This is a genomic window from Pseudomonas sp. JDS28PS106, assembly GCF_036706555.1.
In the GTDB taxonomy this organism is placed as follows: Bacteria; Pseudomonadota; Gammaproteobacteria; order Pseudomonadales; family Pseudomonadaceae; genus Aquipseudomonas.
In genome coordinates, this window is the sequence record NZ_JBAJGT010000009.1 from 115,074 (window position 1) to 172,744 (window position 57,671).

Consider the following 57,671-nt stretch of genomic DNA (forward strand, 5'->3'; position numbering starts at 1 on the left):
GTGCCGTCGCTGAAGGCGGCGAGTTTGAGGATTTCGGTTGCCATTTTGCTACGGCTCCTTGCCGTTGAACGGGAATGCAGTGTGCGCCATTCCCGCCCCCGGAATCCAACAGGCTTTGCTGATGCGATGCATGCGGCGAATTGATGCATCCGCCGCTGCGTTCGGCCAGCGCCCAAGTCGCGCTCTGCGGCGCACTCCCGATCGCGTACGGCTCCTACCGGAAATATCGCAAAGGTGCAGACGCCGCCGAACGCGACAGCGCGGCGCTGTGGCGGCGGAGGCTCTCCTGCAAGACCACGACGCACGCGCGCCGTCAGCGTCTAAGGCCGGGCCTCCAGAATCAGGTTGAACGGAGTCTCGGTCGCGCGGCGGAAGCGCGAAAAGCCGGCCTCGCGAAACACTTCGCGCAGACGCGTCTCTCCCGCCTGCGCGCCAAGACCCAGGCCGACCTCCTGCGACAAGGAATTGGGCGTGCAGATAAAGGTCGAGGCGGCGTAGAACAGCCGGCCTACCGGGGTCGCGTTGTCATCGAGGCGGTCATTGGCAAAGGGTTCGACCAGCAGCACTGTTCCATCCGGATCAAGAGATTGCAGCGCGTGCCGGGCGGCGCCTACCGGATCGCCCATGTCATGCAGGCAATCGAAGTAGCAGATCAGGTCATAGTTTCCCGGATAATCCTTGGCGCTGGCCTGTTCGAATCGCACGTTGGCCTGATTGCCTGCCGCCTGCGCACGCTGGTTTGCGGTCTCGATGGAGGGAGCGTGGTAATCGAAGCCGATGAACTGCGATGCCGTGAAGGCCTGGGCCATGAGCAGGGTAGACGCCCCATGGCCGCAGCCAATGTCGGCGACCGTGGCGCCTGCCCGTAATTTTTCCACGACGCCGTCCAGCGCCGGCAGCCATTCGGCAACCAGATGAGCGCGGTAGCCAGGGCGGAAAAAACGCTCGGTTCCGCTGAACATGCACGGATGATGATCGCCCCAGGCCAGCGCGCCATCTCCGCGCATGGCGGTGACGACTTTGTCCTTGTCGTGAAAAAGCGCCGAGACCACCGCCGCGCCTCCGGCGACGTACACCGGCGAGTCTTCGATGGCCAGCGCGAGAGCCTGTTCCTCGGGAAGCCGGAACATGCCTTTGTGATGTTCCATGTAGCCTGACGCCGCATGGGCGCTGAGCCACTCGCGCAACAGACGCGGGTTGCAGCCGGTCCGCTGGGCAAGCGCCTCCGGGCTGACCGGCTGGCTGTCGGCCATTGCCCGGTACAAGCCCAGTTCATCTCCGAGAATCATGTTGGCGAGCATCGCGGCGCCGCCCATGTCGGTGACCAGCCGACCCATGAAATCGTTGAGTTTTGCCTCGTCCATTGTCCGGCCTCCTCTGAAGGGCCACCGCCGGGCATGGGCAGCTTCCGCAGATGTCTGGCAATGGTCGGTTAAATGAAAACGGCTGCTCTCCAAGTCTAGGCCTTCCTCCGGTCCGAGTGAGTTTTGCAGAACGCCTGCGAGCGCCGTTGGTCAATTGCCAGGCAGGCGTCGCCATGTTGTCGACAGGCATCGACTTTTCCTTTGCTCGCATACGGGTTTCTCGTAGCGTGCGCGCGGCCGCTGCGCTTGTCGCTCATTCCGGCGACCGCGAACCCTTGTTCAGGTAGACCTTCCGTGACTCCGACCGATAACCACAGTCTGCAACATGAGCTAAATGCCTTGAGGGAGGAAAACGCCCTGCTCAGGCGCGAGCTTCAGGTCAGCGGCCAGAAAGCCGAAGACGCGCTGGCGCTGTCCCAAGAGCGTTATCGCTTTCTGTTCGGGGCCATGGACGAGGGCTTCTGCATCATCGAGTTCTTTGACGGTCCCCATGGGCCGCTGAGCGATTACATTCACGTCGAAGCCAACCCGGCTTATGCTCGCCACGCCGGAATACCTAACGTAGTGGGGCAGAAGCTGCGCGAGATGGTTCGCGAAGAGGCTGACGGCTGGGTGGAAGTGTATGGCTCGGTGCTGCACACCGGATTGGCGATCCGCTTCGAGCGCGAACTGGTGGCGACCGGGCGCTACCTGGGCGTGACGGCATTTCGCATCGAGCCGGCCGAACGCAACCAGGTGGCGGTGCTGTTTCAGGATATCACCGAGCGCAAGCGTGCCGAGAAGGCCTTGCAGCAACTCAACGAAACCCTGGAAGCGCGGGTCGTGGCGGCGCTCGCCGAGCGCAAGGTGCTGGCCGACGTGGTCGATGGCACCGAAGCGATCATCCACGTGATCGACGACCGCTACCGGTGGCTGGCGGTCAACGGCGCGGCGGTTCGCGAGTTCGAACGCTTGTTCGGACTCACGCCCCGGGTTGGCGACAATATGCTCGACTTGCTAGCCGACCGGCCGGAAAGCCAGGCGGTCCTGCGTGCCCGCTGGGAGCGTGCGCTGGCGGGCGAAGAGTTCATCGAGACCTCGCACTTCGACGACTCAAGCGATGCCTCGCGCTACTACGAAACCCGCTTCAGCACGCTGCGCAACGCCGAGGGCGTGCAGATTGGCGCTTACCTGTTCGCCTACGACATCACCGAACGCCTGGAAGAACAGGCGCGTCTGCGACGGGCCGAGGAAGCGTTGCGCCAGGCGCAGAAGATGGAAGCGGTCGGCCAGCTCACGGGTGGCATCGCTCATGACTTCAATAACCTGATGACCGGTATCACCGGTTCCCTGGAGCTGCTCAAGTCGCGCATGAGCCAGGGGCGTTTCAACGAGATCGACCGTTATGTCGCGGCGGCTCAGGACGCCTCCAGGCGCGCGGCGTCCTTGACCCACCGGTTGCTGGCGTTTTCCCGTCGCCAGACCCTCGACCCCAAGCCGGTCGACGTCAATCGGCTGGTGAAGGGTATGGAGGAGTTGATTCGCCGCTCGGTCGGGCCGCATATCACGGTCGAGGTGGTGACCTCGGTCGGACTCTGGTCAACGTTCATCGATGCGCCCCAGCTGGAAAACGCGTTGTTGAACCTGTGCATCAACGCGCGGGATGCCATGCCCGAAGGCGGGCGTATCACCATCGAGACCGCCAACAAATGGATCGATGAGCGCGCTTCACGCGAGCGCGATCTGTCGCCGGGTCAGTACCTGTCGCTGTGCGTCAGCGACACGGGCACCGGTATGACGCCGGAGGTCATCAGCCGGGCCTTCGATCCGTTCTTCACCACCAAACCGCTGGGGCAGGGCACGGGGCTGGGGTTGTCGATGGTCTACGGTTTCGTGCGTCAGTCCGGTGGGCAGGTGCGGATCTATTCAGAAGTGGGTCAGGGCACCACCATGTGTCTGTACCTGCCCAGACATTATCTCGACGCCCAGGAGGACGCGCTGGAGACGGCGGTCAGCGAGTTGCTGCGCAGCGAATGCGAGCGCACGGTGATGATCGTCGACGACGAACCCACCATACGCATGCTGGTCGCCGAGGTGTTGGTGGAGCAGGGTTACATCCCGTTGGAAGCACCGGACGGAGCGAGCGCGCTCAGGTTGCTGGAGTCGGATGTGCGGGTCGACCTCCTGGTGACCGATGTCGGGCTGCCGGGCGGCATGAACGGCCGCCAGTTGGCCGATGCCGCACGGGTGTTGCGTCCTGATCTTCCGGTGCTGTTCATTACCGGCTATGCGGAAAACGCCATTATCGGCAACGGCCACCTAGATCCCGGCATGTGGGTGCTCACCAAGCCCTTCACCATGGAGGCCTTCGCCAGCCGGATCTATGAAATGATCGGACGTGAGCGTGGAAGCCAGCTTACCGGCGATGAACGATGATGCGACTTACCTGAGACACCGTCCTGGCCGGGTCGCTGCCGCTTTGCGGCAGATCGCGGATTAATCTGCTCCTACTGTGCTGCCGGAGTTTTGAATTCGCCCTTGCTCAGGGCTTCCACGTCGTTGCCCATGCTGTCGCGCAGGGTCAGGTCGGCGCCTTTGGCGGCCAGGGCTTGCAGGATGTCGGTGCGCTTGAACAGCGCTGCGTACATCGACGCGGTCTGGCCCGCGTTGTTCGCCAGATCCGGTGCGCAATCGGCTTGTACCAGACGTCTGGCGATCGCCAGTTCGCCCTTGAAGATCGCGCCCATCAGTGCTGTATTCCCCCGCTTATCCTTCGCGCATGGATCCGCGCCTGCGTCGAGCAGCCGTGTGACCGCGGCCTGATGACCGTGATACGCCGCCAGTATCAACCCCGTGTAACCTTGCGCATCTCTCACGTTCAGATCGTAGCGAGCCTCAATGAAGGCATCCAGCATCGAGATATTGCCTTCACGAGAAGCGTCGAAAAACAGCGTTCGCAATTGCTGCGCGGTCTGCTGCGGATCGCTGTCGGCTGGCGGCGCGGCCTGAGCCACGCAAGCCGCGAGCAGCAGGCTGTAAAAAAGGACTCTCATTGGCATGCTCCAGGATCACGCCCGGACATTCGAGCGTCCGGGCGGGATGTCTGCTGTCAGTCGACCAGTTTCGCGGCCAGCGCCTTGACCTTGGTCAGGTCACCCTTGGCCACTTCGGTGACGCGGGTGCCGTAGGTCGGGTCCGCCTTGTACAGGAACGAAAGCATGATGTTCTTGCTTTCGGTGTCCGTATTGGCAAGGGATTCGCCAAAGCTCTGGATCAGATCATTCTGTTCCTTGGCGGTGTAGGAGCGGTACAGATCGCCCGCCTGCTTGAAGTTCTGCTCGCGGCTGATCTTTGCCTGCTGAGTGGTGCCGCTCAGGGGCGAAACGCTGTAGCGCGCCGCTTCCGTGCTCGGACGCGGATTCAGGCGGCTCGGTTCATAGTTGACACCGCTGGTGGTGTGGCCGGTGTTGAGCGCGCCGTCCTGGTTGCCGTTGTTGACCTCCACGCGCGGACGGTTGACCGGCAGGCTCAGACCGTTGGCGCCCAGGCGGTACATCTGGGTGTCGGCATAGGCGAATACCCGGCCTTGCAGCAAGCGGTCTTCCGAAGGCTCGATACCCGGAACCAGGTTGGCAGGCGCCATGGCGACCTGTTCGGTTTCCTGGAAGAAGTTGTCGACGTTCTTGTTCAAGACCATCTGGCCAATCTTCTTCTCGGGCACGTCGGGCCAGATCTTGGTGGCATCCAGCGGATCGAAGGCGAAGCGCGCCAGTTCTTCAGGCTTGAGTACCTGGATGTACAGGTCCCACTTGGGGTAATCGCCTTGCTTGATGGCGTTGACCAGGTCGGTGGTCAGGTGGCTGTAATCCTTGCCCTGCATTTGGGCGGTTTCAGCCGGGTCCAGGTTCTTGATGCCCTGCAGCGATTTCCAGTGGAACTTGACGTAATGCACGTCGCCCTTGGCATTGACCAGTTTGTAGGCGTGCACGCCGTTGCCGTCCATGAAACGGTAGCTGGCCGGCGTCCCCTCGTTGGAATAGAGCTGGGTCAGGGTCCGGGTCGCTTCGGGAACGTGGGAGAAGAAGTCGAAGCGGCGCGAGTCGTCATCCAGGTTGGTGCGCGGGTCAGGCTTGAACGCATGGACCATGTCCGGGAACTTGATCGCGTCGCGAATGAAAAAGGTCGGGAAGTTGTTGCCGACCAGGTCCCAGTTGCCGTCCGCGGTGTAGAACTTGGTCGCGAAGCCGCGCGGGTCGCGCAGGGTTTCCGGCGAATGATTGCCATGAACCACCGCCGAGAAGCGTACGAATACCGGCGTCACTTCGCCTGCGCGGAACACCCGGGCCTTGCTCAGGTCGCTGATGTCCGCCGAGGCCGTAAACTGGCCGTGGACACCGGTTCCACGGGCGTGCACCACGCGCTCGGGAATGCGCTCGCGGTCGAAGCGTTGCAGCTTCTGCAGCAACTGCACGTCCTGCAGCAGCACCGGGCCCTGGGGGCCGGCGGTCTGGGAATTCTGGTTGTCACCAACTCGGGCGCCGTTGTCACGGGTCAGCGGTTCGGCGGCGTAAGCGGCGGGGACGGTCATGACGCCAATGGCGGTCAGGCGTACCAGATAGCTGGAAAAAGTGGATAACTGCAAGGGGACTTCCTCGTGTCTTATTAGTAAGGCGACGCCATGCTAGGCGGGTAAGACGCGATTCATTAATTGTAAAAACCCATGATGCCGATTGATAAAAATACTGGCCGGACGGAAGTGTGGGAAAAATCTATTAATTATGTAATGACCTGAAATAAATAAGGTTTTTACTAACTTGAATCCGGCGATACGGAAAGGAAAGTGTTGATGGGGAAGTTTCGTCGCTGTTCGAATGGTGGCCGACTTGGTGACAGCCGCGACGCACGGGCGAACTTAGCCAGGCGCCTGATTGCGCGCCGACGTGGCAGGAAGGGGTATCATGACCGTCCCCAGTCTCACCGGAGCCGTTATCCCGATGCCTACTCTCATGCTGCTGCAAAGTCCGCCCCCTGAATTCATTCGCAGCCAGATCCAGCAGATGGTCATCGATTCGGTAACGGACATCAGCCCTGTGGCGATCAGCGCGGACAATCCCTTGTACAACCTGTACCAGTACGGGGTGGGGTATGAAGTGCACCTGTATCTGAACGCACTCGACGGTTCTCGTGACGTGGCGGTGGAGCTGATCGTGGCGCTCGATGAGGACGATCCGGAAGTGGTGTTGGGCTTTCTGCTCTATTTGCCGGTCGGAGAAGATCCGCTTGCCTGCTCGGTGGCGTTCATGGCCGTGCAAGAGCAGCACCGGCGGCAGGGCATCGCTCGCTCGATGCTGGACAAGATGCGCGCGCGTTATCCGCACGCCGAGCTGACCTGCGTGACCGACAAAGTCAGCTGGTTCGAATCCATGGGCTTTCAGGTGCTGGGCGCGAGAGGCCCGCATGTGGTCATGAACACGCGCGACTATGCCACCAGCGGGCTCCTAGCTGTGCTCGAAACCGCGCATATCTACCAGTCCGTGGAAGTACGGCAGATTCACGCCTATCTGCTCAAGCAGCATGGCGAGCAGGCGATGATCGATGCCGAGCGTGATCGCGACCTGCGTCTCGACGAAATGGCCCGGCAAGCCGAGGCCTTCGCAGCGCGCAAACGTGGCACCGCTCCACGCCTGAATGGTTCTCATGGTCCACGAACGATTTAGAAACAATAGGCGCAAACCTCCGTAGTGCGCGGGCTCCAGGCATTTTCGACGGCGTAAGGGATAAATGCCGCGGGAACGCGGCGGGTAGTGTGAAGTCATTATGACATCACTGCTGGTTCGTACAGGTCTTCTGTGCGAACCCGCTTCACCCTGCCAAGCGAGCTGCACCATGAGTTTTCTGAACCGCTGCAAGTTCTCCACCAAGCTTCTGACGTCTTTCATCCTTTGCGCGATCATCACGCTGCTGGTGGGCGGATTGGGAATGGCGGGTATTTCCCGGCTGGCCGATGCGCTGGCAAAAACCTTTTCCGTAAACCTGGTCGCGGTGGCCAATACCAGTGAAACCCTTACCAGCTTGACCGCTCACAACCGCGGGCTGTACCGCTTGCTCGACGCTCAGGAAGGCGGCGCCGCGCAGGCCGAGAAGGATCGGGTTCGGGAGGGGATCGCCGCCGACCTCGACCGCGCGCAGCAGGTCTTCGCCACCTACCGGGCGATCCCTCACCCCGCGGAAGAAACGCAGGCCGGCGACCGCCTGCAGCAGTTGCTGCCCGGTTACATTGCAGGCTCCCAGCAGGTGCTGGAGCTGATCCAGGCCAACGATTTTCCGGCCGCCCGGGCGCGCCTTAGCCGGCTGGCCGGCGAGGAGTTCCTCAATGCCCGCAGCCTGCTGCGTAGCATGATCGAGTTCAACGACCGTCAGGTCGAAGAGGGCGCGGCGGCGGCCGCCGACCTCAAGCACAGCGCCATGCTGACCTTGAGTTTCGCGATCGCGGTCGCGTTTCTGGTCGCCGTCGGCCTGGGCATCCTCATTACCCGCGTGATCACCCGGCCACTGGCGGTCGCAATCGCCAGCGCACAGCGTATCGCCAATGGCGACCTGAGCCGATCCATCAGCCACCAGCGCGGCGATGAAGCCGGCCAATTGCTCGACGCCTTGTCAGAGATGCAGGAAGGCCTCAAGGGCACGCTCCACCAGATCGCCAGCGCTTCCGACCAACTGGCGTCGGCGGCCGAGGAGCTGAGCGCCGTGACCGACGAGAGCACCCGTGGCCTGACCCGGCAGAACGACGAAATCCAGCAGGCGGCCACCGCCGTCAACCAGATGACCGCCGCCGTCGAAGAAGTGGCGCGTAATGCGGTGTCCACTTCGCAGGCATCGCAGGCTGCCAGCGAAGACGCGCTGAACGGCCGTGGTCAGGTGGATCACACGCTCGACGGCATCAGCACCATGGTGCGCGAGATTACCCAGTCGACCGACGCGGTCACTCAACTGGCCGGCAATGTGCGCGAGATCAGCAAGGTTCTGGATGTGATCCGCAACGTCGCCGAGCAGACCAACCTCCTGGCCCTGAACGCGGCTATCGAGGCGGCCCGTGCCGGTGAGCAGGGGCGCGGGTTCGCGGTGGTGGCCGACGAAGTGCGCGCGCTGGCGCATCGCACCCAGGCTTCGACTGTGGAGATCGAGGGCATGATCGGCACGGTGAAGGCTGGCGCCGACGGGGCGGTGGCCGCGATGGGCAAGAGCCTTGGCCTGGCGACCACCACTCAGGAGCAGGCGCAGCGTGCCGGCGCCGCGCTGGAAAAGATCACCAGCGGGGTCTCCACCATCAACGAGCGCAATCTGCTGATTGCCGCGGCGTCCGAGCAACAGGCGCAAGTGGCGCGGGAAGTGGACCGCAACCTCACCAATATCCAGGATCTGTCGACCCAGAGCGCCGCAGGCGCGAACCAGACCAACGCCTCCAGCCAGGAATTGTCGCGACTGGCGACCTCGTTCAATACGCTGGTCGCGCAGTTCAGGCTGTGAGGAAAACGCCGTTTGCCTGTGAATATGAAAACGCGTTGCCTGAAACGGCAAAAAATCAAGCATGATGTATCCATTCAGCTTGAGGGAGTTTTCCATGCGTGTTTTGTCACAGGCTTTACGTCTGGCCTCATTGTCTCTGGGACTCATGTTTGCCTCCCACGCGCTGGCAGCTGGAGAAGCACAGCTGATCGAGTCGATCAACGCCTATCGCAGCCAAGCACAGAAATGCAGCGGGCAGGTATCGATGGAGCTGCCGCCGCTGGTAAGCGATCCACGTCTGGTGTTGCCGGCCAGTGGCGGCGGCGATCTGAAACAGGCCATGGCCCGGGCTGGCTATCCAATGGTGACCGTGCAGGCCATCAGCCTGTCGGGACCGCGAGATGTGCAGTCGGCGATGAACGCGGTGCAGGAGAGTTTCTGCCAGGTCGTGTTGGACCCGCAGTTCGTCGACATCGGCGTCAGTCGCGAAGACCGGGACTGGCGGATCACGCTGGCGCGTTCGCTGTTGACCTCGCGTCTGGGCGATTCGCAAACCGAAGGTCAGCGGCTGCTGGAAATGATCAATACGGCGCGTAGCCAGCCGCGACAGTGCGGCAAGCAGGACCTCGCGGCGACCACGCCGCTGGTCTGGAACGCCGTGCTCGCGAGCGCCGCCATGTCCCATTCGAGGGCGATGGCCAACAACAATTATTTCGATCACAAGGACCGTGACGGGCGTATGCCGGGAGACCGGGCCGAACTGGCCGGCTACGTGGGTCAACAGACCGGTGAAAACATCGCCGCCGGGCAGGATGAAACGCGCAAGGTGGTGGACGGTTGGCTGGCGAGTCCCGGGCACTGCGCCAATCTGATGAACCCGGGGTTCAAGGAAGTGGGCGCGGCTTACGCCATCGATCCCAAAAGCGATGCCGGTATTTACTGGACCGCGATGTTCGGCACGCCCTGACAGAGGTCAGGCGTGCCGAAGCCGGTCGATCAGAAGCGGAACGCCTGACGTCCGATCAGCAGCCACTGGCCTTTCTGTTTCTGCCAGATCTGGAAGTTTTCGATCTCGGTCGGGACGACCTTGCCGCTGTTCACTGCCTGCGCCGAGAAGTGATTGCGCACCAGCGCGGTGTCGCCGGACAGGATGATCTTCTGGTTGAGCATCTTCAGTTCGTTGAAGGCGCTTTTGCCGGTTTCGATGTCGGCGATGAACGCTTGCTTGTCCTGGATGTTGCCGCTGGAGTGGCCATAGGACAGGTTCTCGGCGGTGAGTGCCTTGAGCTGATCGATATCCTTGTGCCACATGGCTTGGGTCAGCTTGTCCACCGCAGTGGCGACATCGGCCTCGTCAGATGAGGCGGCGGCGACGTACCCGGAGAACAGGCACAGAAAACCCACGAGCAGGGTGAATCTCTTCATGAACGTATCCTTTTTTGTATTTATTGGATGGAGCGGTGCGGTGCGTGACTGAACGTCGCGGTGTCTGTCCCTGCGCTTCGCCAGCAAGGCGGAACGCCGCCCCGGTGGCTCCTACAAAACCTGCGTAAGGCCGTAGGAGCCAGCTTGCTGGCGATCGGCTGCGCAGCAGTCGCAAATCCGCATTCTCTGTTCGGTCATCGTACAACCTACCTGATTCTGCCTGCGCGGCAAGCGCTTCTGCAATATTTTGTTTCAGTGGCTGGAGCGACCGCACAGCGCTCCAGCCGGGCCGACTTTAAAAGGTCACGCTGGCGCTCAGGCGTGCGGTGCGTGACTCACCAACGTTGACCTGCAATTCGCTGCCGGTGCTCGAAGGGTAATAGTGCTTGTCGAACAGATTGTCGACGTTCAACTGCAGGCGGGTCTTGTAGCCGGCCATGGGCAGGTCCCAGCGCAGGAAGGCGTCGGCGACGGTGTAGCTGCTCATGTAATAGCTGTTGGCATTGTCGCCGGCGCGGTCGCCGACGTAGCGCGCGCCCGCGCCGGCATGCCAGTCGCCCAGCTCTGGAGCGATACGCAGATGATGGCTGAAGTAGAGGCTGGCCGTGTGCTTCGGCGCCTGGGTCAGGCGATTGCCCTCGTTGGCGGGGTCGTCGAGGATTTCCGTGTCGGTATAGGCGTAGGTACCGATCATGTCCCAGCGCTCGGCAATCTGTCCGCTGACATCCAGTTCCAGTCCGCGTGAGCCAACCTTGCCCGCCGCTTCGCTAACGCTCGAGTCGCCGACCGTGGTGGTGGTCACCACGTTCTTCTTCTCGATATCGAACAACGCGAGGTTGAGATTCAGCTCAGGCGTCAGCGCGTATTTGGCGCCGACTTCATAGCTGCGGCCTTCTTCGGGATCGAAGGTGTTGCCATTGTCGTCCACCGTGTCGTTGGGCACGAACGAGCGGCTGTAGTTGCCATATAGCGACAGGTCGTCGTTGACCTTGAAGACCAGACCGGCCATGGGCAGGAAGGTATCGCCATTGCTGTCGCGATTGACGACGCGCGTGTCCATGCCCTGATCGCTGTACTGATCGTAATGCTGATAGCGGCCACCGAGCACCAGGATCCAGCGGTCATCGAGATGCCAGTTGTCCTTGAGATAGAGGGAGGATGAAGTCAGTTCGTTGCGCAGATTGCTGGTGGTGCGGCTGATCACGCTGGGCTCGGCCAGCCCGCCGTAAGTCGGGTTGTTGATGTTGAAGCCGCCCTGGGCGGTATTTCGATAGGTCTTGCCGCGATACTTGTCCGAGTCTTCCTGCTCGGCGCCGATCAGCAGGTCGTGCTGTTGACCGAAAATCTGCTGCTTGCCGATGAAGTCCCAGCTGGCGTAACGCGTTTCATAGTCATAATGGCCACCGTTGGCCTGACGACGCAGCGCGCCGCTGCTGGACAGGCTGCTGGGCTGGGCAATGGAAAGGCTGTAGCGGTCGTTGTTCCAGCCGTAGGTCAGGCGCGTCTTCCAGTCATCCGAGAGCTGGTACTCGAAACGCGCGGTGGCGGTTTCGCTGATGCCCACGGTATTGGCCCATTTTTCATCCAGTCGTTTGTCATAGCTGACGTCGGCCGGGTGGCCGTTGCTGTATACGGTGCCACGGTCGAAGGGGCTGAGGTAGTCGTTATATTCATAAGCGAAAGTGACGCTGGCGCGGTCGCCGGTCCAGGACAGCGATGGTGCAATGAGCGTGTGTTGATCCACGCCATAGTTGCGCCAGTAGTCCTCGCTCTTGCGCTCGGCCACCATCCGGTAGGCGAAACCGCTGTCGCCCAGCGGCCCGGTGGTGTCGATGCCAAAACTCCCGCCGCCCTCGCTGTAGGCCGACCCGCTCAAGGTCGTGCTTTGCACGTACTGCGGCTGCTTGCTGATCACGTTGATCAGGCCGCCGGGTTCCATCGCTCCGTATAGCAACGATGCCGGACCCTTGAGCACTTCGACCCGGTCGGTGGTGGCGCTGAAATTGTGCGACACCACCGAGCGAACGCCGTCGCGCAGGATCGAGCCGTCATCGTTGGTCCCGAAGCCCCGCTTGACCAGCGAGTCCTTGGTGTTGCCCAGGGTATTGCCCTGACTCACGCCACTGACGAATTTCATGGCGTCGTCCAGCGACTGCACGCCGTAGTCGGCAATCGTTCGGGGCGTGACGACGATCACCGATTGCGCTTCGTCCTTGAGCGGCACATCGCTCTTGCTTGCCGTGCTGGCGGAGCTGGCTGTGTAAGCCTGCTCGGCATCCGCGGAGACTTGCGTGGCAGGCAATGTGGTTTGCTCAGCGGCGTGGGTGATGAAGCTGGTCAGCGATGCGACGGCCAGGGCCGACAGCAGAAAAGGGGCGGGAGTACTCAAGAACCGATGCTCGATAGGGGTTGTTAATAGCATTGATTCTAATTTGATATTGATTCTCAGTAAACATGGCTGGGTCAATCGCCAGCAAGCTGGCTCCTACACGCTCGCAATGTGTAGGAGCCAGCGGGCGGCGATCCGTCTTGCTGGCGATCCGCCGCGTGGCGACGGTCAGATGGTACGCGTCCGCACCGGCAGGTTTTGCGCATAGGCCGGTCGGTGCGGTGCGCGGTCCAGCGCGGCGGTGGAGCTTTCGTCGGTGTTGCAGGCGATGTCGAGGGCCAGTTTCATTACGTCGATATCGGCTTCCATAGGCTTGATGGTCTTGTCTCCCGGCTGTGCGAAGCAACCGTGGGTCAGTGGCCCCATCCACGGCTCGGCGACTTCCACCCAGGGACCGGGTTCGAACCAGTCGACACCGTTCAGCCTTCTTTTCACGACCTGACCTGGATGCGCGCGCTGATGGGCGTCGAACCAGTCCTCCAGACGATCGTCGATCCAGCCGTGGAATGACCAGAACAATGGGTTGAGGTGGGACGCCATGGGGTCGACCAGACAGTCGTATTCCGCCGAAAACCAGCGCTCGGAGAAGTCGACAGGCGCGCGACCGGCCGGTATGGCCCGGCCGTCCGCAGGGTCGCGGGGAATGCTGGCCCAGCGGATATGCAGCCAGTCGTGCAGCCCCAGCTCCACCTCGGAACCGAACTGACCCAACGTCAGGCGAGACAGGAATTCAGGGTCGCGATAGCGCGAATCCCACATCTGAAAATTGCCATAAAACGCTTCCGAGCTTTTGAGGATCTGGACGCCTTCGGTGAAGGTCGCGTCGCTGGGCGAGAGCCACAGCGCGGGCACCGAGCAGCCGTCCCGGTTCTCGTGATAGCGCACGAACCCGGCCCGATCTTGCTCCACGGACGGTTGCGGCAGCGGGAAATGCCGCCAGGCGGGCGGAGCGTCCATCGTTCGCGCGACCGTCAGCATGTGCCGGTGCATGAAGAAGAAATCCACGCCGGAACCGTTACGATCCATATGCCGGCCACGGGCATGGCGTTCGTTGTCCAGCGGACCCGGTTGCCAGCCCAGGCCGCGCAGCGCGTTGCGCCGGGCCTCGGACAGTTCATGCCAGCGGTCGCGGGAGGCGTGCCAGAGCTGGTGATACAGGCGGTTCTGCGGCGCGTTGGCCCAGGCCTGCAGTTCAGGCGTGGTGGTCATGCGTTGCCGGGCGGTCGGCATCGGCCGCTTGACGATCATTACGTCAAGGCTGATCGGCGCATGACCTCTGGTCGCCTCGATGAACTGGATACGGCCCGTCAGCACGTCGGTCTTCAAAGGGTTGTGGGCGATCTGGGCATCATCGAGCCGGACCACGAACTCGCAGACCGGACAGTAGCGCTGGGCATCCCGATCCAGCAGCCGCCAACGGACCGAGTCCGGCGAAGCGCCCATCAGGTCACCGATCACCTTGAAGCGTGGCGACGTCTGCCCGCGCAGGTTGTCCGCGGTATCGAGATACCCGTTCAACGCGCGACCCAGCTCGGCCGTGTCCAGCAACAGCTCCAGCCCGTCTGTCGGCAAGCCGTGGGCCGTAGCCGCGTCGCCGGTGATGGTCACCATCCAGATGCCGCGCAAGCGGCTGCTCAACCGCTGGACGTCGAGGTCGGCCGACTGCACCCGCGCCGGAGGCGGCGTGCCGTCATTGCGCTCAAGATAATTGCTGACCTTGCGCGCGCCGAAATAACCGGCGGGCGCCATAACGCTGGTGATAGCCAACCCGGCCAAGACACTGCGTCGTGTCAATCGCATCCCAATCTTCCTTTATCGTGACCCGCCGTTTCAGGGACTCTGAAGGCGATGACTACTAGGGTTAGTAGCTTTATTGACGGTTCGCAAGGATTGTTCAATAACGCCAGACGATTGACGTTTTTCATAGGCTATGGAAATTTTTCTCGGCTGTGGCGGACCCGGCGAGCGGGCGCACAGGCCCATATGGCAAGGCCTGCAACGTTGTCGGGTTTGGTGAGAGAGTTTTGTAACGTGGGCGATACGCTAGCTGTGGGAAAACAACTGACTCAGGATCGAGGGAGACCACTGGTCGTCGTCAGCAACTGGTCCCGCACCTGCCGCGCGACTCCGGCGGGCAGGGCGACATAGCCCAGCTCCCGGGCACTACTCTGCCCGTTTTCCAGCGCCCAGGCGAGAAAGGCACGGGCGCGGCGGTCCGCGCGGGATGTAGATGCTTCGTTCAGCACTGCCAGGACAGTGGCGACGATGGGGTAACTCGCTTCGCCCGGCGCATCGATGAACCTAGGCTGGGCGTCGCGACCTGCCTGCCAGGGCACCGCCTCGGTCGCGGCGGTAATGGCGGGGGTTTCTGGCGCTACGAACATCCCTGCAGCGTTTTTCAGTCGCACCACGCTCAGTCCGCTGCTCTGCGCTTGCACCGCATCGAGATAGCCAATGCTGCCCGGGGTCGCTGCCAGGGCGTGCGCCATGCCCGCGCTGCCTCGCACTGCGGTGCCCGTCGGCCAGCGCACCACGGCGTCGACGCCGATTGCTTCGCGCCAGTCTTTATCCTGGGTCGCCAGATAGCGGGTCAGCGTATAGGTCGTGCCCGAGCCTTCCTTGCGATGAATAGGCGTAATCGCCTGATCGGGTAGCGCGAGGTCCGGGTTGAGCGTGGCGATGGCCGGATCGTTCCAGCGTGTGATGCGCCCGCGCAGGATCGCGGCCAGGGTCGTGCCGTCCAGCTGCAACCGGTCTTCAACACCCGGCAGCCGGATCGCGATGGCAACCCCGCCCGCGACCACAGGAATCTGGATCAGCTTCAGGCGCTTGAGCTCCTGCGCCGACAATGGCAGCTCGCTCAGCGCAAAGTCGACCGCTCCGGCTTGTAGTCGCGCCAGACCCGCCTGTGATCCTATGGCTTCGTAGTCCAGCGCGGCGTTGCCCAGCGCGTCGCCATCCAGCCCTGAGTTGCCGGCGGCGTAGCGGGCGTCCGCCGATGCGCTGCGGTATTGCGCCAGCCAGCGCTGGACCAGCGGCAGCACGAAGGTGGACCCCGCGCCTCTGATCAGCGCCTGGCCGAAGGCGTCCTGAGCCAGGGCTTGGGGCATCAGGCAGGCACTTGCCAGACCGATGCTGGTCATTTGCAGAAACCGGCGACGGGTTGCCAATCGCAGATCGGACATGGGCCACCTCACACTGGCCGGGGCAGCGCGCCGGACGGCGTCTGCGCGGCGGTTTGCGCCAGGTCTGCATGTTGCAGGTCACGGGAAACCGACAGGCGTTCGTCGCTGATGTGCTGCACCAGGCTCAGGGCCCGCGCGGCGCTGCCCAGCAGGGTGAGGATTGCGCCTCGCTCGTCCCAGTTCAGTTTCTGCGTTTCGTCCAGACAACGCTGGCGCAGTTCCGCCAGCCGGGCCGCGTGAGCATGCGGCAGATAAACGCCGCGCGGACCTTGTTTGACGGCGGGCTCGACGATATCGAGCACGGCCGTGACGATCGCCTGGCCGTTTTCCGAGAACAACTGGCGCTCGATCCGCCGGGTGATCTGCGACAGCGTCTCGGTCAGGCTGGCGCTGAAATCCTCTTCCTCGATCAACCGCGCGAGCAGGTTCGCCTGACGCGGGCTGACGTCGTTCTTGAACATCTGCGCGGTGTAGCCGCGAATTTCCTGGCTCAGGGTATCGAGGGCGTGTTCGTGCTCGGCGACGTCCTTGAGCGCTTCGGACTGACCTCGGGCAGCGGCCAGCAGCAGGCCCGCGCCCTGGGTGTAGCGCGCCAGTTCCTTGCTCACGGCCGCCACGCCGCTGTTGACGTCCTTGAGGGCGGAACGGTCCAGATAGCGCGGCACGGCATAGTCCTCTTCATCGCTGCGGCTGGCGCCGATGCGCGACAGGATACGGTCGAACACGCCGATGAACGGGAACATCAGCGCCGTGTTGAAGATATTGAAGCCGATCGAATACAGGCCGACGGCCACCGGCACCAGCGGGAAGCTTTCCTTGCCGTCGACCATGACCGATTGGGTGACGTCCATGCCGAACAGGCTCATGGTCCACTGCAACAGGTCCATCGACAGGAAGAACAGCGGAAACATGACCGCCACGCCAATGAAATTGAACGAAATGTGCGCATAGGCGGCGCGCTTGGCGTTCTTGGACAGGTTCAACGACGCCATCCATGACGTGATGGTGGTGCCCAGGTCCGCACCCAGCGAAAAGGCCACGGCGGTCTGCCAGTCCAGGATGCCCGCCGCGCCCAGCCCCATCACGATGCCGATGGTGGCGGAGGAAGAGTGGATCATCGCGGTGATGCCCGCCGCCGTGAGCACGCACACTGCGAGACCGGCATAGCTTGCGGCCTGCAGGGTGGAGATGGCTTCCATGACCTCGGGCAGGTTGCGCAGCGGCTTGAGGCCGGTGGTCAGCAGGTTCAGCCCGTAGAAGATCAGCGAAAAGCCAATGATGGCGAGGGCAATGTTTCGGGTCCGGTCGCTTTTGCCGAACACGTAGACCAGGGCGAACAGTCCCGCCGAGATCAGCCCTATCGGGCCGAGCGGCATGGCGATCAGGCCGTTGCCAAGGGTCGTGCCGATGTTGGCGCCCATGATGACGCTGATCGCCGGTCGCAACCCGACGACCCCCGCGTTGACCAGTCCGACCACCATCACGGTCATGGCGGTACTGGACTGCAGGACTCCAGTGATCATGGTGCCTGCGGCAAGCCCGCGCACCGGCGTGCCCGCCAGTTTCGCCAGCCAGGCGCGCATGCGGTTGGCAGCCAGGTTGTTGATCCCGTCGGACATGAACTCCAGCCCGAGCAGGAAAATACCCAGCCCGCCGATGACGGGCACCAGCAACTCTTTGAAGATATCGATTTCCAAAACGCTTCTCCCGCCAGAGGGTCAAGTCGGCGCGACGACAGCCGGACAGCGATACCGGTCAATGCGCTGGGTGTGTCTGCTGCACGCTAGAAGCGCAATGTGACCGCGCGGTGACATGTGACGGGATGCTTCGCATCAGGCGACAGTCGGTTCAGGGCAGGCGCGGGACAGATGCCCGATTCCTGATCTAGGCTCAAGGCCATGTTGGCGATCGGACGGGCACGATGGAGTCTTTCAACGCATCACCCATGACGGCGGGGCAGGGCCTGCGTCTGCCATCGGTCGACGCGCTGCTGCGCAGTGCCGAGTGCGAGCCGCTGGCCCAGCGTTACGGCCGTGCGGCACTGCTGACTGGCCTGCGTGAGTTGCTCGACGACCTGCGCGAGGCCGCGCATCAGGGCGCGCTGAGCGCCGTCGAGCTGAGCGACGCGGCGCTGGCCGGGCGCGTTGCCGAGCGACTGGCCCGGCGGCATGCGCCGCAAGTACGGCGGGTGTTCAATTTTACCGGTACGGTCCTGCACACTAATCTGGGGCGGGCCTTGCTGCCCGACGAAGCCATCGACGCCGTGACCCTCGCGGCGCGCTATCCGGTCAATCTGGAATTCGATCTGGACAGCGGCAAGCGCGGCGACCGGGACGACCTGATTGCCGGGCTGGTCCGCGAACTCACCGGCGCCGAAGCCGTGACTGTGGTCAACAACAACGCGGCGGCCGTGCTGCTGGCCCTCAACAGCCTGGGCGCGCGCAAGGAGGGAGTGATCTCGCGTGGCGAGCTGATCGAGATCGGTGGCGCCTTCCGCATTCCCGACATCATGGCGCGCGCCGGTGTCAGGCTGGTGGAGGTGGGCACCACCAATCGCACCCATGCCAAGGACTATCTCAACGCGATCAGCTCCCGCACCGGCCTGTTGATGCGTGTGCACACCAGCAACTACAGCATTCAGGGTTTCACCGCCTCGGTGCCCACCGAAGAACTCGCCGGGATTGCCCATGCCCACGGCCTGCCACTGCTGGAGGATCTGGGCAGCGGCACCCTGGTGGACCTGACCCGCTGGGGGCTGCCAGCCGAACCGACCGTGCAGCAGGCCTTGGCCAGTGGCGCCGACCTTGTGACCTTCAGTGGCGACAAACTGCTGGGCGGCCCTCAATGCGGCATCATCGTCGGTCGCCGGGAACTGATCGAAAAGATCAAGAAGAACCCGCTCAAGCGTGCCCTGCGCGTCGACAAACTGACCCTTGCCGCCCTCGAAGCCGTACTGGGCCTGTACCGCGACCCGGATCGACTCGCCCAGCGCCTGACGTCACTGAGGCTGCTCAGTCGACCCCAGGCCGAAATCCGCGCGCAGGCCGACAGACTGGCGCCGCTGCTGGCCCGACAGCTGGGAGACGACTGGAGCGTCAGCGTTGAAGCGCTGCAGAGCATGATCGGCAGTGGCGCACAGCCGGTCGCCCGTTTGCCCAGCGCCGGTCTGTGCGTGCGTGCGCTGCAACCCAAGCGCCTGCGCGGACGCAGTCTTCGCCGACTGGAGCAGGCGCTCCGCCGTCTGCCGATCCCGGTGATCGGCCGCCTCGCCGATGACGCGCTGTGGCTGGATTTCAGGCAACTGGACGATGAGGACGCGCTGGTTTCGCAGCTCGCGCACCTGAGCCTGGAGCTGCCGTGATCGTCGGCATGGCCGGGCACATCGATCACGGCAAGACCGCGTTGCTGCAGGCGCTCACCGGCGCGCAGGGCGATTTGCGCCGGGAAGAGCGCGAACGCGGCATCACCATCGACCTCGGCTATCGCTACACCGACCTCGGAGAGCAAGACGGTGCGCTGACCGCCTTTATCGACATGCCGGGGCACGAGCGCTTTATTCATAACCTGCTGGCCGGTACGTTCGGCATCGACCTGCTGTTGCTGGTGGTGGCCGCCGACGATGGCGTCATGCCCCAGACCCGCGAGCATCTGGCCATCGCCGAACTGCTCGGCGTGCAGCAGGCACTGGTCGCGGTCAGCAAGGCCGATCGGGTCGACGCCCTGCGCCTTGCTGAAGTCGACGCCGAGATCGCGATGCTCATGGCGCCGGGCTCCTTGGCCGGCGCGCCGCGATTCGTCGTGTCCAGCCTGAGCGGCGAGGGCGTTCCGACCCTGCGTCAGGCTCTGATCGAAGAAGCCGGCCGCCTGCGCGCCCGCAATGCCGAAGGGTATTTCCGTATGGGAATAGACCGGGCCTTCAGCGTTGCCGGGGCCGGCGTGGTGGTGACCGGCACCGCGCTGGCCGGGCACCTGAGCCTCGGCGATGAACTGCTGCTCAGTCCGTCCGGGCGGGCAGTCCGGGTGCGCGGCCTGCATGCCCAGAACCGTCCGGCACAGACCGCGCGCGCCGGGCAACGGATCGCGGTGAACCTGGCCGGGGAGCGATTGGCGCTGAATCATATCCAGCGCGGCGACTGGTTGCTGGCGCCCGAGCTGCACACGCCGACCACGCGGATCGACGTCGAACTGCGGGTGCTGGCGAGCGAGCTGCGGGCATTGCGCCACTGGAGTCCGGTGCATGTGCATCTGGGGGCCCAGGATGTCACCGGCCGGGTCGCACTGCTCGAAGGGGAAACCCTGCAGCCCGGCGCCACAGCGCTGGCGCAGCTGCTGATCAACGCGCCGGCCCATGCCGTATGGGGCGATGCGGTGGTGCTGCGTGACCAATCGGCGCGCCGGACCCTGGGCGGGGCTCGGGTCATCGATCCCTTCGGACCCGCCCGACAACGGCGCACGCCCGGGCGTCTGGCGCAGTTGCAAGCCATGTCCGGCGAGGGGCTGGAAAAGGCGCTGCCGGAGCTGCTGCGCCATGCCGTGAACGGCGTGGAGGCCGCGCGTCTGGAACGTCAGTACAACCGGCCTCGCGCGGGCTGGGTACTGCCGTCCGAGGTGCTGCAGATCGACACCCGGCTCGGTCCGCGTTTGTACGACCGGACGTTGTGGGACGAACTGGGCGAACGGCTGCGGGGCGCGTTGCAGCGCTTCCATGAGCAGCAGCCTGATGAACTCGGCCCTGACCGCGACCGTTTGCGGCGCTTCGGGCTTCCCGAACTGGAACGACCTTTGTTCATCGCCCTGCTGGAACGCCAGCTGAGCGATGGGCTGATCCAGGCCAGCGGGCCCTGGCTGCACATGCCGGCGCATCGGGTCAGTCTGAGCGATGAAGAGCAGCGGCTGCATGACCGGCTGTTGCCGATGCTGGTCGAGGCGGGCTTCGAACCTCCCTGGGTGCGCGACATGGCGGCCCTGGCGGCGAATCCCGAAAGCCATGTCCGGCAACTGATGCGCAAGCTGGCGCGGCAGGGGCGAGTGCAGCAGGTGGTCAAGGACCTGTTTTACCCGCAGGCGACGCTCGTCCGGTTGGCCCATCTGGCGCGGGAACTGGAAGAACGCGACGGCGTCATCCATATCGCGGCCTTTCGCGATCAGTTGGGCATCGGTCGCAAACGCAGCGTTCAGTTGCTGGAGCATTTCGACCGGGTCGGGCTGACCCGTCGCACGCCCCAGGGGCGACGGATTCGCCCGGACAGCGCGCTGTTGACGGCCTGGGCCACGGAGCATTGAAGGTTTCAGGAAGGCATTCGCGTCCGGTGGCGCGGCCGGGCTTCAAACCCGGTTGGGGACGGCAGCCGTTCCCGGGTGAGTTCGACTCTCACTGCCTTCCGCCATTTCACCTCGCCGCCAGGCTCTGGCAGCGAACTGTTCGGTCGTCACACGACCACCGGTCAAGGTTTCGTCGGGATGCGGACTACAGTCAACCCAAGGGAACCGCCATCGAACCGAAGTGTTGAGGAGGACTCATGGCTGTGAATGTATCCCGCAGACAGTTTCTCAAGTTGGGGGCCGCCGGTGTCGGCGCCTCCAGCATGGCCATGATGGGCTTCGCGCCCGACGAAGCCATCGCATCGATCCGCTACTTCAAGATCAGTGGCGCCCGGGTCGCCCGCAACGTGTGCACCTACTGCTCGGTAGGTTGCGGCATGTTGCTGTACACCCGCGGCGACAGTGCGATCAACGTCGCCAACGAGGTCTTTCACGTCGAAGGCGATCCGGACCATCCGGTCAGTCGCGGCTCACTGTGCCCACGGGGCGCGGGCGTGCTGGACTTCATCAAGAGCGAATCGCGGCTCAAGTATCCCCAGGTCCGCGAGCCCGGCACCGATCACTGGCGCACCATTGACTGGGAAGAGGCGCTCGACCGCATCGCCCGGCTGATGAAGGATGACCGCGATAAAAATTTCGAAACCCATGATGATCAGGGCCGCCTGGTCAATCGCTGGATGACGACGTCGATGGTCGCGGCCTCCGCATGCACCAACGAGACCGCGTACCTGACCCAGAAGATCGTCCGCAGTCTGGGCATGCTCAAGGTCGACAACCAGGCTCGCGTCTGACACGCACCGACGGTGGCAGGTCTTGCCCCTTCATTCGGTCGCGGTGCCATGACCAACCACTGGGTCGACATCCGCAACGCTGACGTCATCCTCTCCATGGGCGGGAATTCGGCGGAAGCGCATCCGGTGGGTTTTCGCTGGGTGATGCACGCCAAGGAGCACAACAACGCGATCCTGATTTCCATCGATCCGCGTTACAACCGCACCACCGCGGTGGCGGACCATCATGCGTGGATCCGTACCGGCACCGACATCGTGTTTCTGGGCGGGCTGATCAAGTATCTGATCGACAATGACCGCTACCAGCATGAATACGTGCGGGCCTACACCGATGCCAGCCATCTGGTCAGGGAAGGTTTCGGCTTCGACGACGGCCTGTTCGTGGGCTATGACGAAGCACGGCACCAGTACGACAAGGCCGAGTGGAACTTCGATCTGGACGAAAAAGGCCAGGTCCGTGTCGACCCGACCCTGCAGCATCCGCGCTGCGTGTTCCAGCTGATGCGCGAGCACTACAGCCGCTACAGCGTGGAAATGGTCGAGACTGTCTGTGGCATCCCGCGGGACAAGGTCGTGCAGCTCTGGGACCTGATGGCGCAGACCGCCGCGCCGGACAAGACCATGACCATCCTCTACGCCCTGGGCTGGACGCAGCATTCCATCGGCTCGCAGATGATCCGCACCGGCTGCATGGTGCAGTTGCTGCTGGGCAACATGGGCATGCCGGGCGGCGGGGTCAATGCCTTGCGCGGACACTCCAATATCCAGGGCCTGACCGACATCGGCCTGCTGTCGAACCTGCTGCCCGGCTACATGACCCTGGCCGGCGTGCAGTTGCAGAACTACGACGACTACATGAGGGAACACATCAAGCTGCCGCAACTGCCCAACCAGGTGTCCTACTGGAAGTATTACGACCGCTTCTTCGTCAGCCTGATGAAAGCCTGGTGGGGCGATGCGGCGACCCGGGAAAATGACTGGTGCTATGACTGGCTGCCCAAGCTCAGCGAGCCATTGTACGACGTGCTCTACGCCGTCAACGACATGACCCAGGGCAAGATGAGGGGCTGCTTCTGTCAGGGCTTCAATATCCTGGCCGCGTTCCCCAACAAGGCCAAGATGAACGACGCGCTGTCGCGGCTCAAATTCCTCTGCATCATGGACCCGCTGGCGACCGAAACCGGGGAGTTCTGGAAAAACTACGGCACCTTCAACGACGTCGATCCGAGCCAGATCCAGACCGAAGTGTTCCGCCTGCCTACCACTTGCTTTGCCGAAGACAACGGATCGATCACCAACAGCTCGCGCTGGCTGCAATGGCACTTCCGCGCCGCGCCGCCGCCGGGCAAGGCGCGCGCCGATACGGCGATCATGGGCGCGCTGTTCAACCGCCTGCGCACGCTTTATCAGGAAGAGGGCGGCGCGTTTCCCGACCCGATCCTCAATCTGACCTGGCGCTACAGCGATCTGGAGGAGCCCGGTGCCGACGAGCTGGCGATGGAATACAACGGCCGGGCGCTCGCCGACATCGACGACGGCCACGGCAAGATCATCCGTCCCAAGGGCCAGCTGCTCAACGACTTCGGTGAGTTGCGCAACGACGGCACGACCGCCTGCGGATGCTGGGTCTATTCCGGCGCCTGGACCGAACAGGGCAACCAGATGGATCGGCGCGACAACTCCGACCCGTTCAACAACGGCACCACGCTGAACTGGGCCTGGGCCTGGCCGATGAATCGACGGGTCTTGTACAACCGCGCGTCGGCCAGGCCCGACGGCACGCCCTGGGGGGCGCACAAACGGCTGGTCTGGTGGAGCGGCGAACGCTGGGTGGGTGCCGATATCCCGGACTATCCGGTCACCGCGCCGCCTTCGGACAACGTCGGCCCCTTCATTCTCACCGAAAGCGGGACCGCGCATTTCTTCTCCAGCGAATGGCTGGGCGAGGGGCCGTTTCCTGAGCATTACGAACCCTTCGAATCGCCCATCGACGGCAACCCGCTGCATCCGGACAACCCGCTGGCAGTGCACAACCCGGTCGGCCGCGTGTTCGCCGAGGACCGTGCGCAGTTCGGCAGCAACAAGGAGTTTCCGTACGCGGCGACGACTTATCGCCTGACCGAACACTTCCACTTCTGGACGACCCATGCGCGTCTCAACGCCATCATGCAGCCGGAAAAACTGGTGGAGATCGGCGAGGCGTTGGGCAACGAATTGGGAATCAAGGCCGGTGACCGGGTGCGGGTACGTTCCAAGCGCGGCTTCATCGAAGCCGTGGCGGTGGTGACCAAGCGTCTGGTGCCGCTGCAGGTCGCCGGGCGCACTGTGCATCAGATCGGCATCCCGATTCATTGGGGCTACACCGGCGTGGCGCGCAAGGCGCATCTGACCAACACCCTGACGCCGGTGGTGGGCGACGGCAATACCCAGACACCGGAGTTCAAGTCGTTTCTGGTGAACATCGAAAAGATCGGAGGGACTGCCTGATGCGCGGCGATCAAATGAATACGCAGAATTTCATCCAGCGCTCGGCCACCACCGAACAGTCGCCGCAAATGCGCAGCGGCGGCGTGGAACCGGTGGCCAAGCTGATCGATGTATCCCTGTGCATCGGTTGCAAGGCCTGTCAGGTGGCGTGCTCGGAATGGAACGACCTGCGCGACGAAGTCGGCGAGTGCGACGGCACTTTCAACAATCCTCAGGACCTGAGTCCTACGTCTTTCGAGGTCATGCGTTTCAGCGAGTATGAGAACGAAAAGGGCGACCTGGAGTGGTTGATTCGCAAGGACAACTGCATGCACTGCGCCGATCCCGGCTGCCTGAAAGCCTGCCCGGCGCCTGGCGCCATCGTGCAGTACGCCAACGGCATCGTCGACTTCAACTCCGAGCACTGCATCGGCTGCGGCTACTGCGTGGCGGGCTGCCCGTTCAACATTCCGCGGGTTTCGAAAAAGGATAACAAGGCCTACAAATGCACGCTCTGCTCGGACCGGGTGTTCAATGGGCTGGAGCCGGCCTGCGTGAAGAGCTGTCCCACCTCGGCGATCATGTTCGGCACCAAGGAAGCCATGCACGAACGCGCTGATCAGCGCGTGGACTATCTCAAGGGGCGCGGCTACCAGAATGCCGGGGTCTATGACCCGGCGGGCGTGGGCGGCACCCACGTCATGTACGTGCTGCAACACGCCGACAAACCGGAAATCTACAGCGGGCTGCCCAGCGACCCGCATATCGACCCGGTCGTGCAGATGTGGAAAGGCGTGACCAAGCCCTTGATGTCGGTTGTGCTGGGCGTCTCGGTGATGGCGGGGTTCTTCCACTACATCATCAAAGGACCCAAGGAAGAACCCGAGGACGATCCCGACCCAGAGAAATCGGCTGAGGCCCTTGAAGAAAACCGGCGAGGGGAGGAGCGGTCATGAGTCATTCCAATGTCCAGAAAGGCATCCTGCGCTATGGCTGGTGGTCGCGGGTCAACCATTGGTTCATCGCGGTCTGTTTCGTGTTGTTGAGCCTGAGCGGCCTGGCGCTGTTCTACCCGTTTTTTTTCGGGCTGACCGGATTGTTCGGCGGCCCCGGCGAAACCCGGATCGTGCATCCGTGGATCGGAGTCGTCATGTCGGCGTTCTTCGCTATCCAGGCTGTACGCTTCATGCGTGCCAATCTGTTGCGCTCGTATGATATTCAGTGGGTGAAGCAGATCGGCGACGTGCTCAGCAACCGGGACGAAAAGCTGCCGCCGGTAGGGCAGAACAACGCCGGGCAGAAGGCCGTGTACTGGCTGTTCCTCGCCTGCGTGCCGGTGTTGCTGGTCACCGGGGTCATCATCTGGCGGCCGTACTTCGCCGATGAAATGCCCCGTGAACTGTTGCGCTGGTCAGCGATGATCCACGGCTACGCGGCCTTCGTCGCGATACTGACCCTGATCATTCATGTCTACTCGGCCATCTGGGTCAAAGGCTCGATTCGCGCCATGACCCAGGGGCGCGTCACGCGCGCCTGGGCCAGACACCATCACGGGCTCTGGTATGAGGAGATCGTGCGCGGCGAGCGCAAGGGCGACGATACCCAATTGCCGGGAGGGCCGAGCGACCCGGTCGACCCGCGATCCGTAAAACGACGCTGACAACCTGCCTTGCAAGGGACGAGACCGCATGGACCACGTATTCGGCAATGCCCCGACTGGTGTGCCAGACGCACCCCATGTGCTGCTTCCCGACGCCGACGTGTTTCGGCAGCGGGCGTTCAGGCTGCGTGAGCTGGTCACCCAGGTTCCGGAACTCGACGAGTTTCTCGCCTTCATGGCCCGGCTGGTGCAGGTTCAGGATCAGGTGCTGAACACCGCGCACGCGGGATGGCGCCCGCTGCCCGGCGCGTTCGACAAGGCGCTGGAACACGGCTTGCCTGCGCTGGGTTATCAGACACTACGACGCGTGGTCGACTGGCAGGCAGATCTGCAGGCCATTCTCGCCGCGCTGGATCTGCATGTCGGGCAGGCGCAGCGGCCGTTGCTGGGCGCTCTGCGGGGAGCCACGTCTGAGCAGCTGGAAACCCTGGCGGACGACCTTCTTGGGGGCCGCCCCGGAGAAAAGGCCCGGCGCGGCCTGATGCCGCTGGTGGCGGCAGCCTTGCAAGTGACCTGGGTACGGCTGGCGCTGAACCTGCCGCGTCCGCCGGACCGACCCGCGCGCGAGGCCCAGAGCCTCTGCCCGGCCTGCGGTTCGGCGCCCGTCGCCAGCCTGATTCACAATGACCCGCCCCGCAGCGGCGTGCGGTACCTGTATTGCAGCCTGTGCGCGACCCAGTGGCATCTGGAACGCGCGCGATGCAGCCTGTGCGATCACGGCGGCGAACTGATCTACCTCGGGCTGGACAACGATCAGGGTAAACCCTACCTGCCGGTTCAGGCTGAAGCCTGCGGGCACTGTCATCACTACCTCAAGCTGATGCAACGCCAGTTGCACGGCCGCGCCGAACCCATCGCCGACGACCTGGCGAGCCTTGCGCTGGACATGATGCTGGCAGAGGAAGGGGCTTACGAGCGCAGCGGCTACAACCCGCTACTCATTGCGGGGGAATGACCTGCAGACCCGCCAACGGCCGTCGCGGGCAAGTGGGCGTCTTGAGAACCGGAAGCTGCCGGCAAGGCGCGCTTGCTCGCGCAACAGCCGCGGTGCGTGTCCAGCGCGGGATTAAGCCGCGGTTAAGCCTGTCTGCGTAGGCTCCTCCTCAGGGTCGAGCGCAGGCCCGCCTTGGTCCGGCTGATACAGGAGTGAAGCGATGACATCCACCTTGGGAATGAAATGGAAATGCCTGGCCCGGACGATCACTTATGTCGGGTGGTCATTGTTCTGGCTGCTGGTATGGGACGTCGCGGTCACTCTCGATGCCATGCTCGTGTCGGGATACGGATTCGAGTTGCCGCTGATGCCCTTGACGCTGTTGTGTTCGGCGCTGGTGGTGCTGATCAGTTTCAGAAACTCCAGCGCCTATAACCGCTGGTGGGAAGCGCGCACGCTGTGGGGCTCGATGGTCAACAGCTCGCGCAGCTACGGCCGGCAGGTCCTGACGCTGATCGACGACGACGGCTCGCTGACCAATCCGGTCAAGGCCCGGCTCATTCAGCGCCATGTCGCTTATCTGCATGCGCTGCGCCTGCAATTGCGTGGGGAAAAGAATCCGCAAAGCCTACACGCGCTGCTGGGCGAGGAGGATATCCGGCAATTGGCCGGTGCCAGCAACCTGCCAAACGATATTCTCAATGGCTCCGCCGAGCTGATCGCGCGTCAGTTCAAGGACGGTCGACTCGATAGCATCCGTCTGGCCCGACTGGAATCGACCATGGTCGACATTTCCAACTGGCAGGGCGGCATGGAGCGCATCGCCAATACGCCGCTGCCGTACCCGTACGTCTATTTTCCTAGGCTGTTCAGCACGCTGTTCTGCGTCATCATGCCCCTGAGCCTGGTCCCGACCCTCGGCTGGTTCACGCCGCTGATCTCCACCGTGGTCGGCTGCATGCTGTTGGCGATGGAACGGATCGGCACCGATCTGCAGGCGCCGTTCGGAACCAGTCAGCACCGCATCCGCACCGACGAGCTGTGCCGCAATATCGAAAACAACCTGCGCTCCATGTTCTGTTCGTCCGAACGCGGAGCGCTTTATCTGGGCAGCGATCTGGTCGGCGACCGGCCGCAACCCGCCTGAGCGGTCATCCGAGATGGCTGTCCAGAAATGACCGGATCACCGGAACGATTTCCCCGGCGTGGGTTTCCAGCGCAAAGTGGCCGGTGTCATAGAAGCGGATATCGGCCTCGGGAATATCGCGCGTCCAGACCTACGCGCCGGCCGGCAGGAAGAACGGATCGTTCTGCCCCCAGACGGCCAGCAGCGGTGGCCGCGAGGTACGGAAGTATTCCTGGAAGGTCGGGTACAGGGCGACGTTGGCGGCATAGTCCAGCAGTAGGTCGAGCTGGATATCGGCCATGCCGGGCCGCGTGATGTGCAGCCCTTCGAGGGTATAGCCGTCCGGCGACACGGACGTTGGATCGGACACCCCTTCCAGATACTGCCATTTGATCGAAGCAGGCGTCGGGAACTCGTGTAGCGCCGCGCGATTTTCCGGCGTCGGCTCCTGCCAGTAACGCTGAATCGGTGCCCAGCCACTGGCCAGACCCTCTTCGTAGGCATTGCCGTTCTGGGAAATGATCGCAGTGACCCTGTGCGGATGCGCAACGGCCAGCCGCCACGCCACCGGCGCGCCATAGTCATGGACCATGAGCGCATAGCGGTTCAGGCCGAGCTGCTCGGTAAAGCGCCCGATCGTGTCCGCCAGCTGAGCGAAGGTGTAATCGTACTCGCCTCTCGCCGCAGACGCGGTAAAGCCAAAGGCCGGCAGGTCCGGCGCTACCACGTGATAGCGGTCGGCGAGCGCGGGAATGAGTTCACGGAACATGAACGAAGACGCGGCAAACCCGTGCAGGAGCAGCACGGTCGGCGCCTGCGGGTTTCCCGCCTCGCGGTAGAAGACGTTCACGTCACCGACCTGCTCGTAACGGTAATGAACCTTGTCGGTCGTGGCTTGCGCAGTGTTCACGGTGGATGTCATGGCTGGTCTACTTGTAACCTTTGAAAGTGGTGTTTGAAGGTTACTCAGTGATTTGGTAACCTGTCAAATATCTTTTATCGGTTACATGGCTGCCCATGACTTTGCCTGACGCTGTTTCAAACGACACACTGTTCATCGCCGACAACCTGGCGCTGGATTTCATCAACACGCAGTACGGAATTGACGACCAACGCGTTGATCGCCTTGTAGATGATCAGAGCGTGCTGGACTGGCTGGAGAAAGCGGGGCAGGCGAGAACCCCCGTGCAGAGCAGTACGCCAGACGGCCTGCTGGCGCTGGCCCGGCAGCTTCGCGAATGTCTGGGAGTCGGCGTGCGTGCCGCCATGAACGGCACGCCGGCGGATCTGTCGGTCGCCAACCGCATCCTCGAAGCCGGGCATCCGCGCAGGGAACTCGAATGGGATCGGGATGCCGGGGCCTATCGGGTCACGTCCCGCCGGCGCAATTACTCTGCGGCAAGCCTGCTGGCGCCCGTGGTTGAGTCATTCGCCAGCCTGGTCACCAGCGACAAGTTCGGATTCGTCCGTCAATGCGAGGCGCATGACTGTGTCCTGCTGTTCCACGACCTGACCAAATCCCACCGTCGTCGCTGGTGCAGCATGGCGACCTGCGGTAATCGCATGAAGGTGGCCGCGTTCAGATCGCGCAAGAAGGCCGAATAGCCGCGGCGTGCGTCGGCGGGCAAAAAAAGCGCCTCATAGGAGGCGCCTTTTTCATGGGGCAGGGCAGTAGGTCAGTAGCGCAGAATCATTCCCGGTGCGGCAGGAACCAGTTCAGCAGCAACGCGCAGATGCCGCCGGTGGCGACACCGGACTCCAGCACGTTGCGCAGCGCGGCCGGCATGTGCGCAAGGAACTCCGGTACCTGCGCAACGCCCAGGCCCAAGGCAAGGGAAACGGCGATGATCAGCAGCGCACGGCGATCCAGATGGATACCCGCGAGAATGTTGATGCCCGAGGCGGCGACGGCCCCGAACATCACCATGGCCGCGCCGCCCAGTACTGGCTCCGGCACCGCTTGGATCACACCCGCGACCGCCGGGAACAGGCCCAGCAAGACCAGCATCAGGGCGATCCAGCCGCCGATGCGCCGGCTGGCGATGCCGGTCAGCTGAATCACGCCGTTGTTCTGCGCGAAGATGGAACTGGGGAAGGTGTTGAAGATGCCGGCCAGCAGCGAGTTGACGCCGTTGACCAGCACGCCGCCCTTGATCCGCTGCATCCACACCGGGCCTTCCACCGGCTGGCGCGAGACCTTGCTGGTGGCAGTGACGTCACCGATGGCTTCCAGCGACGTGACCAGATAGATCACCAGCATCGGGATGAACAGGCTCCAGGAGAAACCCAGGCCGAAGTGCAGCGGCGTCGGGATCTGGAACACCGGGGCCTGATGCATGCCGGTGAAATCCAGACGGCCCAGATAGCCGGCCAGACCGTAGCCGACCAGCAAGGCGATGACGATCGCGCAGCTGCGCATCCAGACCAGCGGAATCCGGTTGAGCACCACGATCACCGCCAGCACCACGCCCGACAACAGCAGGTTCTCGCCGTTGGCGAAAGTGCCGTTGGCCATCGCGCCGAAGCCGCCGCCCATGCTGATCAGGCCGACCTTGATCAGGGTCAGGCCGATCATCAGCACCACGATGCCGGTTACCAGCGGCGTGATCAGTTTCTTGACGAAGGGCAGAATGCGCGAGATGCCGATCTCGACGAACGAGCCGGCGATCACCACGCCGAAGATCGCCGCCATCACCGCTTCAACGGGCGTGCCTTGCTGAACCATCAAGGCGCCGCCGGCAATCAGCGGCCCGACGAAGTTGAAACTGGTGCCCTGGACGATCAGCAGGCCGGCGCCCAGCGGACCGAAACGGCGGCACTGGACGTAGGTGGCGATGCCGGAAACGATCAGGCTCATGGACACGATCAGGTTGGTGTCGCGGGCGGGAACACCCAGCGCCTGGCAGATCAGCAGCGCGGGGGTCACGATCGGCACGATGATCGCCAGCAAGTGCTGCAGCGCGGCGAGCACCGCTACCACCGGCCGAGGACGATCTTCGAGACCGTAAATCAGTTCATCGCCACGGCTGGCGGGCGTGGTGGTCGTGGTGTTGGCTGGTTGCATGGCGAGGCCCGGGCAAAAAAAGGGCGGATTCTACAGGCGGGCCAGGGCTTCTCCAAGCCCTGGCCCGCAAACCTGTGAGGCGCCGCGCAGTACGACTGTCCTCAAGCGTGCTCGGAGCGGGACACCTGTTGTACCGCCACTCTGGGCTTCATGGAATCGGGCACCGAAGCGACGTACACAGTACGCGAAGGGAAGGCGAAATTGGCCTCCAGTTCGGCGATCGCTTCCATGATCTGCAGATTGATCGCCTGCTGAACGTCCATATAGACGTTGTAACTGGCGTCCAGGACGATATAGACGGTCTCGAATTCCAGCGCGTTCTCACCGAAGCTGCGGAAATGGCAGCGGTCGAACCTGGCCTTTTTCTCGCTCTTGATGATCGACTCGACACGTTGGGTGACCTGCCTGATCTGTTCGGCGGAGCAGTCGTAGGTCAGGCGGAATTCGAAGACGATCCGGCGTTCCTGCAAGCGCTTGTAGTTCTGGATGGTGCTGCCGATCATATCGGCGTTGGCCATCACGATCTGCTCGCCGCCCAGGCTGCGGATGCGGGTCGTCTTCAGCCCGACGTGCTCCACCGTACCGGCCAGCGAACCCACCACGATGAAATCGCCGACCTCGAAGGGTTTATCGACGGCAATGGACAGGGACGCGAAGACGTCGCCCAGAATGTTCTGCACAGCCAGGGCGACCGCAATGCCGCCGACCCCGAGGCTGGCGACGAAGGCGGTGATGTTGACGCCGACGTTGGACAGCATCGCCAGCAGCACCACGGCCCAGAGCAGGACCTTGGCGCCCCAGAGGGTCAGGGTCGCCAGCGCGCTGGCCTGAAACGCGCCGGTGGTGCTGTGGCGCGCGAAGTAGCGATGCAGGGCAAGGGCGATGGCGCGGTTCATCCAGAGTCCGACCTGCAAGGCCGCGACCACGAACCACAGGCTGCTGACGCGGGTCAGCCAGCGCTCCGGCAGGTCGAGGATGCCGACCCCGATCAGAATCGAAGCCAGCAGAAGCAGTGTGTGGCTGGTAGCGGAAAGGACATGGGCTGCAATCGAGCGCAGATGACCGTTGGTCGGGGTGGCTTTGGTTTCGATCCGCTTGAAGACGAAGCGAATCGCCAGTCTGGCCAGGGTGTAGCTCAGAGCGGTGACACACAAGGCGAATATCCAGTTCGCCAGCGTGATTCCCAAAACCCTGTAGTCCGTGAAAAATCCTACGAAATCCTCAGTCATGAAGCCCCCTTCAGGAGGCTGCGGCTCGACCCGACATTGCAGACGGGCCGCTCTCGCAGCCTGGTCAACTACTGCCGCCCCGCGCTGCGGACTGGAACGGCCTGTCCGGGTTTAGTCATTGCCTGTCCCGGTGCGTTCAAAGATTCGGGCCGGGTGGGCTGACACTTGCAACTCGGTGAGGTCAAAAAGGCAGCATCTGTCCAAGGAGTCCGAATGTCCGCTTCCGAATCTCTTCAGCCCACCGAACCCGAACTTGCCCAGCTGCGCCGTTTCAATCGCAGGCTCGCCTGGCTGCCGCGTTTCCGCATTCGCAACCGTCTGGCACCCCTCGCGATTCAGGGCCTGTTGCGCATCGGGCAGCTTGGCGCATCAGGCAAGCTGGCCCGACGCGGAGTGAATGCCGAGCGCAGGCAAGTCAGCGCTGGCGGGGTGCCGGTCTGGGTGCGGATCATCCGACCCAAGGTGAAACCGGTTGGCGTGGTACTGGACTTCCACGGGGGCGGGTGGGTGATCGGCAACGCGCAGATGAACGATGCCTTCAACATCGCGATGGTCGAGGAGTGCGGCCTGGCCGTGGTGTCCGTGGATTACCGGCTGGCGGTCTCGACGCCCCTGGAGGGATTGCTGGACGACTGCTTTGCCGCAGCCTGCTGGCTTTTGAATGAGGACTGCAAGAAATTCGCCGGGCTGCCGGTCATGGTGGTCGGCGAATCCGCCGGCGGGCATCTAGCGGCGGCGACGCTGTTGAAGCTCAAGACCCGACCCGCGATGTTCGACAGGATAAAAGGCGCGGTGCTGTACTACGGGGTTTATGACCTGACCGGCAGCGAGAGCGTGCGAACCGCCGGCCGGGACACCCTGGTGCTGGACGGCCCCGGAATGGTCGATGCCTTGCGTCTGCTCACGCCGGGCTTGAGCGATCAGGAACGTCGTCAGCCGCATCTGTCGCCGCTGTACGGTGACTTCGCGGATTTCCCGCCGGCGTTGCTGTTCGTTGGCGAGCTGGACCCGCTGCGTGACGACACCCTGGGCATCGCTGGGCGCTGGTCGAACGCGGAATTGCACGTGCTGCCCGAATCCCCGCATGGCTTTATCCACTTTCCCACGACCATGGCGCAGAAGGTCCTGGCCTTCAGCCGGACATGGATGAGCCGCCGACTGAGTGCGTCTTAGAGGACCTCTTAGCGCAAATATTTGATATGCGCGGCGATGCCCGACAGAATCGCGCCCCGATTCGGGCCGGTGATCAAGCCGGTCACAACGAGGGGTGGCAGTTGAACGAACAGACATTGTCCATGCGACTGGAGAGGGTGGCCGCGCAAGTGCCCGCAGGCGCTCACCTGGCGGATATCGGTTCCGACCATGCTTACCTGCCGGTGGCGCTGATGCGCCGGGGTATGATCGCTTCCGCCGTGGCGGGCGAGGTGGCCTTGACACCGTTCAATGCCGCCCTGCGTACCGTGCGGGAAAACGATTTGCAGGAGCAAATCACCGTGCGTCTCGCCAACGGCCTGGAAGCCCTGAAGCCGGACGACGGGATTACCGCCGTCAGCCTGTGCGGCATGGGCGGTGAAACGATCCGCGACATTCTGCACAGCGGCAAGGCGCGCCTGAACGGTCGGGAACAGCTGATCCTGCAACCCAACGGCGGCGAGCAGCCGCTGCGCCAGTGGCTGATGGACAATGACTACCGCATCCTTCACGAAGACGTCCTGCGGGAGAACCGTTTCGATTACGAAATCATCGTCGCCGAGCGTTCAGGCCCGGTGACCTACAGCGAGCAGGAGCTGTTCTTCGGACCCTTGCAGCTGCAGGCGCGCAGTCCGGCATTTCTGCGCAAGTGGGAGCGCGTACTGCGTCTCAGGCAGCGAACCCTGGAGCAGTTCGGCAAGGCGCGAAAGGCGGTGCCCGAAGACAAGCTGCGGGAAGTCACTTGCCACGTCCGCTGGATCGCCGACCTGCTCGAGTGAGTTGGCTGCGGCTCATCGCGTCTGGCACAGAGTAGGATGTGCGGGCAGCCGAGAACTATGTTCAGACCGATCACGCAGCCGCCCCCGGTCCATGACCGGGCCTTTGCGCGCTACTGGGGGAAGTGGTGTCACGGGAAGGCCGAATGGGGCTCCCGGGATCGACAGGGGCAGCGCATCATCCTGGTTTAGCCCGCCGGATGCAGCGGCGTGCCCGGTTGGATGGCGTGGGTAGGCTTGAATGGTGTCCTGAGCAGTGTCCGGATGGCCTGGCTGTAAGCATCGCGGCCCAGACGCATGCTGTTGTTGTGGGTGCCGCCCGGCACCAGCAGCAGGTTCTTGGGTTCCCTTGCAGCGGCGAACAACTCTTCGCTGAACCGCGCGGGTACATAGCGATCCTCGGTGCCATGGACGATCAGCACCGGCATGTTGATGTCGGCGATCTTGTCCAGCGAGTCGAACTTCTGCGACAGCAGCCAGCGCACAGGCAGCGATGTGTTGGCAAGAGCAGTGGCGACGTCGGCCAGATTGGTGAAGGTCGACTCGATGATCAGTCCACGAACCGGGGGCGGCGAGTCGGACCGCCCGGCGTCACGGCCCAGTTCGGCGGCAAGGTCCACGGCCACCGCGCCGCCCAGCGAGTGCCCGTAAATCAAGCGTCGTTGCGGGTCGGGTTGCAGCTGTACAAGGCGCTCCCAGGCGATACGCGCGTCTTCGTAGACAGTCGTTTCGGATGGCAATTGCCCCAGGCTCTGGCCGAAACCCCGGTAGTCGATGGCCAGGACGGAAAAACCCAGCGCCCGCAGTTGCTCGATGCGAAACAGCTGCCCGGTCAGGTTCCAGCGCGAGCCGTGCAGATACAACACAGCGGGCGCGTCCTTGTCAGGCGCGGGCCACCACCATGCATGGATGTTCTGGTTGGCACCGAATGCCGGCGCCTTGAGCTGCAGTTCCTGCACATCCCTGGGCAGGCCGCTGTACCAGCTGGCGGTGCCGGGCTCGATACGGAACACCAGTTCCCGCTCCTTGTGTTGCAGCACCGCGCAGCCGACCGGCAGACCCACGATCACCGCGACCATGCACGCCCAGGTGAAGCGCCGCGCCTTCAGGCCAGCCAGAGTGAATATCCGCATGTAGGAATAGTCCAGTCAGCAAAATGTCATAAATGCCGATTCTGCCGCGTGCCGGCAAGGCTACGCGCGATAGATCGGTTACAGGATATTGCTCCGCTTGCAGCTAGCGCCGAAAATGCTCGCCTGCCAGGCGTCCGACAATATCGACCGCGTCACTGACCTCACCGGGCGTGCCGATCAGCTGAATCTCATGCAACCCCAAAGGCGAAAAGCCCTCTTCAGCACTCAATACCCGCATTCGCGGGCCTAGCCGAAAACGATCGATAATGCCCACCGCCAGTCCGGCGCTGACCGCGGTTTCCAGCGCCGTCATGCTCGCGCTCATCAACACGGTGCGCCAGCGCTTGCCCTGTTGCGCTAGCATGTCCAGCGCCGCAGCGCGATAGGGGCAACCTTCAGCGTGCAAGGCCAATGGCACCGGCTTTTCTCGATCCATTCTGAAGTCTTCGCTGGCCGCCCAGACCGGCTCGGTGGTTCCGAAGCGCTGCAGGGGCGTCGTGGGCGCGGCATCTTCGGACAAGGGCTGCGCCACCACGGCCAGATCCAGCTGGCCGCTGTCCAGCCGGGCCCTGAGCTTGCCGCTGGTGCCGGCCTGGATCTCCAGTTCGATATCCGGATAACCGGCAGCGAGATGCGCGAGCAGACCTTGCAGCAGGCGCTCGGCGTACTCGTCCGAAATCCCCAGCCTCACGCGTCCGCGGATTCCAGCCTGGGAATAGCTGGCAAGCATGCGGTCGTGGACGCGCAGCAACTCGGTGCTCTGCAACGCGAAGCGCCTGCCGAGCGGCGTCAGAATGACCTGCTGATTATCGCGGTCCAGCAGGCGCCCGCCCACCAGATTTTCCAGGCGTTTGATGTGGACGCTCACCGCTGACGGGCTGCGATTCAGGTAGCTGGCGGCTGCCAGGAACTGCTCGAAGCGGACCACAGCCTGAAAGGTGCGCAGCAGATCGATTTCAAACGTGTGATGGCTGGTTGAAGAAATGTGCATGACTCATGCCGATAGTTTCGTTTGATTGATTTACCTGTGCCTTCATACCATCGAGTCAGACCTGATAACAGGAGGCACGCATGGATAATCGACAAACGGAAGCATCACGCCCCGGACTGATTGCCGGCGTCCTGTTGGGAGCTCTGGCGATCAGCTGGAGTTCCGGTTTCATTGGCTACCGCTATGCGGCGGAACACAGCGGGGTCATGCTCGCCAGTTTCTGGCGGTTCGTCCTGGCGGCCACTGTGCTGGCGCCGTGGGGCGTGGCTGCGGTTCGTCGACTGGGTTTCAAACGCACGATGGGGCAGGCGCTGCTCGGCCAGTTCGCCATTACCGGATTTCTCGCGCCCATCGCCAAGGCCATCGAATGGGGTCTGGCCCCGAGCGCCGCCGCTCTGGTCTCCAATCTGCTGCCGGTGGCGATCGTTTCCCTTGCCGTATTCGTTCCGGGCCAGCGCATTCGCCGGGCGCAGCTGACAGGCCTGACCGTGTGCGTGGCTGGAATGCTGGTCACCGGGTTCGCCGACGTGCAAGGGCAGACCGGAGCATACTGGCTGTTGTTGCTGCCGGTGGCCAGCGTGCTGTTTCTAGCCTTGTCGAGCGCTTGCCAACAGCGATTTGGCGGCGGTGAGGTACCCCCCATGGGCGGTTTGTTCATCCAGATCTGCGCGACGCTGCCAGTCTTCGCCTTGCTGGCGTGGCAGGAAGGCTCCTTGATGCCACCCCTCGATCCGCCGTTCCTGACAGGCATAGGCTGGCTTGCGCTATTTTCCACGTTGGGCGGATATGGCTTCTACTGGCTATGCCTGCAACGCTATTCGATGCAGGCGGTCAGCGCCGCACTGTTTCTCGTGCCTTCGATCACCCTGCTATGGGCAGCCGCAAGCTTCGATGCGCCGGTGAGCCGCTGGGCAATCGTCGGGAACGCTGTCACGGTGATGGGGGTGTGGCTGTTCGGCAGGGACACACTGGCGAAGTCGCCTACTCCAGTGGAGCAAGCGACCTCCAGACCCGACCTCAGTGCATGAACAGGGCAATCAGGATGATGATCGGGATGGGTATGCCGAGCATCCATAACAATATCGAGCGCATGGGTGACCTCCGGATTCAGCGAGCAGTACGAGCGGTGGTGTAAACAGGACTGGTCACCGAAGCATCGCGCCGGCGACCGCCGTAAATCGCAGCCAGGCTGGCGAAGAAAGCGCCGAAGAGCAAGGTCACGAACGTCCACAAGGCAGTGCCTGCCGCAACGGTGGCTGCGGTATCGGCTGCCTGTTTGGCTGCATTCTTGGCATCCTCGACGGATTTCAGCGCCTGACCGTAGACCTGATCGACTCGACGCTCGGCGTCAGCCTGACTCAGATTGGTACGTTGCGCGACCAGTCTCGCCAGATAGCTGCGGTCCTCCGGGCTGATCTGTCCGTTGTTGTCCAGCGTACGGCTGAAGATGCGCAGCACGACCTGATGGGCGGCGTCGTCATCCACTGAAGCGGGATCATCGGTACGAAACAGGCTGTCGACGAAATACGAATAGTCCTGACCGCTGACGTTCTCCGCCGCGCCGCCAGCCGCTTGCATCGCACCGCTCGCCACGCCCGATGCCATGTTGGCACCCGCCTGAACACCGGTGCCGACGGCGCTTGCCGCCGAACCGACGATCAGCGTGGCGGCCAGCAGCGTTGCGACCGCCCAGGCCAGGAAACCATGCGCCGTATCGCGGAAATACACTTCGTCATCGTGAACGTTGACCCATTTCACCCGCAACCTGCCGGCCAGATAGCCGCCCATCCCGGACGATACGATCTGCACGATCACCAGCCAAATGACGGTCGAGATCCCCAGGGTCTGGGCGCTGGCACCCTCGTCGGGCCAGGGTGAAACCGCGGAGAAGCCAAGCCCGAGTCCCAGCATCAGCAGCAGCATCGACATGATCGCGGCGGCCGCCGCTCCGGCAAAGATTGCGCCCCAGGAAACCCCCGAGACATTACCACCATGCTGTTCGGCACCGACATAGGTGTCATTGGGAGAAACCATATGCGTTCACTCCTTGCGGATTAAAGTCGACGCCGCGCAGCCGCTTTCGCTCGTTTTCACGACGCTTGTTGTCATGGCTCGTGAAGCAATGCCGCACCCTTAAAGGCTCAGAGTTCAATGAGTTGCGACATATGATTCAAGCGTAGCTTCAATATTGTGATCGCCTAGTTCCGTTTGTTATCAGCACTGATTTCCTTACGTCCTTTGCTTACAAACAGCACGGCCCGGGCTTGATCTGCAGAGCACAAACAGTGCGAACTTTGCGGCTTCGCTTATAGTCTGTATCGCTGCTTCTTCAATTTCTTCAAAAGGTTACCGCTCAATGTTTTTACATCGCCCCCTGGAAGAAAAAGACATTCCTGTCGTCTGTGGACTGCCGCAAAATGCCGACGAACTGTTCTACATGTTTCCCAGAGCGGTTTACCCTTTCACGCCGTCTCAGCTGCGAGACGCACTGGAATCGCGTTACGACTCCACGGTGATAGAGATGAACGGCGAGGTTGTGGGCTATGCCAATTTCTCTCGCTGCGAATTTCGCGGACGTTGCGCGCTGGGCAACGTGATCATTGCACCACACGCCCGATCCCGAGGGGTAGGGCGCTACATGATCAGCTGCATGATGGACATCGCCTTCGACAAGCATGAAGCCAAGGAGCTGACGGCTTCCTGTTACAACCACAATGTGCCGGGGTTGCTGTTTTACCCGCGCATGGGCTTCAAGCCGTATCTGATAGAAGAACGTCGCGACAAGCAAGGTGCCCGGGTCGCCGTCATCCATCTGCGTCTGCCGCGCTCCGCGGATTGATAGACCAGACGGTACTCCTCCCTTTCCCGATAAACACTTCAGGCTGCCGTCGGAGTGTTCCATCGCTTGAACATCCGTGTATCGACACATGAGCGAAAGACGTTTGCCGTTCGCAGACATGGCAAATGGGCGACCGTTCGTCCGGCTTTTGCCGCTGCCTGCAGAAAGCGGCAAGCAACAAAAGCGGAATGTTAAGCCAAAGTTACTCTAAAGCATTCGGTTGAATCGTTTTTTCGACGGAGAAGGCTGTAGTGCCATAGATTGATACAAATCAACAGTCCTTGTCACTCACGTTGCTCGGCCACTAAGGCTACGGTATAAAACGCGAGACGGACCAAGTAAGTGGCGACAATTAATTGGCGGGCAATGGTATGCCTCGTTTCAATTGTTTTAACTGACAACCGTTGAAAACTGCCAGCGTCTGGCAGCGCTTACACAATTATTATGGAGATATGGATATGCTCGCTAGTGGACTGTCTACCCTGGAGCTGCGAAGCATCGTCGAAGGTGCTTTCCTGCCGATGCGCTGTACCTGCACCGTGGCTCCCGATCACTCGATGACCGTGCAGATCGTCGACCCCGCTTCCAGCCGCGTTGATCTTCTGGTAACCGGCATATCGCTGGACCGGATCAAGAGCAGCCGTGACATTTCGAACCTGGTTGCCGAGCTTCGTGACGAGCTGGCCCATGGTGCGCCCTTGTCTGCGCACTCGTTATATCGCACGGCCTGAAGGGTCGCCTGACGCGCGGGATCGTTATTGACATCGCTTGTTCGAATAAACCCCGGTCATGGTTTGCCGGGGTTTTTGTTTCCGCGAACCGCAAGGCTTTCGGTCATTCAGGACAACGACCGCGAACGCTCAGCCAGTCAAACGGCTGACGCTGGTAATCCGCTGAAGTCTTGCGCGGCGGAGGAAAATTAAATGGTCGTGAAGGACTACCGGCCACCTGTGCCGTCCGGGCAGCGAACAAGAATTTCTATAACTTTAAACCAATGAAATCAATCGGTTGAAGCGGGCTTTCCAGCACGATCTGTCTTTCGGTGACTCGTTTGACACTTTCGGGTTTCTTTGCAAGTATCAAGTCATTCCTCTGCCGGGATTTTTCTCCTGGCCTATCTCCGTAAAGCCTGGCGCAGACGTCTTCGACGTGGCGGTAGCGTGGCCGACAGGTCCCTTGATCCAGCCGGACATAATTATCCATTCTCCCGTACGGCTAAGGATCAACATAACTTATTTCCTTCAGTGAATAACTGACGACGTTAGTTGTTTCAAGTGTGCATGAACGCTGGTTCGTGGTGATGACCAGGCTGTCGATGACCAGAACTTCTGGCGTGCACCCATGCATTGATATGACAGGGAGCATCATGATGTTTGAAGATCATTTGGAAACTGAATGCGGGTGTGTCGTCGGCGGTGCAGGCATTGCCGGCATGGGCTTTCTTTTCAACGCGCTCAAGAGCGGCACCCTGGCCGAGCTGGCAAGCGACGGGCTGATCGTGGTCGATGCCAGCGACAGGCCGGGCACGGGAACGCTGGGCGAATACCGTATTACCGCCAACTCGGTGGGCGACGTCTTCATTGACTGTCTGCGCAGCCCGGCATTGCGCGAAATCTTCGAGCCGCTGGAATACTCTCCGGCATACTGGCGCATTCGCGGTCAGGCCCAGAGTGCGCCGCCGCTGGTGGACGTAGGAGTGCTGATGGCCGAGGCGTCCCGCCTGGTGCTCGATCATATCGTTCGTCAATACGGCGTGAAGATCTGGCGCAGCACGACGATCACTGAAGTGATCTGCGACGATGACGATTTCTGCGTGCGGGTGGAAACCGAGGGCTGCGCCCGGGCAATCCGCTGCCAGGCGCTGGTGCTCAATCTGGGCGGTCGCCAGGACCCTCAGCATCTGATCGATAACCTTGCCGCGCAACAGTTGCCACTCAGTCAGGCGGCCAATATCCAGAGCGCTGACCGGTTGCTGCGCATGAATGCCGTGCAGCTTCGCGAAGTCTTCGCGACCGCACTGGCGTCCGATGGCAGGATCAGCGTGGTCGGCGGTTCCCATAGCGCTTTTTCCACCTTGGAAAACCTTGCCGATGCACTGGAATTCGCGGGCCTGCGGGAACTGACCCTGATTCATCGCTCGCCGATCCGCCTGTTCTACGAAGATGCCGAGCAGGCTGCTGCCGCAGGCTACAGTTATGATCTCTTGCGCGACGTCTGCCCTGTGTCCGGTCGAATCAATCGCTCCGGCGGTTTGCGTTACCGGGCGCTGGACATCGGCCGGGAAGCCTTGAGCAGTGGTCGTATCGGCAAGACCGGCGTGCGCGTCCAGATGCTGCAGACAGAGGGCGGCAAGCCCGGTGAGTTCGAGATGGCGCGCGCAGCGCTGGCCGAGTCGAGCGTGGTGGTGCAGTGCACCGGCTACCAGCCTCGCTTGCCGGTGCTGACTCATGGGGACGGGCGTCCCATCGTGTTGCTCGAGTCCAAGGGCGGGCTGGACTCGGATGCCTGCGGATGCCCGATCGACCGGACCGGTCGTCGTATGCACGGGCTGCACCTGTTCGGACTGGGCGCCGGACTGGGCGTGGACCCGCTGCTGGGCAGCGAGCCATCGTTCGACGGTCGGATCTACGGCGTATGGCAGTTCCATCACGATGCGAGCCGGGTGGTCATCGACGCCGTAGTGGCAAGACTTGCCCGTAAAGTCACGATGCTCGACACCGCTCGTCTTCTGCCCACACCGGCCCTGCATGTCGAGGCCCGCTATTCGGCCTGATGGCCGCAGGCTCTGTGGTCGGCTGCTCGTTGAGCAGTTGTGAAAGTTCTTCTACGCTCGCCAGTGACACCTTGAGTCCGCACAGGAGATCGACCATGCGCATCCTTATCGTGGGGGCCGGGGCGACCGGCGGCTATTTCGGTGGGCGGCTGCTTGAAGCGGGGCGGGCGGTCACCTTCCTGGTCAGACCCGCAAGAGCCGAAGAACTCGAACGGGACGGGCTGGTGGTGCGCAGCCCGCTGGGTAATTTCCAGTACCCGTCGCCGCCCTTGCTGGTGGAACACCAGCTGGACGAGACGTACGATCTGATTCTGCTCAGTTGCAAGGCTTATGACCTGGAAGCCGCCATGGAGTCGTTCGCCCAGGCTGTCGGTCCCGGGACATCCATTCTGCCGTTGCTCAACGGCATGGCTCATCTGGATCGACTGACCGACACGTTCGGCGCCGACGCGGTGCTGGGCGGCCAGTGCATGATTTCCCTGGACCGCGATTCGACGGGCGCGATTCTGCACCTGAACGAGGCCAACCAGCTGTCCTTCGGAGAGCTGAGCGGTGGTCTGACACCGCGGATTCTGCGTGTCGCCGAAGCCTTGGCGGACGCGGGCTTCGAAGCCAATCTCAGCCAGCATATCGTTCAGGATATGTGGGACAAATGGTGTTTCATCGCCACGGGTGCGGGTGTGACGGGAGCGATGCGCGGAACAGTCGGCGATGTGCTTGAGGCTGGCGGCGAGTGGCTGATTGACAGCCTCATGAGTGAATGCCTGCTGATTGCTACGGCGGCGGGCTTTGCGCCCAGCGAAGCGACTCGCCAGCGCTACCTGAAGATCCTCACCGAGCCTCGCTCCAGGCTGACAGCGTCCATGCTCAGAGATATCGAACGCGACATGGGCACCGAGGTCGAACAGATTCTGGGCGACCTTTCAGCCAGGCGTGATGCGTTGGGCGTCGTAGTGCCGCAGCCGTCGATCCTGGACATCGCCTGCGTTCATCTGAGGACGTACGAAGCGCGCCGCCGGCGCGAGCAGTAAGGGGTTATCCCGCCCACCTTGTGTATCGAGCAGTCATACAGGAGATACAAGTCATGCCAGTCAAACACGATTTGTTCGCGGATTTGAAAATGACCAGGGACGAGGTCGCGCGGCGCAGCAAGAGCGATGCAAAACTCCAGCAGCTGCTCAGCGACTACGATGAGGCTGACTCGCAGGTACTCGATGCTGAAAAGGGTTTGTCCGGCGGAGCGGGGGACGATCAGCTCAAAAAGCTCAAGGAACGGCGTCTGTTGGTGAAGGACAAGATCGTCCAGCGCTTGTCGATGCCGCAGTGATCGATCATGAAAAACGGCCCTATCAAGTGCCGTTTTTCATGGCTATGTCTTAAATGGCACCCGGGTCCGGATCGGTCGTCGGACCCATGTTCAGCCGGGAGAGCTTATCCTCGGCGAGATCGACCAGATCTCTTTCCCGGTTAGTGGCGGGCAACACCGCGCCGATGGCGGCACCCAGAGCCAGCCCCACGACCGCGAGCATCACCGGGTCCTGGGGCAGGATGCTGGCAAAGTCGGGTCGATTCTGCCGTTGCGTGACCGCCGACGAAACGCTGCCGGTGGAGGCCCCGTTCTTCATGCGTTCGGCGGTTTGCTGGATTCGCTCCCTGGCCGAGCCGGAGCCGCCCGGTGCACCACCTCCGGCAGCCGATGCCGATGACGAGCGAATCGCGCCGATCAGGCCCAGTCCACCTACCGTGGCCAGAACCGCCGCTATCGGATTGGCCTTGGCACCATTGCCGAGAGTGTGCAGAAGCTCGTTGCGGTGCTCGCTTGCGTAACCCAGCGCCCGATCCATCATCCCGCCCAGGCTGGAGTGTTGCTGATCATGATTCGGGTTCTCGCGTTGCGACGGGTCGTCGGCGGTACGCTCGAAATGCTCCGGTGTATCAAAACTGCTGTCGATGCTCATGACACTGTGCTCCGGATCGAATCCTTGTCTTCACGCGCTATGCGGACAAGATGCTCGCGCGTGTCCATCACCTGTTCGCTCCAGGCCCGCTCGAACCGGAGCGGCTGCCGGGCAGACCATCGTCCAGATCACCGAAACGGTGACTGCCACTCGGCTTGTCCGGGATGCCAGTGCCAGGACGCGCACTGTGCATGACGTCGTTATCGTGCGGATGTGTGGCAAACATCTCCTCGGCCGCCAGCGTGGCGGGGTTCACGGATTCGTGAGGCGGATGGATATTGGTGTCCAGCGTCAGATCGGAAACCGAATTCCCGCGCGCCGGACCGGTCGACGAAGGGGTGGATGCCTTGAGCAGCCGCGACAGCCCCAGGCCCAGCACGATACTGCCTGCCAGGAACAGCAGCGGATTATCCCGTGCCAACCGCCCGGCCTCGTGAAGCAACTGTTCCGCATTCTTGTTGCGCAGATTGTCCGCGAGGCCCGTCATCTGCTGGGCGACGTCGCCCACGTAACGCGACAGTCCCAGCGAGTCCTGATCCTGCATGTGCTGCGCCGCCGTCTGCGCGTTCTGCGCCAGATGTTCGAGCTGGTCGGCGGCACTGTCCTTGTAATGGTCAAGCCGGGCGCCGGCCTGTTCCTTGACAGTGTCGACCGCGCCGGAAAAATCCTCTTTCAGCGTTTGACGCAGGTCCGAGCCAGGCTGGTCGCTGCCAGAGCCCGATTCTTGGTTGGTGCTAGTCATCATGGGTCACCCTTGGATTGCTACCGGAAGATTGGCCGGCTCACTGCGCACAACGGGCTGGCATCGATGTTCAGGCTTACTTGCGATGGACCGGCGAATTTCAAGCGACGTTCCGGGCGAGTGACAAGTGGTAGGCGGCGCCGCGCAGCAGTTTCTCCCTGATCTGTAGGAGCCAGCTTGCTGGCGATCTGCCGCGTAGCGGCAGCGTCACTGACGGCTCGAATATCAGGGCACCGCGTCACCGTTTATCGCCAGCGAGCTGGCTCCTACACCGGTCGCGCAGACGCCGCCGAACGCGACGTTGGCGCAGGCCATGGATGGCCGTTCGGCGCGGCCCCCGGAGCAACGCCGGAGGGAGGGAACCCCGCAGGGGCCCAGCCCGGAGCAATGGCTTTGGTCACTTTCCCCGAAAGGAAAGTGACCCGGCCGTAAGCGCCGGAACCGGGAGGTCCAGCACACGCGGTAATGGATATGCCCGCAGCCGGCAGTGCCACCGCAGAAAAGCCGTCGCGAGCAAGCTCCCTCCCACAACAAGCGCATTTTATAGGCCATGCAAAACAACAAGATAAATTTTGTTTGATGAGAGCCGGCATGCTGTGGCGGCATTCCGGCGATTGCCGAATAGGACTTTAATTCAGGCAAATCCGTCTTCACCAGCTAGACGCATCGCCGCCCGCTGGCTCCTACGCAATTTACATATGACTGCGAATAAAAAACGGCGCCATCTGGGCGCCGTAGGGTCGACCTGCCCAGCGGGTGCGGGCAGGTCGGCATCGAATGAGGGGCGGGGCGGGGTTGACCGGGTCCCTGAGAAACTATTGTTGCTCTTGCTGCGGAGCGAGTTCCGCCTGAATACGTTTGTAGATTTCTTCGCGATGTACGGAGACATTTTTCGGCGCATTGATACCTAGCCGGACTTGGAGTCCCTGAACGCCAAGAATCGTTACGGTGATCTCGTCACCAATATTTATGCTTTCGCCTACTTTGCGAGTGAGTATCAACATAATCTTTTCCTTGATGGCCTCTTGTAACGCCTCTTCAAGAGGCTGGCGTTTGCCTTTGCTTGGTGATTGTTGCCGAGTACATCCAAAAGCATCCGTCATAGGACGTCGCGTGATTGAAATTAATTCCCTCGGGTCATTTTCCTGTCATCGAGATTTGCATCAGCGAACCGACGGGGGCGCCAATTCTGCCCGTTTCGACAAGGAATTGCCCGTATTTACTGGTGAAAGGTAAAAAGTAACGTGAATAGCCATGCACCTCCGCAGCGCCCTCGGGTTGCAGGGCAAGCGCGTTGATTACACCCGACTGGCATGGTTAAGCGTAGGCACAAGTATGAAACATTGCCTGAGCATTCCGAGAAAACGCTGCGAATGGTCTCGCCTATCGGTAGGAAAAGGCTTCAGATAAGGAGGAAACCATTGCGAGCGGTCTTGGGCCAGACTGTCTTTCAAGACTCCGGGGCGAACCGTTGCGGCTCGCCCCGGAACCTGTCACACGACCAGCGACAGCAGCAGAATGAAAACGAGGCCAACCACGGACAGGATGGTTTCCATCACGGTCCAGGTCTTGAAGGTCTCGGTAACCGTCATGTTGAAGTACTGCTTGACCAGCCAGAAACCGGCGTCGTTCACGTGCGAAAGGATGACCGAACCGGCGCCTGCGGCCAGTACCAGCAGTTCGCGGTTGACGCCCGGAATCAGACCGACCACCGGCGCTACGATGCCCGCTCCGGTGATGGTCGCGATGGTGGCCGAGCCCGTGGCCACGCGGATCACCGCTGCGACCAGCCACGCCAGAAAGATCGGGTTGACCTGAGCCTGAACCGCCATGTGGCCGATCACGTCACCAACGCCGCTAGCGACCAGCATTTGTTTGAAGCCGCCACCGGCGCCTACGATCAGCACGATCGCAGCGACGGGCGCCAGGCTCTGGTCCAGCAGCTTCATGATCCGCGCCCGGTCGAAGCCGCGCGCAGCGCCGAAGGTGTAGAACGCCAGCAACAGAGCGGCGAGCAGGGCGGTGATCGGGTGACCGATCAGGTCCATCCAGATACGGAAGATGTGGTTTTCAGGCAAGACCACGTCGGCGAAGGTCTTGAGCAGCATCAGGAACACCGGCAGCAGGATGGTCACCAGGGTGATGCCGAAGCTTGGCAGGTTTTCCGTGCTCGATTCCTTGGCGATCTGGTCCATCAGTTCCTGAGACGGGGTGCCCGGAATGTGCCGGGAAATCCAGGTACTGAAGATGGGACCGGCAATCACGGCCGTCGGCAACGCGACGATCAGGCCGTAGAAGATGGTCTTGCCGATGTCGGCGCCGAAGATGCCGATCGCCAGCAACGGCCCCGGGTGCGGTGGCACCAGACCGTGAACGGCGGACAGGCCGGCCAGCAGCGGAATGCCGATCTTGACGATCGAGATGCCGGTGCGACGTGCCACGATGAACACCAGCGGGATCAGCAGTACAAAACCGATCTCGAAGAACAGCGGGATGCCGACCAGGAACGCCGAGAACATCATGGCCCAGTGCACTTTCTGCTTGCCGAAGACGCGGATCAGGGTCTGCGCGATCTGGTCGGCGCCTCCGGAATCGGCCATCAGTTTGCCGAGCATGGTGCCCAGACCCAGGATGATGCCGACGAAGCCGAGCACGCCGCCGAAGCCGTCCTGGAACGATTTCATGACTTTTTCCACCGGCATGCCGGAGGTCAGGCCGAGGAAGCCGGCAGCCAGGGTCAGGGCAACGAAAGGGTGGACCTTGAATTGGGTGATCAGCAGCACAAGACCGATGATGGTCACCAGGGCATCGATCAGTAGAAACGTCTCGTGGGTCATACCGAACATGAGGAGGATTCTCCGGTTATCGTTATTTTGGGAGTAGCGTCAGGCGCTGCGGACGAGACAGCGCTGTCTTTCGCACTCACGCCTTCAGACGGCACGCGACGCAGTCCACCAGCCGGCGGCTTGCTTGCCGATGGCGTCGATGGGCTGGGTGGCGTCCACCACAAGGGTCCGGTCTTCGCCATAAGGCGGTTCGAGGGTCGCGAACTGGCTGTCCACCAGGCTGGCCGGCATGAAATGCCCGGGCCGATGGGCACAGCGTTCAGTGGCCATTTCCTTGCTCAGCTCCAGGAATACGAAGCCAAGGCCGGGCACTGCTTCACGCAGGCGCTCACGGTATTTGAGCTTGAGCGCCGAGCAGGTCAGGACCGGTCGCTCGCCGCCGCGCACCGCGGCGGCCATCTCTTCGCCCAGGCGGGTCAGCCAGCCGGCGCGATCCTCGTCATCGAGAGGAATGCCGGCGCTCATCTTGTCGATGTTCGCCTGGGGGTGGAACGCGTCGCCTTCGATCAGGCGGCCGCCGCTGTTGAGGGCGATTTCGGCTCCGATGACGCTTTTGCCGCAGCCGGCGACGCCCATCACCACGACGGCGGTGATAGCAGAATTAGCAGTTGTCACAATGTAGGTACCTCGTCTGGAGACAGCGCTGTCTCTGACCGGTGGACAGAGTGCCCAGCCTCGGCCGTCCCAGGTCTTGTCGTTTTTTTGAATTCTGCGTGATCCATCGCAAGCGGCTCTCCGTGCTTGATGGTGCCAGCGATAGGCATTGTCACGGTCCCTGAGACAGCGCTACCTTAGGGGGCAGGTGACATCTTTGGCAACCCTTATGTTAGTTGGCAACGCATGATTCGCATTGGTTCCCGTTCCACCGGCCGTCCGACCCTCAACGAGGTGGCGCGAATGGCTGCCGTTTCACCCATCACAGCCTCACGGGCACTGCGCGGAGTCCCCACCGTCGCACCGGACCTGGTCGAGAAAGTCCGTGCTGCCGCGCTTGCGCTGGGTTACGTCGCCAACCCCGCGGCGCGCGCTCTCGCTTCATCCTGCAGCCAGACGGTGGTGGTGCTGGTGCCATCGCTTTCCAACCAGCTGTTCATCGAAACCCTGGAAGCCATTCAGGATGTGCTCAGCGTCCGCGGTCTGGACGTGGTCATCGGCAATTACCACTATTCGCCGCAGGAAGAGGAAAAACTGCTGCGCAACCATCTGGTGAATCGCCCGCGCGGCATTCTGCTCACCGGGTTCGACCGGACTCCGGCGTCGCGGCAGATGCTTGAGGCCAGTGGCGTCCCCTGCGTGCACATGATGGAAATCGACACCGGGCAGGGCGAATACTGTGTCGGTTTTTCCCAGCAGCAGGCCGGGGCCGCTGCCGCGCGGCATCTGCTGGGTCGCGGTTGCCGACGCCTGGCCTACATGGCCGCCCAGCTCGATCCCCGGGTGCTGCAACGCGGTGCCGGGTTCCGTCAGGAGCTGGAACAGGCGGGATACTTCGATCCTGCCTTGCAGATCAGTACGGCGCAGCCGTCGTCCATTGGCCTTGGAGGCGAGCTTTTCGCTCGCTTGCTGAACGAGCATGCCGATGTCGACGGAATATTTTTCTGCAACGACGACCTGGCCCAGGGAGCCGCGCTGGAAGCCCTGCGCCTGGGCATTCGCATTCCCGAGCAAGTGGCCCTGGTGGGGTTCAATGATTTGCCGGGCTCGGCCCACATGGTGCCGAGGCTGACGTCGATTCGAACGCCGCGTCAGGAGGTCGGGCAGCGCGCCGCCCATCTGCTGCTGGGCCTGCTCGAAGGTGTCAGCCAGCAGCCTCGGATCGACCTGGGCTTCGAGCTGGTGGTTCGCGAAAGCAGCTGATCGATCATTCGCCACTGACCAACGGCGCAAGCCGGCGCTCATGTCTCGTGGACGGGTCTGGCCCGGCGCGGGCGCTGATTACGGCAGGCCGGCTGCGCGATTTTTCCGCCCGGTGCGGCCCTCTGGACTGTCATTTCTGACAGTACCCAAGCCCTGCGGTTGAGTATTCAATGAAGCCATATCTGGATCCGATCGGCGTACCCGCATTACCCGCATCGATTATTGATGGGGACTGATTTTCTTCTTCCCCATTGTCGCGGTCTTGCCCAAGACCTATTCATTGGTGAGTGAAATGCACAAGAGAGCCTCGCAGCACCTTAGCGCCTCTGCCACGTCGTCCGGTTCGGTCGAAACCAGGACTCCCCTCGATACCGCGTGGCTCGTAGGCGTGGTACCCCTCCCGTTCGTTCCCGCCGCCATTGTCCTGAGTCGGGACGAGCAGTCGCTGTATGTTGCCCATGCCGACGGGCGCGCTGTCAGCATCATCGATATCCCGTCCAGCACCGTCTCGCTGCAATTGCGTGATTGCGCGGCCGGACGAATCGCCCTCAGCCCCGATGGGACACTGCTCTATACCATTGGCAGGAAACACTGCTATGTGATCGACACCACGACCCATGAAGTGATCGACACCATCCCGTCGCGGGGCGTCAATCGCATCGTCTGCAGCCCCAACGGTCGTTTTGTGAGCCTGTCGTTCAGCGACTCGCCGGATGGAATCGTTCGTTTCGTGGACCGCTATGACTACGCCAGCGAAACCGATTTCGACCTGGGAGCCCTTGCCGAAACGAGCCATGTGCTCGCGGTCAGCCCCGATAGCCGGCGGATCTATGCCACGGTATCAGGCGCCGAAGAATGCCGGATCGTTTCGGTGATCGACACCGCCGACTACTCGCAGGTCGACATTCCCGGATTTCTCGACCCGCAGTCGCTGGTGCCGAGTCCCGACGGATATTTCCTCTACGCGGGCGGGCGCAACGGCGTGTATGTGGCCGATGCGATCACCCATTCGGTATTGTGCGTGGTCGAGATCGGCATGCCCGGTTATGGGGTCGAAGTGGTCGGCATCACCCCCGATGGCCACCATGTCTATGCCGTACATGGTTGCGAAGGCGACTTGTACCGTATTGACACCTATGACCGCAAAGCGACCTGCGTGGCTTCGCTGCCAGCTGCGTCGGGATCGGTGATGAGCGCCGATGGCACGCGTCTATATACGAGCCATTCCGACCTGCAATGGATCTCACTGTATGCGCTGTGAAACGGGCGTAAACGTCCTTTCGTCTGTGGTCGTTGATGAAGGGCTCCTGTCAGCCGGATCGTCTGTAGCCGACGCAGGCTGGAACCCTTCACAGCGAGAACGCCGGGCTGAGCTCAGTCGGCGTTCAATGCCGCCACCCCGGCCTTGGCGACCTGGGCGTCCTGATCGGCCTTGACACCCGATACGCCTACCGCGCCAATGACCTGGCCGTCGACGATCACCGGCACGCCGCCTTCCAGCGATGTCAGCAGAGGCGCGCTGAGGAAGGCCGTGCGGCCACCGTTGACCATTTCCTCGTAGCCTTTGGATTCGCGACGACCCAGCGCCGATGTGCGGGCCTTTTCGATGGAAATGTAGCTGCTGATCGCTCCGGCATCGTCCAGACGCTCGAACGCCAGCAGGTGTCCGCCGTCATCGACGATGGCGATGGAAACCGCCCAGCCCTGGCTGGTCGCTTCCTGGCGCGCGGCGTCGAGCATGCGGCCGACTTCGGTCTGGGTCAGGACAGCTTTGATCTTCATGAGGGACTCCGTAGGGTTGAAGGATTCTGATGTTCCGGGCCGGACGCGGGCAGGGCCTGATCGACCAGCTCGATCCAGTGTCGCACAGGGGTCCTGTTCGCGCCCGCCAGATGGCTCTGACAGCCGATGTTGGCGGTAGCGATGACTTCTGGCCGGCCGCTTTCGAGTGCGTTCATCCGGTTATCACGCAATTGGCGGGCCAGCTCCGGCTGAGTGATGGAGTAGGTCCCGGCCGAACCGCAACACAAGTGGCCGTCCGGCACCGGCGCAAGGTTGAAGCCCAGGCGTGTCAGGACGCGCTCGACTTCGCCGCCGAGCTTCTGCGCGTGCTGCAGGGTGCAAGGGCAGTGAAACGCCAGTCGCGTGTCGACCCGCAGGCCCAGCTTTTCCAGCGGCTCGTCGCGAATGACTTCGACCAGATCCCTGGCATGGGCGCTGACCTGCGCGGCTTTCTGTGCATAGTCCGGATCGTCGCGCAGCAGGTGGCCGTAATCCTTGATGAATGCACCGCAGCCGCTGGCGGTCTGGATGATGGCCTGCGCACCGTTTTGCAGCATCGGCCACCAGGCATCGATGTTTCGACGAGCCCGTTCGAGCCCTGCGTCCTGAGCGTTGAGGTGGTAGTCGACGGCGCCGCAGCACGCGGCTTGCGGTACCGGATCGATGCTGATTCCGAGGCGATCCAGCACCCGTGCGGTTGCCGCGTTGGTGTTGGGGGACAATCCGGGCTGGACGCAGCCTTCGAGCATCAGCATCCGGCGTTCATGGCGCACAGCCGGGCGCGTGCCGGGATCGGCGATGGTTCCTGGCAGCTTGTTTTTCAGTCCGCCGGGCAGCAAGGGACGAAACGTGTTGCCCAGGCGGGTCAGCGACTTGAACAGCCCGGCGTCGGGCACTACCTGACGCAGGCCGTGGCGCAACATGCGCTGATGCAGCGGGCGGGGCACGGCGGCGTCGACGACCCCGCGCCCGATGTCCAGCAGGTTGTGGTAGTCGACGCCGGAAGGGCAGGTGGTTTCGCAGTTGCGACAGCTCAAACAGCGGTCCAGATGCAGCTGGGTCTTTTCCGTGGGCGGATTGCCTTCCAGCACCTGCTTGATCAGGTAGATGCGACCGCGCGGGCCGTCCAGTTCGTCGCCCAGCAGCTGGTAGGTCGGACAGGTCGCATTGCAGAACCCGCAATGCACGCAAGTGCGCAGAATGCGCTCGGCTTCTTCAGCGCGCTGCAGGTGCCTGGCCTGTTCACTCAAATGGGTCTGCATGATCAGAGCTCCGCGTACATTCGGCCGGGGTTGAAGATGCCCAGCGGGTCCAGGCGCGCCTTGAGTTGCTGGTGATAACGCATCAGCGGTGCCGCCAGCGGCTGGAAGGGACTGTCGTCCTGGCCTGGACTGAAGCAGGTCGCATGGCCGCCGGCGGCTGCGACTGTGGCGCGGATGGTATCGCCGCCGGCATCGGTTTTCAGCCAGCGCTGCGCGCCGCCCCAGTCGATCAACTGCTCGCCCGGTAGATTGAGCATCGGGGTGGCGTTGGGTACCGACAGCCGCCACAGGGGGCGGGCGTCGAGAAAAAACGCCAGGCGCTGTTCGTTCAGATCGTCCCAGTATTGCGGCTCGATGCGCTCGCCACCCAGTCGGTCGTGGGCGGCCGCGACCGAGCCTTCGCCGCCTTCGAGCCGCAGCCGCAGCCGCTGTCCGTCATGGCAGGCCGCGCTGATCGGCACCGGCTGCTGGCCCCATTCCGCGAGTGCGTTCAGCGCGCGCTCGCTGTCCAGTTCCAGGGCGATGCTCAGGCACTGGCGAGGGCGCGGCAGCACCTTGAGCGAGACCTCGGTCAGCACACCCAGACAGCCCAGGCTGCCCGCCATCAGCCGGGAAACGTCATACCCCGCGACGTTCTTCATCACCTCGCCGCCGAAGCGCAGGTGTTTGCCGTGTCCGGTGATGACCCGGGTGCCCAGTACGAAATCGCGCACCGCGCCGCTCCACGGCCGGCGCGGACCGGACAGCCCGGTCGCGACCATGCCGCCCAGCGTGCCGTCACCACAGGCGGGCGGCTCGCACGGCAGCATCTGTCCGGCTTCTTCCAGCGCCTGATTGATCTGCGCAAGCGGCGTGCCCGCCCGCGCGGTGATCACCAGTTCGGTCGGATCGTAACTGACGATTCCGCGATGGCTGCGGGTGTCGAGGATCTCCCCGGCGACATCGCGCCCCAGAAATGCCTTACTGTTGCCGCCCTGGATACGCAGCGGCGTGACAGCGGCCAGTGCCTGATTCACTTGTTCGAGCAACGCTGCGCTGTCGTCGAAATCCCTTTCCATGGTCATCAGAAGCGCTCCAGCTCGGGGAAGGGCAGTTGCCCGGCATGTACATGCATCGCGCCGAACTCGGCGCAGCGGTGCAGCGTCGGAATGTTCTTGCCGGGGTTGAGCAGCCCGCTGGCATCGAATGCTGCCTTGATGGCATGAAACAGTTGCAGCTCATCGCTGTTGAACTGCGCGCACATCTGATTGATTTTCTCCCGGCCAACCCCGTGCTCGCCGGTGATGCTGCCGCCGACTTTCACGCACAGTTCGAGAATCCTGCCGCCCAGCGTTTCGGCCCGCTCCAGCGCGCCGGGATCGTTGGCATCGAACAGGATCAGCGGATGCATGTTGCCGTCGCCGGCATGGAACACGTTGGCGACCTGCAATCCGTATTCTTCGGACAGATCGGCAATGCCGCGAAGCACACCCGGCAGCTCGCGCCGGGGAATAGTGCCGTCCATGCAGTAATAATCGGGCGACATCCGGCCCACTGCCGGAAACGCGTTCTTGCGTCCGGCCCAGAACAGTGCCCGCTCCGTTTCGTCGCGGGCCTGACGCAGTTCGGTGGCGCCGGCGCGAGTGAGCACTTCGCGCACCCGGTCGCAGTCGGCCTGCACGTCGGCTTCCACGCCGTCGAGCTCGCACAGCAGGATGGCTTCGGCGTCCACCGGATAGCCGGCATGAATGAAATCTTCGGCGGCGCGGATCGCCAGGTTATCCATCATTTCCAGCCCGCCGGGAATGATCCCCTCGGCGATGATGTCGGCGACGGCGCGGCCGGCCTTCTCCACGGAATCGAAAGCCGCCAGCAACACTTTCGCCACCTGCGGCCGGGGTAACAACTTGACGGTGATTTCGGTGATGACGCCCAGCATGCCTTCGGAACCGGTGAACAGCGCCAACAGGTCGAACCCCGGCGAGTCCAGTGCTTCGCTGCCTAGGGTCAGGCGTTCGCCTTCGACGGTGAGAATGTCCACCTTGAGCAGGTTGTGTACGGTCAGACCGTACTTGAGGCAGTGCACGCCACCGGCGTTTTCGGCGACGTTGCCGCCGATGGAGCAGGCGATCTGCGAGGAAGGGTCAGGGGCATAGTAGAGCCCGTACGGCGCGGCAGCCTGGGAGATCGCCAGGTTGCGGACGCCGGGCTGAACGCGGGCGAGGCGAGCGGCGGGATCGATGTCGAGAATCCGGTTGAAACGCGCCATGACCAGCAACAAGCCCTTTTCCAGCGGCAGCGCGCCACCGGAAAGGCCGGTGCCCGCGCCGCGCGCCACGACCGGAACGCCGTGCTCGTGGCAGATCTGCAACAAGGTCTGCACCTGCTCGATCCGGTTCGGCAGGGCGACCAGCATCGGCGTGGTGCGGTAGGCGGACAACCCGTCGCATTCGTACGGTCGCAGCTCCTCGGGCCGATACAGGATGTCCAGATCCGGCAGCCGACGTTGCAGCTCGGTCAGCAACTGCTGTTTGTCGACGGCAGGCAGGACGCCGTCGACGCGCTCGTCATAAAGAATGTTCATGTGCGACCCAGTGTTGTTTTTGTCGGGCTGGCGGTTGTCTTCATCATTGGCGCTGGAAGCGATCTTGTCCACCCGCGGCGTACGTCACTCCGCTTGACAAGGTGGCCGCGCTGCACCAGATTACGAATACCGTAACCGCCTTACGATAATAACAACAGGCTGTCTGTGTGGACCTTTTCACTTATTACCGCTCGACTTCCAGCTACCGGGTACGCATAGCCCTGGCGCTCAAGGGGTTGGCGTTCACCACGGTGCCGGTCGACCTGCTGCACGGCGAACAAGCCTCTGCGGCGTTTCGCGAGACCAATCCGCAAGGCCGGGTTCCGGTGCTGCGGCTCGACAACGGCGACCTTGTCACGCAGTCGTCGGCCATCATCGAATACCTCGACGAGCGCTTCCCCCATCCGCCCCTGCTGGCCGAGTCCCCCGAATTGCGTGCCCGCCAGCGAGCCGTTGCGGCGCTGATCGGCTGCGACATCCATCCATTGCACAACGTCTCGGTGCTCAATCGCCTGCGCGCGATGGGGCACGCTGAAATCGAGATCGCCGAATGGATCAGATCGTGGATTGGCGAAGGGCTGGCGGCGGTCGAGCAGATGGTCGACGGGCAGGCGTTCTGTTTCGGCGATAGGCCGAGCGTGGCGGATGTCTACCTGTTGCCCCAACTCTACGCGGCGCGGCGTTTCAACGTCGATCTGGCTGCAGTCCCGCGCCTGACGCGGGTCGAAGCGCATGCGCTGGCACAGTCGGCGTTCCAGGCAGCGCACCCCGATGCACAACCCGACAAGCCGGACTAGGCTCAAGTCATGAAAATCCTCGCCTTGCAAATGATCTTTGGAGACTTTCTTGCCCGCAGTGTGCGAGGGATCTCCTGTGCGCCGCCGATGGCCGTAGATACGTTTTCGCGTTTCTGACTTTCGCATCGCACATTTTTCGCAAGGAGCCAGACCATGGCTGATCTCTATGAAAACCCGATGGGGCTGATGGGCTTCGAGTTCATCGAATTCGCGTCGCCGACCCCCGGTATTCTCGAACCCGTCTTCGACATGATGGGCTTCACCAAAGTAGCGATTCACCGCTCCAAGGACGTGGTCCTGTATCGCCAGGGCGAGATCAATCTGATCCTCAACAACGAGCCTCATAGCCTGGCTTCATATTTCGCCGCCGAGCACGGCCCTTCGGTTTGTGGCATGGCGTTCAGGGTGCAGGACTCCCACAAGGCCTACCAGCGCGCGCTGGACTTGGGGGCGCAGCCGCTGGATATCGCCACCGGGCCGATGGAATTGCGTCTGCCGGCAATCAAGGGCATCGGCGGCGCGCCGCTGTACCTGATCGATCGCTTCGGCGAGGGTACGTCGATCTATGACATCGACTTCAATTTCATCGAAGGCGTGGACCGTCATCCGGAGGGCGCGGGGCTCAAGGTCATCGACCATCTGACCCATAACGTCTACCGGGGTCGCATGGCGTACTGGGCCGGCTTCTATGAAAAGCTGTTCAACTTCCGCGAGCTGCGTTACTTCGACATCAAGGGTGAATACACCGGTCTGACCTCCAAGGCCATGACCGCCCCGGACGGCCTGATCCGTATTCCCCTGAACGAGGAGTCGTCCAAGGGAGCAGGGCAGATCGAAGAGTTTCTGATGCAGTTCAATGGTGAAGGCATCCAGCACGTTGCCTTCTTCACCGATGACTTGATCAAGACCTGGGATGCGCTGAAAGCCACCGGCATGCGCTTCATGACCGCGCCGCCGGATACGTATTACGAGATGCTGGAAGGTCGATTGCCTGGCCATGGTGAACCGGAGGAGGAGCTCAAGACGCGCGGCATCCTGCTCGATGGATCACTGGAAGGCGGCGAGCGACGGCTGTTGCTGCAGATCTTTTCCGAAACGCTGCTAGGGCCGGTGTTCTTCGAGTTCATCCAGCGCAAGGGCGACGACGGATTCGGCGAAGGCAATTTCAAAGCCCTGTTCGAATCCATCGAACGTGATCAGATCAAGCGTGGGGTGTTGATGACCGAGTGATCCGCGTTGCACCATCCTGCGTAGGAGCCAGCTTGCTGGCGATAGGGGCGCCGCGGAAAATCAGACACTCCGCGTTGTCTTCATCGCCAGCAAGCTGGCTCCTACCCAGATCACGCCGCCCCTGCAACCGCGTCACACGAACCCGCGTAGGAGCCAGCTTGCTGGCGATATATGTCTCTAGAACACTGAACCTATCCTGCACACCGCAAAACTCTTGAGCTTCAACCCTTGCGGGCATTGAGGATCAGCAGCGTCAGCACGCCGGCCACGATGCCCCAGAACGCCGAGCCGACCGAGAACAGGGTCAGGCCGGAGGCGGTGACCATGAAGGTGATCAGCGCCGCCTCCCTTTCGCTCGGCTCGCTCATGGCGACCGTCAGCCCGTTGATGATCGACCCGAACAACGCCAGCGCGGCGATGGACAGCACCAATTCCTTGGGAAACGCGGCGAACAATGCGGCCAGGGTGGCGCCGTACAGCCCGGCGATGCC

At 62.6% G+C, this 57,671-nt stretch carries 48 protein-coding genes, 1 tRNA gene and 1 pseudogene (2 of these 50 cut by a window edge); 25 read left to right on the forward strand and 25 right to left on the reverse strand.

Annotation, left to right across the window (positions count from 1 at the left end):
• Positions 1-44, reverse strand: the start of a protein-coding gene (locus TRP66_RS16150) for a PhzF family phenazine biosynthesis protein (protein WP_333404538.1). The gene continues 790 nt to the left of window position 1, outside the view; 44 of the gene's 834 nt are visible here — the first part of the coding sequence; it begins with the start codon at positions 42-44; its stop codon lies off the left edge, out of view.
• Between the two features lie 276 nt (positions 45-320).
• Positions 321-1,364 (reverse strand): class I SAM-dependent methyltransferase, encoded by a 1,044-nt coding sequence (locus TRP66_RS16155; protein ID WP_333404540.1) that lies wholly within the window; start codon positions 1,362-1,364, stop codon positions 321-323.
• Positions 1,365-1,658: 294 nt separating this feature from the next.
• Here TRP66_RS16155 and TRP66_RS16160 point away from each other — a divergent pair, with 294 nt between their 5' ends.
• Positions 1,659-3,779: an ATP-binding protein gene (locus TRP66_RS16160; protein WP_333404542.1), complete on the forward strand. Its 2,121-nt coding sequence runs from the start codon at positions 1,659-1,661 to the stop codon at positions 3,777-3,779.
• Positions 3,780-3,850: 71 nt separating this feature from the next.
• Here the strand turns inward: TRP66_RS16160 and TRP66_RS16165 are convergent, their stop codons facing one another.
• Positions 3,851-4,396 carry an ankyrin repeat domain-containing protein gene (locus TRP66_RS16165; RefSeq protein WP_333404544.1) on the reverse strand — a complete coding sequence of 182 codons (546 nt, stop codon included), beginning with the start codon at positions 4,394-4,396 and terminating at the stop codon, positions 3,851-3,853.
• Between the two features lie 56 nt (positions 4,397-4,452).
• On the reverse strand, positions 4,453-5,931 hold the full coding sequence (katB, locus tag TRP66_RS16170; protein ID WP_333404728.1) for a catalase KatB: 1,479 nt from the start codon (positions 5,929-5,931) through the stop codon (positions 4,453-4,455).
• Between the two features lie 406 nt (positions 5,932-6,337).
• Between katB and TRP66_RS16175 the strand changes: the two genes are divergently transcribed.
• The 3 genes from TRP66_RS16175 to TRP66_RS16185 all read left to right on the forward strand — a co-directional run bounded on the left by TRP66_RS16175 (position 6,338) and on the right by TRP66_RS16185 (position 9,816).
• Entirely contained in the window at positions 6,338-7,060 is a 723-nt protein-coding gene (locus tag TRP66_RS16175; protein WP_333404730.1) for a GNAT family N-acetyltransferase, read from the forward strand.
• A 169-nt stretch (positions 7,061-7,229) separates the two neighbouring features.
• The gene (locus TRP66_RS16180) at positions 7,230-8,870 is read left to right on the forward strand and encodes a methyl-accepting chemotaxis protein (protein ID WP_333404546.1); all 1,641 of its coding nucleotides are present in this window, start codon (positions 7,230-7,232) and stop codon (positions 8,868-8,870) included.
• A 94-nt stretch (positions 8,871-8,964) separates the two neighbouring features.
• Positions 8,965-9,816 (forward strand): CAP domain-containing protein, encoded by an 852-nt coding sequence (locus TRP66_RS16185; protein WP_333404548.1) that lies wholly within the window; start codon positions 8,965-8,967, stop codon positions 9,814-9,816.
• Positions 9,817-9,845: 29 nt separating this feature from the next.
• Here TRP66_RS16185 and TRP66_RS16190 read toward each other — a convergent pair whose 3' ends face one another.
• From TRP66_RS16190 to TRP66_RS16210, 5 genes are all read right to left on the reverse strand, one after another.
• Positions 9,846-10,274: a nuclear transport factor 2 family protein gene (locus tag TRP66_RS16190; protein ID WP_333404550.1), complete on the reverse strand. Its 429-nt coding sequence runs from the start codon at positions 10,272-10,274 to the stop codon at positions 9,846-9,848.
• A 295-nt stretch (positions 10,275-10,569) separates the two neighbouring features.
• Positions 10,570-12,603 carry a TonB-dependent siderophore receptor gene (locus TRP66_RS16195; RefSeq protein WP_442965213.1) on the reverse strand — a complete coding sequence of 678 codons (2,034 nt, stop codon included), beginning with the start codon at positions 12,601-12,603 and terminating at the stop codon, positions 10,570-10,572.
• 228 nt (positions 12,604-12,831) lie between these two features.
• Positions 12,832-14,463: a pyoverdine maturation tyrosinase PvdP gene (gene pvdP / locus TRP66_RS16200; protein WP_333404551.1), complete on the reverse strand. Its 1,632-nt coding sequence runs from the start codon at positions 14,461-14,463 to the stop codon at positions 12,832-12,834.
• A 266-nt stretch (positions 14,464-14,729) separates the two neighbouring features.
• Positions 14,730-15,848, reverse strand: a complete 1,119-nt coding sequence (gene pstS, locus TRP66_RS16205) for a phosphate ABC transporter substrate-binding protein PstS (protein WP_333404553.1) — start codon at positions 15,846-15,848, stop codon at positions 14,730-14,732.
• Positions 15,849-15,856: 8 nt separating this feature from the next.
• Complete coding sequence (locus tag TRP66_RS16210; protein WP_333404555.1) at positions 15,857-17,545, reverse strand: Na/Pi cotransporter family protein; 1,689 nt, start codon at positions 17,543-17,545, stop codon at positions 15,857-15,859.
• 248 nt (positions 17,546-17,793) lie between these two features.
• Between TRP66_RS16210 and selA the strand changes: the two genes are divergently transcribed.
• The 8 genes from selA (at position 17,794) to TRP66_RS16250 (ending at position 28,168) form a co-directional block, all read left to right on the forward strand.
• Complete coding sequence (gene selA / locus TRP66_RS16215; protein WP_333404734.1) at positions 17,794-19,209, forward strand: L-seryl-tRNA(Sec) selenium transferase; 1,416 nt, start codon at positions 17,794-17,796, stop codon at positions 19,207-19,209.
• On the forward strand, positions 19,206-21,131 hold the full coding sequence (gene selB, locus TRP66_RS16220) for a selenocysteine-specific translation elongation factor (RefSeq protein ID WP_333404557.1): 1,926 nt from the start codon (positions 19,206-19,208) through the stop codon (positions 21,129-21,131). Before selA ends, selB begins: the two co-directional genes overlap by 4 nt.
• Before the next feature lie 8 nt (positions 21,132-21,139).
• A tRNA-Sec gene (locus TRP66_RS16225) sits at positions 21,140-21,235 on the forward strand.
• A 138-nt stretch (positions 21,236-21,373) separates the two neighbouring features.
• Positions 21,374-24,448, forward strand: coding sequence for a formate dehydrogenase-N subunit alpha (gene fdnG / locus TRP66_RS16230; RefSeq protein WP_333404736.1), 3,075 nt, complete (start codon positions 21,374-21,376; stop codon positions 24,446-24,448).
• A complete protein-coding gene (gene fdxH / locus TRP66_RS16235; RefSeq protein WP_333404559.1) occupies positions 24,448-25,383 on the forward strand; it encodes a formate dehydrogenase subunit beta in 936 nt (311 codons plus the stop codon). The genes fdnG and fdxH overlap by 1 nt, the downstream gene beginning before the upstream one ends.
• The gene (locus TRP66_RS16240) at positions 25,380-26,087 is read left to right on the forward strand and encodes a formate dehydrogenase subunit gamma (RefSeq protein ID WP_333404561.1); all 708 of its coding nucleotides are present in this window, start codon (positions 25,380-25,382) and stop codon (positions 26,085-26,087) included. The genes fdxH and TRP66_RS16240 overlap by 4 nt, the downstream gene beginning before the upstream one ends.
• Positions 26,088-26,115: 28 nt before the next feature.
• Positions 26,116-27,042, forward strand: a complete 927-nt coding sequence (fdhE, locus tag TRP66_RS16245; protein WP_333404563.1) for a formate dehydrogenase accessory protein FdhE — start codon at positions 26,116-26,118, stop codon at positions 27,040-27,042.
• Positions 27,043-27,241: 199 nt separating this feature from the next.
• Positions 27,242-28,168 carry a bestrophin family protein gene (locus tag TRP66_RS16250; RefSeq protein ID WP_333404565.1) on the forward strand — a complete coding sequence of 309 codons (927 nt, stop codon included), beginning with the start codon at positions 27,242-27,244 and terminating at the stop codon, positions 28,166-28,168.
• A 4-nt stretch (positions 28,169-28,172) separates the two neighbouring features.
• Here TRP66_RS16250 and TRP66_RS16255 read toward each other — a convergent pair.
• Positions 28,173-29,069 (reverse strand): annotated as a pseudogene (locus tag TRP66_RS16255) (alpha/beta fold hydrolase).
• Positions 29,070-29,164: 95 nt separating this feature from the next.
• Between TRP66_RS16255 and TRP66_RS16260 the strand changes: the two are divergent.
• Positions 29,165-29,752, forward strand: coding sequence for a CGNR zinc finger domain-containing protein (locus TRP66_RS16260; RefSeq protein WP_333404567.1), 588 nt, complete (start codon positions 29,165-29,167; stop codon positions 29,750-29,752).
• Positions 29,753-29,837: 85 nt separating this feature from the next.
• Here TRP66_RS16260 and TRP66_RS16265 read toward each other — a convergent pair whose 3' ends face one another.
• Entirely contained in the window at positions 29,838-31,211 is a 1,374-nt protein-coding gene (locus TRP66_RS16265; protein ID WP_333404569.1) for a uracil-xanthine permease family protein, read from the reverse strand.
• Between the two features lie 101 nt (positions 31,212-31,312).
• Positions 31,313-32,440 (reverse strand): mechanosensitive ion channel family protein, encoded by a 1,128-nt coding sequence (locus TRP66_RS16270; RefSeq protein WP_333404571.1) that lies wholly within the window; start codon positions 32,438-32,440, stop codon positions 31,313-31,315.
• 213 nt (positions 32,441-32,653) lie between these two features.
• Between TRP66_RS16270 and TRP66_RS16275 the strand changes: the two genes are divergently transcribed.
• Entirely contained in the window at positions 32,654-33,613 is a 960-nt protein-coding gene (locus TRP66_RS16275) for an alpha/beta hydrolase (protein ID WP_333404573.1), read from the forward strand.
• A gap of 101 nt (positions 33,614-33,714) precedes the next feature.
• Positions 33,715-34,410 carry a tRNA (adenine(22)-N(1))-methyltransferase gene (locus TRP66_RS16280; RefSeq protein ID WP_333404575.1) on the forward strand — a complete coding sequence of 232 codons (696 nt, stop codon included), beginning with the start codon at positions 33,715-33,717 and terminating at the stop codon, positions 34,408-34,410.
• A 185-nt stretch (positions 34,411-34,595) separates the two neighbouring features.
• Here the strand turns inward: TRP66_RS16280 and TRP66_RS16285 are convergent, their stop codons facing one another.
• Positions 34,596-35,540, reverse strand: a complete 945-nt coding sequence (locus tag TRP66_RS16285; RefSeq protein ID WP_333404577.1) for an alpha/beta hydrolase — start codon at positions 35,538-35,540, stop codon at positions 34,596-34,598.
• Positions 35,541-35,643: 103 nt separating this feature from the next.
• Positions 35,644-36,531, reverse strand: a complete 888-nt coding sequence (locus tag TRP66_RS16290) for a LysR substrate-binding domain-containing protein (protein ID WP_333404579.1) — start codon at positions 36,529-36,531, stop codon at positions 35,644-35,646.
• An 80-nt stretch (positions 36,532-36,611) separates the two neighbouring features.
• On the opposite strand from TRP66_RS16290, the gene TRP66_RS16295 reads away from it, so the two are divergent.
• Positions 36,612-37,559 carry a DMT family transporter gene (locus TRP66_RS16295; RefSeq protein WP_333404581.1) on the forward strand — a complete coding sequence of 316 codons (948 nt, stop codon included), beginning with the start codon at positions 36,612-36,614 and terminating at the stop codon, positions 37,557-37,559.
• A 79-nt stretch (positions 37,560-37,638) separates the two neighbouring features.
• Here TRP66_RS16295 and TRP66_RS16300 read toward each other — a convergent pair whose 3' ends face one another.
• Positions 37,639-38,565 carry a hypothetical protein gene (locus TRP66_RS16300; RefSeq protein WP_333404583.1) on the reverse strand — a complete coding sequence of 309 codons (927 nt, stop codon included), beginning with the start codon at positions 38,563-38,565 and terminating at the stop codon, positions 37,639-37,641.
• A gap of 322 nt (positions 38,566-38,887) precedes the next feature.
• Here TRP66_RS16300 and TRP66_RS16305 point away from each other — a divergent pair, with 322 nt between their 5' ends.
• The 5 genes from TRP66_RS16305 to TRP66_RS16325 all read left to right on the forward strand — a co-directional run bounded on the left by TRP66_RS16305 (position 38,888) and on the right by TRP66_RS16325 (position 43,470).
• On the forward strand, positions 38,888-39,370 hold the full coding sequence (locus tag TRP66_RS16305; RefSeq protein WP_333404585.1) for a GNAT family N-acetyltransferase: 483 nt from the start codon (positions 38,888-38,890) through the stop codon (positions 39,368-39,370).
• Positions 39,371-39,828: 458 nt separating this feature from the next.
• Positions 39,829-40,101 carry a DUF1652 domain-containing protein gene (locus TRP66_RS16310; protein WP_333404587.1) on the forward strand — a complete coding sequence of 91 codons (273 nt, stop codon included), beginning with the start codon at positions 39,829-39,831 and terminating at the stop codon, positions 40,099-40,101.
• A gap of 638 nt (positions 40,102-40,739) precedes the next feature.
• The gene (locus TRP66_RS16315) at positions 40,740-42,143 is read left to right on the forward strand and encodes a pyridine nucleotide-disulfide oxidoreductase (protein WP_333404738.1); all 1,404 of its coding nucleotides are present in this window, start codon (positions 40,740-40,742) and stop codon (positions 42,141-42,143) included.
• 95 nt (positions 42,144-42,238) lie between these two features.
• Positions 42,239-43,174: a ketopantoate reductase family protein gene (locus tag TRP66_RS16320; RefSeq protein WP_333404590.1), complete on the forward strand. Its 936-nt coding sequence runs from the start codon at positions 42,239-42,241 to the stop codon at positions 43,172-43,174.
• A 53-nt stretch (positions 43,175-43,227) separates the two neighbouring features.
• Positions 43,228-43,470 (forward strand): DUF465 domain-containing protein, encoded by a 243-nt coding sequence (locus tag TRP66_RS16325; RefSeq protein ID WP_333404592.1) that lies wholly within the window; start codon positions 43,228-43,230, stop codon positions 43,468-43,470.
• Between the two features lie 49 nt (positions 43,471-43,519).
• On the opposite strand, the gene TRP66_RS16330 is transcribed toward TRP66_RS16325, so the two are convergent.
• From TRP66_RS16330 to TRP66_RS16350, 5 genes are all read right to left on the reverse strand, one after another.
• Positions 43,520-44,101 carry a hypothetical protein gene (locus TRP66_RS16330; protein ID WP_333404594.1) on the reverse strand — a complete coding sequence of 194 codons (582 nt, stop codon included), beginning with the start codon at positions 44,099-44,101 and terminating at the stop codon, positions 43,520-43,522.
• Between the two features lie 67 nt (positions 44,102-44,168).
• A complete protein-coding gene (locus tag TRP66_RS16335) occupies positions 44,169-44,843 on the reverse strand; it encodes a hypothetical protein (RefSeq protein WP_333404596.1) in 675 nt (224 codons plus the stop codon).
• Positions 44,844-45,658: 815 nt separating this feature from the next.
• Positions 45,659-45,847, reverse strand: a complete 189-nt coding sequence (gene csrA, locus TRP66_RS16340) for a carbon storage regulator CsrA (protein ID WP_333404740.1) — start codon at positions 45,845-45,847, stop codon at positions 45,659-45,661.
• A gap of 489 nt (positions 45,848-46,336) precedes the next feature.
• On the reverse strand, positions 46,337-47,689 hold the full coding sequence (locus TRP66_RS16345; RefSeq protein WP_333404598.1) for a GntP family permease: 1,353 nt from the start codon (positions 47,687-47,689) through the stop codon (positions 46,337-46,339).
• 84 nt (positions 47,690-47,773) lie between these two features.
• Positions 47,774-48,265: a gluconokinase gene (locus TRP66_RS16350; RefSeq protein ID WP_333404741.1), complete on the reverse strand. Its 492-nt coding sequence runs from the start codon at positions 48,263-48,265 to the stop codon at positions 47,774-47,776.
• A 264-nt stretch (positions 48,266-48,529) separates the two neighbouring features.
• On the opposite strand from TRP66_RS16350, the gene TRP66_RS16355 reads away from it, so the two are divergent.
• On the forward strand, positions 48,530-49,546 hold the full coding sequence (locus TRP66_RS16355; RefSeq protein WP_333404600.1) for a LacI family DNA-binding transcriptional regulator: 1,017 nt from the start codon (positions 48,530-48,532) through the stop codon (positions 49,544-49,546).
• A gap of 292 nt (positions 49,547-49,838) precedes the next feature.
• Complete coding sequence (locus tag TRP66_RS16360) at positions 49,839-50,807, forward strand: YncE family protein (protein WP_333404602.1); 969 nt, start codon at positions 49,839-49,841, stop codon at positions 50,805-50,807.
• A 113-nt stretch (positions 50,808-50,920) separates the two neighbouring features.
• Here TRP66_RS16360 and TRP66_RS16365 read toward each other — a convergent pair whose 3' ends face one another.
• From TRP66_RS16365 to glcD, 4 genes are read right to left on the reverse strand one after another with little or no spacing between them, the layout of a single operon-like run.
• Positions 50,921-51,328 carry a heme-binding protein gene (locus TRP66_RS16365; RefSeq protein ID WP_333404604.1) on the reverse strand — a complete coding sequence of 136 codons (408 nt, stop codon included), beginning with the start codon at positions 51,326-51,328 and terminating at the stop codon, positions 50,921-50,923.
• The gene (glcF, locus tag TRP66_RS16370) at positions 51,325-52,590 is read right to left on the reverse strand and encodes a glycolate oxidase subunit GlcF (RefSeq protein ID WP_333404605.1); all 1,266 of its coding nucleotides are present in this window, start codon (positions 52,588-52,590) and stop codon (positions 51,325-51,327) included. Before glcF ends, TRP66_RS16365 begins: the two co-directional genes overlap by 4 nt.
• A gap of 2 nt (positions 52,591-52,592) precedes the next feature.
• Positions 52,593-53,654, reverse strand: coding sequence for a glycolate oxidase subunit GlcE (glcE, locus tag TRP66_RS16375; protein ID WP_333404607.1), 1,062 nt, complete (start codon positions 53,652-53,654; stop codon positions 52,593-52,595).
• Positions 53,654-55,153, reverse strand: a complete 1,500-nt coding sequence (glcD, locus tag TRP66_RS16380) for a glycolate oxidase subunit GlcD (RefSeq protein WP_333404609.1) — start codon at positions 55,151-55,153, stop codon at positions 53,654-53,656. The genes glcE and glcD overlap by 1 nt, the downstream gene beginning before the upstream one ends.
• A gap of 167 nt (positions 55,154-55,320) precedes the next feature.
• On the opposite strand from glcD, the gene maiA reads away from it, so the two are divergent.
• Both maiA and hppD read left to right on the forward strand, forming a co-directional pair.
• On the forward strand, positions 55,321-55,950 hold the full coding sequence (gene maiA / locus TRP66_RS16385) for a maleylacetoacetate isomerase (RefSeq protein ID WP_333404611.1): 630 nt from the start codon (positions 55,321-55,323) through the stop codon (positions 55,948-55,950).
• A 153-nt stretch (positions 55,951-56,103) separates the two neighbouring features.
• Positions 56,104-57,180 carry a 4-hydroxyphenylpyruvate dioxygenase gene (gene hppD / locus TRP66_RS16390; protein WP_333404613.1) on the forward strand — a complete coding sequence of 359 codons (1,077 nt, stop codon included), beginning with the start codon at positions 56,104-56,106 and terminating at the stop codon, positions 57,178-57,180.
• A gap of 221 nt (positions 57,181-57,401) precedes the next feature.
• Here the strand turns inward: hppD and TRP66_RS16395 are convergent, their stop codons facing one another.
• Positions 57,402-57,671 carry the 3' end of a benzoate/H(+) symporter BenE family transporter gene (locus tag TRP66_RS16395; RefSeq protein WP_333404614.1) on the reverse strand. 921 nt of this gene lie beyond the right edge of the window, so the window shows 270 of its 1,191 coding nt (coding positions 922-1,191); its start codon lies off the right edge, out of view; it ends in the stop codon at positions 57,402-57,404.

What these genes read in the sequence shown, in the direction of transcription:
- TRP66_RS16155 (WP_333404540.1), bottom strand. Translation starts at nt 1,364, where the DNA reads ATGGACGAGGCAAAACTCAACGATTTCATGGGTCGGCTGGTCACCGAC.
- TRP66_RS16165 (WP_333404544.1), bottom strand. Translation starts at nt 4,396, where the DNA reads ATGAGAGTCCTTTTTTACAGCCTGCTGCTCGCGGCTTGCGTGGCTCAG.
- katB (WP_333404728.1), bottom strand. Translation starts at nt 5,931, where the DNA reads ATGACCGTCCCCGCCGCTTACGCCGCCGAACCGCTGACCCGTGACAAC.
- TRP66_RS16175 (WP_333404730.1), top strand. Translation starts at nt 6,338, where the DNA reads ATGCCTACTCTCATGCTGCTGCAAAGTCCGCCCCCTGAATTCATTCGC.
- TRP66_RS16180 (WP_333404546.1), top strand. Translation starts at nt 7,230, where the DNA reads ATGAGTTTTCTGAACCGCTGCAAGTTCTCCACCAAGCTTCTGACGTCT.
- TRP66_RS16185 (WP_333404548.1), top strand. Translation starts at nt 8,965, where the DNA reads ATGCGTGTTTTGTCACAGGCTTTACGTCTGGCCTCATTGTCTCTGGGA.
- TRP66_RS16190 (WP_333404550.1), bottom strand. Translation starts at nt 10,274, where the DNA reads ATGAAGAGATTCACCCTGCTCGTGGGTTTTCTGTGCCTGTTCTCCGGG.
- pvdP (WP_333404551.1), bottom strand. Translation starts at nt 14,463, where the DNA reads ATGCGATTGACACGACGCAGTGTCTTGGCCGGGTTGGCTATCACCAGC.
- pstS (WP_333404553.1), bottom strand. Translation starts at nt 15,848, where the DNA reads ATGTCCGATCTGCGATTGGCAACCCGTCGCCGGTTTCTGCAAATGACC.
- selA (WP_333404734.1), top strand. Translation starts at nt 17,794, where the DNA reads ATGACGGCGGGGCAGGGCCTGCGTCTGCCATCGGTCGACGCGCTGCTG.
- fdxH (WP_333404559.1), top strand. Translation starts at nt 24,448, where the DNA reads ATGCGCGGCGATCAAATGAATACGCAGAATTTCATCCAGCGCTCGGCC.
- TRP66_RS16240 (WP_333404561.1), top strand. Translation starts at nt 25,380, where the DNA reads ATGAGTCATTCCAATGTCCAGAAAGGCATCCTGCGCTATGGCTGGTGG.
- fdhE (WP_333404563.1), top strand. Translation starts at nt 26,116, where the DNA reads ATGGACCACGTATTCGGCAATGCCCCGACTGGTGTGCCAGACGCACCC.
- TRP66_RS16250 (WP_333404565.1), top strand. Translation starts at nt 27,242, where the DNA reads ATGACATCCACCTTGGGAATGAAATGGAAATGCCTGGCCCGGACGATC.
- TRP66_RS16260 (WP_333404567.1), top strand. Translation starts at nt 29,165, where the DNA reads ATGACTTTGCCTGACGCTGTTTCAAACGACACACTGTTCATCGCCGAC.
- TRP66_RS16265 (WP_333404569.1), bottom strand. Translation starts at nt 31,211, where the DNA reads ATGCAACCAGCCAACACCACGACCACCACGCCCGCCAGCCGTGGCGAT.
- TRP66_RS16270 (WP_333404571.1), bottom strand. Translation starts at nt 32,440, where the DNA reads ATGACTGAGGATTTCGTAGGATTTTTCACGGACTACAGGGTTTTGGGA.
- TRP66_RS16275 (WP_333404573.1), top strand. Translation starts at nt 32,654, where the DNA reads ATGTCCGCTTCCGAATCTCTTCAGCCCACCGAACCCGAACTTGCCCAG.
- TRP66_RS16285 (WP_333404577.1), bottom strand. Translation starts at nt 35,540, where the DNA reads ATGCGGATATTCACTCTGGCTGGCCTGAAGGCGCGGCGCTTCACCTGG.
- TRP66_RS16290 (WP_333404579.1), bottom strand. Translation starts at nt 36,531, where the DNA reads ATGCACATTTCTTCAACCAGCCATCACACGTTTGAAATCGATCTGCTG.
- TRP66_RS16295 (WP_333404581.1), top strand. Translation starts at nt 36,612, where the DNA reads ATGGATAATCGACAAACGGAAGCATCACGCCCCGGACTGATTGCCGGC.
- TRP66_RS16300 (WP_333404583.1), bottom strand. Translation starts at nt 38,565, where the DNA reads ATGGTTTCTCCCAATGACACCTATGTCGGTGCCGAACAGCATGGTGGT.
- TRP66_RS16305 (WP_333404585.1), top strand. Translation starts at nt 38,888, where the DNA reads ATGTTTTTACATCGCCCCCTGGAAGAAAAAGACATTCCTGTCGTCTGT.
- TRP66_RS16310 (WP_333404587.1), top strand. Translation starts at nt 39,829, where the DNA reads ATGCTCGCTAGTGGACTGTCTACCCTGGAGCTGCGAAGCATCGTCGAA.
- TRP66_RS16315 (WP_333404738.1), top strand. Translation starts at nt 40,740, where the DNA reads ATGTTTGAAGATCATTTGGAAACTGAATGCGGGTGTGTCGTCGGCGGT.
- TRP66_RS16320 (WP_333404590.1), top strand. Translation starts at nt 42,239, where the DNA reads ATGCGCATCCTTATCGTGGGGGCCGGGGCGACCGGCGGCTATTTCGGT.
- TRP66_RS16325 (WP_333404592.1), top strand. Translation starts at nt 43,228, where the DNA reads ATGCCAGTCAAACACGATTTGTTCGCGGATTTGAAAATGACCAGGGAC.
- TRP66_RS16330 (WP_333404594.1), bottom strand. Translation starts at nt 44,101, where the DNA reads ATGAGCATCGACAGCAGTTTTGATACACCGGAGCATTTCGAGCGTACC.
- TRP66_RS16335 (WP_333404596.1), bottom strand. Translation starts at nt 44,843, where the DNA reads ATGACTAGCACCAACCAAGAATCGGGCTCTGGCAGCGACCAGCCTGGC.
- csrA (WP_333404740.1), bottom strand. Translation starts at nt 45,847, where the DNA reads ATGTTGATACTCACTCGCAAAGTAGGCGAAAGCATAAATATTGGTGAC.
- TRP66_RS16345 (WP_333404598.1), bottom strand. Translation starts at nt 47,689, where the DNA reads ATGTTCGGTATGACCCACGAGACGTTTCTACTGATCGATGCCCTGGTG.
- TRP66_RS16350 (WP_333404741.1), bottom strand. Translation starts at nt 48,265, where the DNA reads ATGGGCGTCGCCGGCTGCGGCAAAAGCGTCATCGGAGCCGAAATCGCC.
- TRP66_RS16355 (WP_333404600.1), top strand. Translation starts at nt 48,530, where the DNA reads ATGATTCGCATTGGTTCCCGTTCCACCGGCCGTCCGACCCTCAACGAG.
- TRP66_RS16360 (WP_333404602.1), top strand. Translation starts at nt 49,839, where the DNA reads ATGCACAAGAGAGCCTCGCAGCACCTTAGCGCCTCTGCCACGTCGTCC.
- TRP66_RS16365 (WP_333404604.1), bottom strand. Translation starts at nt 51,328, where the DNA reads ATGAAGATCAAAGCTGTCCTGACCCAGACCGAAGTCGGCCGCATGCTC.
- glcF (WP_333404605.1), bottom strand. Translation starts at nt 52,590, where the DNA reads ATGCAGACCCATTTGAGTGAACAGGCCAGGCACCTGCAGCGCGCTGAA.
- glcE (WP_333404607.1), bottom strand. Translation starts at nt 53,654, where the DNA reads ATGACCATGGAAAGGGATTTCGACGACAGCGCAGCGTTGCTCGAACAA.
- glcD (WP_333404609.1), bottom strand. Translation starts at nt 55,153, where the DNA reads ATGAACATTCTTTATGACGAGCGCGTCGACGGCGTCCTGCCTGCCGTC.
- hppD (WP_333404613.1), top strand. Translation starts at nt 56,104, where the DNA reads ATGGCTGATCTCTATGAAAACCCGATGGGGCTGATGGGCTTCGAGTTC.